53 protein-coding genes and 1 pseudogene (1 of these 54 running past the window's edge) are annotated in these 55,580 nt (G+C 65.3%); 30 read left to right on the top strand and 24 right to left on the bottom strand.

Going from position 1 to position 55,580, the window contains the following annotated elements:
• The 6 genes in view from C513_RS13275 to C513_RS0110545 are tightly spaced (at most 53 nt apart) and all read right to left on the bottom strand, a layout consistent with a single transcriptional unit that may run on beyond the window.
• Window positions 1–1,162, bottom strand: the 5' portion of a protein-coding gene (locus C513_RS13275; RefSeq protein ID WP_083927395.1) for an autotransporter assembly complex protein TamA. The gene continues 1,007 nt to the left of window position 1, outside the view; the window shows 1,162 of its 2,169 coding nt (coding positions 1–1,162); it begins with the start codon at window positions 1,160–1,162; its stop codon lies beyond the left edge, outside the window.
• Entirely contained in the window at window positions 1,163–2,347 is a 1,185-nt protein-coding gene (locus tag C513_RS0110565; RefSeq protein WP_018715983.1) for a vWA domain-containing protein, read from the bottom strand.
• Window positions 2,341–2,955 (bottom strand): GNAT family N-acetyltransferase, encoded by a 615-nt coding sequence (locus tag C513_RS0110560; protein WP_018715982.1) that lies wholly within the window; start codon window positions 2,953–2,955, stop codon window positions 2,341–2,343. Before C513_RS0110560 ends, C513_RS0110565 begins: the two co-directional genes overlap by 7 nt.
• Window positions 2,956–2,965: 10 nt before the next feature.
• Window positions 2,966–3,814: an AAA family ATPase gene (locus C513_RS0110555; protein WP_018715981.1), complete on the bottom strand. Its 849-nt coding sequence runs from the start codon at window positions 3,812–3,814 to the stop codon at window positions 2,966–2,968.
• Between the two features lie 53 nt (window positions 3,815–3,867).
• Window positions 3,868–4,767, bottom strand: coding sequence for a PPK2 family polyphosphate kinase (locus C513_RS0110550; RefSeq protein ID WP_018715980.1), 900 nt, complete (start codon window positions 4,765–4,767; stop codon window positions 3,868–3,870).
• 30 nt (window positions 4,768–4,797) lie between these two features.
• Window positions 4,798–5,235, bottom strand: a complete 438-nt coding sequence (locus C513_RS0110545; protein ID WP_156816096.1) for a DUF1841 family protein — start codon at window positions 5,233–5,235, stop codon at window positions 4,798–4,800.
• A 205-nt stretch (window positions 5,236–5,440) separates the two neighbouring features.
• Here C513_RS0110545 and C513_RS0110540 point away from each other — a divergent pair, with 205 nt between their 5' ends.
• The gene (locus C513_RS0110540; protein WP_018715978.1) at window positions 5,441–6,106 is read left to right on the top strand and encodes a ParA family protein; all 666 of its coding nucleotides are present in this window, start codon (window positions 5,441–5,443) and stop codon (window positions 6,104–6,106) included.
• Here C513_RS0110540 and trmL read toward each other — a convergent pair.
• Window positions 6,100–6,576, bottom strand: a complete 477-nt coding sequence (gene trmL, locus C513_RS0110535) for a tRNA (uridine(34)/cytosine(34)/5-carboxymethylaminomethyluridine(34)-2'-O)-methyltransferase TrmL (protein ID WP_018715977.1) — start codon at window positions 6,574–6,576, stop codon at window positions 6,100–6,102. The genes C513_RS0110540 and trmL overlap by 7 nt on opposite strands.
• A gap of 30 nt (window positions 6,577–6,606) precedes the next feature.
• Window positions 6,607–7,344 carry a ComF family protein gene (locus C513_RS0110530; protein WP_018715976.1) on the bottom strand — a complete coding sequence of 246 codons (738 nt, stop codon included), beginning with the start codon at window positions 7,342–7,344 and terminating at the stop codon, window positions 6,607–6,609.
• A 110-nt stretch (window positions 7,345–7,454) separates the two neighbouring features.
• On the opposite strand from C513_RS0110530, the gene C513_RS0110525 reads away from it, so the two are divergent.
• Window positions 7,455–8,369 carry a class I SAM-dependent methyltransferase gene (locus C513_RS0110525; RefSeq protein WP_033395045.1) on the top strand — a complete coding sequence of 305 codons (915 nt, stop codon included), beginning with the start codon at window positions 7,455–7,457 and terminating at the stop codon, window positions 8,367–8,369.
• A 39-nt stretch (window positions 8,370–8,408) separates the two neighbouring features.
• The gene (locus C513_RS0110520) at window positions 8,409–9,065 is read left to right on the top strand and encodes an SCO family protein (protein ID WP_018715974.1); all 657 of its coding nucleotides are present in this window, start codon (window positions 8,409–8,411) and stop codon (window positions 9,063–9,065) included.
• Between the two features lie 82 nt (window positions 9,066–9,147).
• Here the strand turns inward: C513_RS0110520 and rpoH are convergent, their stop codons facing one another.
• Both rpoH and ftsY read right to left on the bottom strand, forming a co-directional pair.
• Entirely contained in the window at window positions 9,148–10,065 is a 918-nt protein-coding gene (gene rpoH / locus C513_RS0110515) for an RNA polymerase sigma factor RpoH (protein ID WP_026320760.1), read from the bottom strand.
• Window positions 10,066–10,315: 250 nt separating this feature from the next.
• Entirely contained in the window at window positions 10,316–11,677 is a 1,362-nt protein-coding gene (gene ftsY, locus C513_RS0110510; RefSeq protein ID WP_018715972.1) for a signal recognition particle-docking protein FtsY, read from the bottom strand.
• Between the two features lie 179 nt (window positions 11,678–11,856).
• Between ftsY and rsmD the strand changes: the two genes are divergently transcribed.
• Genes rsmD through C513_RS13270 form a run of 4 tightly spaced genes read left to right on the top strand, consistent with a single transcriptional unit; the run spans window position 11,857 to window position 14,098 of the window.
• Window positions 11,857–12,552, top strand: coding sequence for a 16S rRNA (guanine(966)-N(2))-methyltransferase RsmD (rsmD, locus tag C513_RS0110505; protein ID WP_026320759.1), 696 nt, complete (start codon window positions 11,857–11,859; stop codon window positions 12,550–12,552).
• A gap of 23 nt (window positions 12,553–12,575) precedes the next feature.
• Window positions 12,576–13,064 carry a pantetheine-phosphate adenylyltransferase gene (coaD, locus tag C513_RS0110500; protein ID WP_018715970.1) on the top strand — a complete coding sequence of 163 codons (489 nt, stop codon included), beginning with the start codon at window positions 12,576–12,578 and terminating at the stop codon, window positions 13,062–13,064.
• Entirely contained in the window at window positions 13,061–13,366 is a 306-nt protein-coding gene (locus C513_RS0110495) for a DUF1294 domain-containing protein (protein WP_018715969.1), read from the top strand. Before coaD ends, C513_RS0110495 begins: the two co-directional genes overlap by 4 nt.
• Window positions 13,367–13,369: 3 nt before the next feature.
• The gene (locus tag C513_RS13270) at window positions 13,370–14,098 is read left to right on the top strand and encodes a 2'-5' RNA ligase family protein (protein WP_018715968.1); all 729 of its coding nucleotides are present in this window, start codon (window positions 13,370–13,372) and stop codon (window positions 14,096–14,098) included.
• Here the strand turns inward: C513_RS13270 and recJ are convergent.
• From recJ to bioA, 4 genes are all read right to left on the bottom strand, one after another.
• A complete protein-coding gene (gene recJ / locus C513_RS0110485) occupies window positions 14,065–15,774 on the bottom strand; it encodes a single-stranded-DNA-specific exonuclease RecJ (protein WP_018715967.1) in 1,710 nt (569 codons plus the stop codon). The two genes, C513_RS13270 and recJ, sit on opposite strands and share 34 nt — an antisense overlap.
• A 3-nt stretch (window positions 15,775–15,777) precedes the next feature.
• The gene (locus C513_RS0110480) at window positions 15,778–16,812 is read right to left on the bottom strand and encodes a hypothetical protein (RefSeq protein WP_018715966.1); all 1,035 of its coding nucleotides are present in this window, start codon (window positions 16,810–16,812) and stop codon (window positions 15,778–15,780) included.
• Window positions 16,813–16,966: 154 nt separating this feature from the next.
• The gene (bioD, locus tag C513_RS0110475; RefSeq protein WP_018715965.1) at window positions 16,967–17,692 is read right to left on the bottom strand and encodes a dethiobiotin synthase; all 726 of its coding nucleotides are present in this window, start codon (window positions 17,690–17,692) and stop codon (window positions 16,967–16,969) included.
• The gene (bioA, locus tag C513_RS0110470; RefSeq protein WP_018715964.1) at window positions 17,689–19,056 is read right to left on the bottom strand and encodes an adenosylmethionine--8-amino-7-oxononanoate transaminase; all 1,368 of its coding nucleotides are present in this window, start codon (window positions 19,054–19,056) and stop codon (window positions 17,689–17,691) included. Before bioA ends, bioD begins: the two co-directional genes overlap by 4 nt.
• A gap of 149 nt (window positions 19,057–19,205) precedes the next feature.
• Between bioA and C513_RS0110465 the strand changes: the two genes are divergently transcribed.
• From C513_RS0110465 to C513_RS0110445, 5 genes are read left to right on the top strand one after another with little or no spacing between them, the layout of a single operon-like run.
• On the top strand, window positions 19,206–20,459 hold the full coding sequence (locus C513_RS0110465) for a lipoprotein-releasing ABC transporter permease subunit (protein WP_018715963.1): 1,254 nt from the start codon (window positions 19,206–19,208) through the stop codon (window positions 20,457–20,459).
• Complete coding sequence (gene lolD / locus C513_RS0110460) at window positions 20,452–21,171, top strand: lipoprotein-releasing ABC transporter ATP-binding protein LolD (protein ID WP_018715962.1); 720 nt, start codon at window positions 20,452–20,454, stop codon at window positions 21,169–21,171. The genes C513_RS0110465 and lolD overlap by 8 nt, the downstream gene beginning before the upstream one ends.
• Window positions 21,168–22,022: a TatD family hydrolase gene (locus C513_RS0110455; RefSeq protein ID WP_018715961.1), complete on the top strand. Its 855-nt coding sequence runs from the start codon at window positions 21,168–21,170 to the stop codon at window positions 22,020–22,022. The genes lolD and C513_RS0110455 overlap by 4 nt, the downstream gene beginning before the upstream one ends.
• The gene (locus tag C513_RS0110450; protein WP_018715960.1) at window positions 22,019–22,513 is read left to right on the top strand and encodes a DNA-deoxyinosine glycosylase; all 495 of its coding nucleotides are present in this window, start codon (window positions 22,019–22,021) and stop codon (window positions 22,511–22,513) included. The genes C513_RS0110455 and C513_RS0110450 overlap by 4 nt, the downstream gene beginning before the upstream one ends.
• Window positions 22,514–22,546: 33 nt before the next feature.
• A complete protein-coding gene (locus tag C513_RS0110445; RefSeq protein ID WP_018715959.1) occupies window positions 22,547–23,323 on the top strand; it encodes a class I SAM-dependent methyltransferase in 777 nt (258 codons plus the stop codon).
• Between the two features lie 15 nt (window positions 23,324–23,338).
• On the opposite strand, the gene paaX is transcribed toward C513_RS0110445, so the two are convergent.
• Window positions 23,339–24,310 carry a phenylacetic acid degradation operon negative regulatory protein PaaX gene (gene paaX / locus C513_RS0110440; RefSeq protein ID WP_018715958.1) on the bottom strand — a complete coding sequence of 324 codons (972 nt, stop codon included), beginning with the start codon at window positions 24,308–24,310 and terminating at the stop codon, window positions 23,339–23,341.
• Window positions 24,311–24,402: 92 nt separating this feature from the next.
• A complete protein-coding gene (locus tag C513_RS0110435; RefSeq protein WP_018715957.1) occupies window positions 24,403–25,209 on the bottom strand; it encodes an IclR family transcriptional regulator in 807 nt (268 codons plus the stop codon).
• A gap of 430 nt (window positions 25,210–25,639) precedes the next feature.
• Between C513_RS0110435 and C513_RS0110430 the strand changes: the two genes are divergently transcribed.
• From C513_RS0110430 to C513_RS14620, 6 genes and pseudogenes are all read left to right on the top strand, one after another.
• Window positions 25,640–26,881: an ABC transporter substrate-binding protein gene (locus C513_RS0110430; protein ID WP_018715956.1), complete on the top strand. Its 1,242-nt coding sequence runs from the start codon at window positions 25,640–25,642 to the stop codon at window positions 26,879–26,881.
• 218 nt (window positions 26,882–27,099) lie between these two features.
• Window positions 27,100–27,972: a branched-chain amino acid ABC transporter permease gene (locus tag C513_RS0110425; RefSeq protein ID WP_018715955.1), complete on the top strand. Its 873-nt coding sequence runs from the start codon at window positions 27,100–27,102 to the stop codon at window positions 27,970–27,972.
• 2 nt (window positions 27,973–27,974) lie between these two features.
• Entirely contained in the window at window positions 27,975–28,913 is a 939-nt protein-coding gene (locus tag C513_RS0110420; RefSeq protein ID WP_018715954.1) for a branched-chain amino acid ABC transporter permease, read from the top strand.
• A 2-nt stretch (window positions 28,914–28,915) separates the two neighbouring features.
• Complete coding sequence (locus C513_RS0110415; RefSeq protein WP_018715953.1) at window positions 28,916–29,677, top strand: ABC transporter ATP-binding protein; 762 nt, start codon at window positions 28,916–28,918, stop codon at window positions 29,675–29,677.
• Window positions 29,670–30,095, top strand: a pseudogene (locus C513_RS14625) (hemerythrin domain-containing protein); the annotation flags it as partial. The gene C513_RS0110415 and the pseudogene C513_RS14625, both read left to right, overlap by 8 nt.
• Before the next feature lie 231 nt (window positions 30,096–30,326).
• The gene (locus C513_RS14620) at window positions 30,327–31,028 is read left to right on the top strand and encodes an ABC transporter ATP-binding protein (RefSeq protein WP_245552827.1); all 702 of its coding nucleotides are present in this window, start codon (window positions 30,327–30,329) and stop codon (window positions 31,026–31,028) included.
• Window positions 31,029–31,094: 66 nt separating this feature from the next.
• On the opposite strand, the gene C513_RS0110405 is transcribed toward C513_RS14620, so the two are convergent.
• Window positions 31,095–32,018: a DMT family transporter gene (locus C513_RS0110405; RefSeq protein WP_018715951.1), complete on the bottom strand. Its 924-nt coding sequence runs from the start codon at window positions 32,016–32,018 to the stop codon at window positions 31,095–31,097.
• A gap of 108 nt (window positions 32,019–32,126) precedes the next feature.
• On the opposite strand from C513_RS0110405, the gene C513_RS0110400 reads away from it, so the two are divergent.
• The 3 genes from C513_RS0110400 to C513_RS0110390 all read left to right on the top strand — a co-directional run bounded on the left by C513_RS0110400 (window position 32,127) and on the right by C513_RS0110390 (window position 36,784).
• Window positions 32,127–33,125 (top strand): quinone oxidoreductase family protein, encoded by a 999-nt coding sequence (locus tag C513_RS0110400; RefSeq protein WP_018715950.1) that lies wholly within the window; start codon window positions 32,127–32,129, stop codon window positions 33,123–33,125.
• 66 nt (window positions 33,126–33,191) lie between these two features.
• On the top strand, window positions 33,192–35,849 hold the full coding sequence (locus C513_RS0110395) for a circularly permuted type 2 ATP-grasp protein (protein WP_245552825.1): 2,658 nt from the start codon (window positions 33,192–33,194) through the stop codon (window positions 35,847–35,849).
• Complete coding sequence (locus C513_RS0110390; RefSeq protein ID WP_018715948.1) at window positions 35,846–36,784, top strand: transglutaminase family protein; 939 nt, start codon at window positions 35,846–35,848, stop codon at window positions 36,782–36,784. The genes C513_RS0110395 and C513_RS0110390 overlap by 4 nt, the downstream gene beginning before the upstream one ends.
• Here the strand turns inward: C513_RS0110390 and C513_RS0110385 are convergent.
• Window positions 36,773–38,854, bottom strand: coding sequence for an ATP-dependent helicase (locus C513_RS0110385; protein ID WP_018715947.1), 2,082 nt, complete (start codon window positions 38,852–38,854; stop codon window positions 36,773–36,775). The genes C513_RS0110390 and C513_RS0110385 overlap by 12 nt on opposite strands.
• A gap of 139 nt (window positions 38,855–38,993) precedes the next feature.
• On the opposite strand from C513_RS0110385, the gene C513_RS0110380 reads away from it, so the two are divergent.
• On the top strand, window positions 38,994–39,971 hold the full coding sequence (locus C513_RS0110380; RefSeq protein WP_018715946.1) for an AEC family transporter: 978 nt from the start codon (window positions 38,994–38,996) through the stop codon (window positions 39,969–39,971).
• A gap of 12 nt (window positions 39,972–39,983) precedes the next feature.
• Here the strand turns inward: C513_RS0110380 and C513_RS13745 are convergent, their stop codons facing one another.
• From C513_RS13745 to hemE, 4 genes are all read right to left on the bottom strand, one after another.
• Window positions 39,984–40,334 (bottom strand): hypothetical protein, encoded by a 351-nt coding sequence (locus tag C513_RS13745; protein WP_018715945.1) that lies wholly within the window; start codon window positions 40,332–40,334, stop codon window positions 39,984–39,986.
• Between the two features lie 95 nt (window positions 40,335–40,429).
• Window positions 40,430–41,422, bottom strand: a complete 993-nt coding sequence (pip, locus tag C513_RS0110370) for a prolyl aminopeptidase (protein WP_018715944.1) — start codon at window positions 41,420–41,422, stop codon at window positions 40,430–40,432.
• Window positions 41,423–41,470: 48 nt separating this feature from the next.
• Window positions 41,471–43,597 (bottom strand): replication restart helicase PriA, encoded by a 2,127-nt coding sequence (gene priA, locus C513_RS0110365; protein ID WP_018715943.1) that lies wholly within the window; start codon window positions 43,595–43,597, stop codon window positions 41,471–41,473.
• A gap of 1,136 nt (window positions 43,598–44,733) precedes the next feature.
• Window positions 44,734–45,867, bottom strand: a complete 1,134-nt coding sequence (gene hemE, locus C513_RS0110360; protein WP_018715942.1) for a uroporphyrinogen decarboxylase — start codon at window positions 45,865–45,867, stop codon at window positions 44,734–44,736.
• 184 nt (window positions 45,868–46,051) lie between these two features.
• On the opposite strand from hemE, the gene C513_RS0110355 reads away from it, so the two are divergent.
• The 8 genes from C513_RS0110355 (at window position 46,052) to C513_RS13255 (ending at window position 54,801) form a co-directional block, all read left to right on the top strand.
• On the top strand, window positions 46,052–46,558 hold the full coding sequence (locus C513_RS0110355) for a hypothetical protein (protein WP_018715941.1): 507 nt from the start codon (window positions 46,052–46,054) through the stop codon (window positions 46,556–46,558).
• Between the two features lie 242 nt (window positions 46,559–46,800).
• Window positions 46,801–47,481, top strand: a complete 681-nt coding sequence (locus tag C513_RS13260; protein ID WP_018715940.1) for a GNAT family N-acetyltransferase — start codon at window positions 46,801–46,803, stop codon at window positions 47,479–47,481.
• A gap of 109 nt (window positions 47,482–47,590) precedes the next feature.
• Window positions 47,591–48,472 (top strand): CorC family transporter, encoded by an 882-nt coding sequence (locus C513_RS0110345; protein WP_018715939.1) that lies wholly within the window; start codon window positions 47,591–47,593, stop codon window positions 48,470–48,472.
• A 30-nt stretch (window positions 48,473–48,502) separates the two neighbouring features.
• The gene (gene lnt, locus C513_RS0110340) at window positions 48,503–50,143 is read left to right on the top strand and encodes an apolipoprotein N-acyltransferase (protein WP_033395043.1); all 1,641 of its coding nucleotides are present in this window, start codon (window positions 48,503–48,505) and stop codon (window positions 50,141–50,143) included.
• 69 nt (window positions 50,144–50,212) lie between these two features.
• A complete protein-coding gene (gene glyQ / locus C513_RS0110335) occupies window positions 50,213–51,133 on the top strand; it encodes a glycine--tRNA ligase subunit alpha (protein ID WP_018715937.1) in 921 nt (306 codons plus the stop codon).
• A gap of 11 nt (window positions 51,134–51,144) precedes the next feature.
• Window positions 51,145–53,322 carry a glycine--tRNA ligase subunit beta gene (gene glyS, locus C513_RS0110330; protein ID WP_018715936.1) on the top strand — a complete coding sequence of 726 codons (2,178 nt, stop codon included), beginning with the start codon at window positions 51,145–51,147 and terminating at the stop codon, window positions 53,320–53,322.
• Between the two features lie 22 nt (window positions 53,323–53,344).
• Entirely contained in the window at window positions 53,345–53,968 is a 624-nt protein-coding gene (gene gmhB, locus C513_RS0110325; protein ID WP_018715935.1) for a D-glycero-beta-D-manno-heptose 1,7-bisphosphate 7-phosphatase, read from the top strand.
• A gap of 20 nt (window positions 53,969–53,988) precedes the next feature.
• The gene (locus tag C513_RS13255) at window positions 53,989–54,801 is read left to right on the top strand and encodes a M48 family metallopeptidase (protein WP_018715934.1); all 813 of its coding nucleotides are present in this window, start codon (window positions 53,989–53,991) and stop codon (window positions 54,799–54,801) included.
• Window positions 54,802–55,092: 291 nt separating this feature from the next.
• Here the strand turns inward: C513_RS13255 and C513_RS0110315 are convergent, their stop codons facing one another.
• Complete coding sequence (locus tag C513_RS0110315; protein WP_026320754.1) at window positions 55,093–55,329, bottom strand: DUF2274 domain-containing protein; 237 nt, start codon at window positions 55,327–55,329, stop codon at window positions 55,093–55,095.
• Between the two features lie 83 nt (window positions 55,330–55,412).
• On the bottom strand, window positions 55,413–55,580 hold a 168-nt coding region (locus tag C513_RS13250; RefSeq protein ID WP_018715932.1), incomplete at its 5' end, for a transposase.

Below are 55,580 nucleotides of genomic sequence, written 5' to 3'. Positions count from 1 at the left end.
TGTGGGTGAAATCGACCGAGGTACGCGGACCGCGATCGGTGCTGAAGCCCACGCCCAACACCAGCTTTTTCATTCTGGCCTCGCGCACGCTGACGTTCACCGGCGCGTTTTCCGGATCGCTTTCCGGCCGCGTATCGAGCGTGACGATGGCGCTGTCGTAGTAGCCGCTGTCCAGCAGCCGCTCCTGTGCCTCCAGCAAATCCTGCTGGCGATAGTCCTCACCGGTACGCACCTGCGCCAGCCGTTCGATGATGACGGGGTCGTAGCGTTGCGTGCCTTCGATGGTCAGCGGTCCGTAACGGTACAGCGGACCGGAAACATACAGCGCCTGCAGTCTGGCCGTGCTGGTGTCCGGATCGATTTCGGCACGGCTGCTTTCCAGCCTGGCGGTGGGGAAGCGCTCGGCCTGCAGACCGCGCAGGGTCTGCGTCTTGGACTTGCTCCACGCGTCCTGGCTGAAGCCTTCACCCTGGTCCAGCGTCCACAGCGCACGCGCCTGCTCCAGCTGGGGCTGCGCCGGAGCATAGCTGGTGACCGGGCCGCTGAACTGCAGGTCGACACTGCTGACCTGGGCCTGCGGGCCGGGATCGATGGTGATGACCACCTGCGGCAGGGCCGTGCTGCCGGGCGGGGCTTCTTCCAGCTTTTGCGTGATCACCGGCGTGAACAGGCCGCGGGTGCCGAGCAGCTGGCGGATCTGGGTTTCCGATAGCTCCAGCAGTTCGCGCAGCTCGCCCAGGCTGATATCGCTGACCTTCTGGTAGCGCTTCAGCTCCAGGTAGCGATCAACAAACTTGGCGATCTCGGCAGGTGCCTCGATGCGGATATCGAAGGATTGGCCATCGGTGACCGGGGAAAAGCTGTCATCGGTTCCTGCCGGGGCAGGGTCGCTGTCCTGCGTGGTGGCGACAGCGGGCGCATCCGTGCTCGCGGCCGGATCAGCCGCCGTTGCGGGCGCAGTAGTGGCTGCAGCCGGCCGGCTGACCAGCGTGTCCTGTTGCTGCCAGCCTGGTGCCAGATCGCCCGCCATCGGCGATCCGGCGGGTGAGGCGGCCCAGACACTGCCGGCGCACAGCAACAGGCAGGCCGCCAGGATCGGGCGGCCATGGGGGAGGGGGGAAACAGCGGTCAGGAGGGGGTGCTTGGCTTGTGGCAAACGCATTTACAGCAGGGTCCGGATGCCCTGCTCAAGTCCTTGAAGGGTCAAGGGTACCATTTTTCCGTGGCCCAGCAACTGCTGCATGATGTCGATGCTCTGGCGGTACTGCCACACGCCTTGCGGTTCCGGATTGATCCAGATGTGCTTGGGAAACGCCTGCAACAGGCGCTGCATCCAGACCGCGCCGGCTTCCTCGTTGTGGTATTCGACGCTGCCGCCGGGCTGCAGGATTTCGTACGGGCTCATGGTGGCATCGCCGACAAACACCAGCTTGTAGTCCTTGTTGTACTTGCGGATGATGTCCCAGGTCGGGAACTTCTCGGCATAGCGGCGGCGGTTGTTCTTCCACATGTAATCGTAGACACAGTTGTGGAAGTAGTAGAACTCCAGGTGCTTGAATTCGTTCTTGGCGGCGCTGAACAGCTCTTCCACGCGCTGGATGTGGTCGTCCATGCTGCCGCCTACGTCCATCAGCAGCAGGACCTTGATCGCGTTGTGGCGCTCCGGGCGCATGCGGATATCGAGCCAGCCCGCGTTGGCCGCCGTGGCGCGGATGGTCTCGTCCAGCGCCAGTTCCTCATGCGCGCCCTGGCGCGCGAACTTGCGCAGCTTGCGCAGGGCGATCTGGATGTTGCGTGTGCCCAGTTCCAGCGAGTCGTCGTAATCGCGGAAGGCGCGCTTTTCCCAGACCTTGACCGCGCTGCGGTTGCGGCCGGTGCCGCCGATGCGGATGCCGGCCGGGTTGAAGCCGCCATGGCCGAACGGGCTGGTGCCGCCGGTGCCGATCCACTTGTTGCCGCCGGCATGGCGGCCCTGTTGTTCTTCCAGGCGCTTTTTCAGCGTTTCCATCAGCTCGTCCCAGCCCATGGCCTCGAGCTGCGCCTTTTCCTCGGGCGTCAGGAATTTCTCGAAGGTCTGCTTCAGCCAGTCCTCGGGAATCTCCTTCAGGATCTCGCCGACATGCTCCACGCCCTTGAAATACAGGCCAAAGGCCTGGTCGAACTTGTCGTAATGGCGCTCGTCCTTGACCAGGCAGGTGCGGGCCAGAAAGTAGAAGTCATCCAGGCTGGCGCGCTCGGTCGCCGGCCCGACCACCTGTGCCTGCAGCGCTTCCAGCAGGGTCAGGAATTCGCGTACCGATACAGGTATCTTGGCCTTGCGCAAGGCCTGGAAAAAGGGGATCAGCATGGCTTGCTCCGGTACATGACGAGGCGATACAGCAGCTGCGCCTTCGCCTCGGGCCATTCGCCAGCCGTCATGCTGTACATGACGGTGTCGCGCACGGTGCCGTCACGGCGCAGCGCGTGGTGGCGGATCACGCCATCCCTTTTCGCGCCAAGCCGCTCGATGGCGCGCTGGCTGGCAAAGTTGAAGTTGTCGGTACGCCAGCCCACTACGGCGGCGTGAAGGGTCTCGAAAGCGTGCGTCAGCAGCATCAGCTTGGCGGTACTGTTCACATGGCTGCGCTGCACGCTGCGGGCATACCAGGTGTAGCCGATCTCCAGCCGGCGCACCTCGGGCAGCATGTCGTGGTAGCTGGTGCTGCCCAGGACACGCCCGCTGGTCGCATCGATGACGGCAAACGGCTGGCGTGAGCCGGCAGCCTGCATCTGCAGCGCCGTGGTGATATAGGCAGTCTCATCGCCCGGAGCCGGCACGCCGGTCACGCGGATGTTCCATAGCTCGCCATCACGCGCCGCTGCCGCCAGACCGTCAGCGTGCTGCGGCCCGAGCGGCTCCAGCCGCACGCCATCGCGTTGCAGCTGCAGTGCGTGAACCCAGGCAGCGGCGCTCATCGGCGCATGCTCAGCGGTTGCGGTTCTGCATCGCCACCAGTTTCTCGAACAGGGACAGGTCCTGCTCGTTCTTCAGCAGCGCGCCCAGCATCGGAGGCATCTTCATCTTGCCGGCTTCGGAGGCTTGCAGCGCGCCCGGCGGCACGTCTTCGGCCAGCAGCAGCTTGAGCCAGTCCAGCAGCTCGCTGGTGCTGGGCTTCTTCTTCAGGCCGGGGATGGTGCGCAAGGTGGTGAAGGATTCGAGGGCGGCGCGCAGCAGCTCCTGCTTCAGGCCGGGGAAGTGTACGCCGACGATTTTTTCCAGTGTCTCGGTATCGGGGAACTGGATGTAGTGGAAGAAGCAGCGGCGCAGAAAGGCGTCCGGCAGCTCCTTCTCGTTGTTGGAGGTGATGAACACCAGCGGGCGGTGTTTCGCCTTGATCAGCTCGCGCGTCTCGTAGCAGTAGAACTCCATGCGGTCCAGCTCGCGCAGCAGGTCGTTCGGGAATTCGATATCGGCCTTGTCGATCTCGTCGATCAGCAGCGCCACCGGCTGGTCGGCGGTGAAGGCCTGCCACAGCACGCCCTTGACGATGTAGTTCTGAATGTCCTTGACGCGGTCATCGCCCAGCTGCGAATCGCGCAGGCGGTTGACGGCATCGTACTCGTACAGGCCCTGCTGCGCCTTGGTGGTGGACTTGATGTGCCACTGCAGCAGCGGCATGTTCAGCTCGCTGGCGACCTCTTCGGCCAGCATGGTCTTGCCGGTGCCGGGCTCGCCCTTGACCAGCAGCGGGCGCTGCAGCGTGATGGCGGCGTTGACGGCGAGTTTGAGGTCGTCGGTGGCAACGTATTGGTCGGAACCCTGGAATTTCTGCATGTCGTATCCGGTTGGTCTATTCAAATCAAAAAAGCGGCTGGATGCCCGGCATCCTACTTGATGGTGACGCCCTTGAGCTCGGGCTTGGGCGGCGGGTAGCGCAGGTCCATGCCCTGCAGGGTATCGCGCACCACGGTGGCGATCATCAGGTTGCGGTGCGTCTTGCTGTCGGCCGGCACCACGGTCCAGGGAGCCCAGGGCGTGCTGGTGTGCGACAGCAGCTGGGCATAGGCCTGCTGGTAGTCATCCCAGTGGCGGCGCACTTCCAGATCACCGACCTCGAACTTCCAGTGTCGGGTCGGGTCATCGACGCGCTCCTGCAGGCGTTCGCGCTGCTCGTCCTTGCTGATGTGCAGCATGAACTTGAGGATCACGGTGCCGTTTTCCGACAGCATGCGTTCGAAGTCGTTGATCTGGGCATAGCGCTGGCGCGTCTGCTCGGTGCTGATGCTCCGGTTGACCACCGGCACCAGCACATCCTCGTACTGGCTGCGGTTGAACACCACGATCTCGCCCCGGGCCGGCATCTCGGCATGCAGACGCCACAGGTAGTCATGGCTGAGCTCCAGCGATGTCGGGGCTTTCCAGCCGACGCTGCGCACACCCAGCGGGCTGGTATGGCTGAACACGCCACGCAGCGTGCCGTCCTTGCCCGATGCATCCATGCCCTGCAGGATCACCAGCAGGGCATGGCGGCGATCCGCCAGCAGCACGTCCTGCAGCAGGTCGATTTCTTCGGCCAGTGCCTTGACGGCAGCCTTGTTTTCCAGCTTGGAACCGATCGCATAGGGCTGGGCTGCGGGGTCGAAATCGGCCATCCTGACCGTGCTGGCGGCGCTGTAGGCGCCACTGCCATCGGTGGCATGCACGGAGCGCGTGACCGGCGGCTGCCATTGGCGCAGCAGCGGGGTGGGCTTGGCCGGGTGCTTGCCATGCTTGGCGGATTTGCTCATGGTCGACTCCTTGTAGTTGTTGTCGGGGCTTCAGTCTTGTGTGGCCAGTCGCTGCACGCTGGCCAGGTAGGCCTGGCCGTCCGGCGGGCGGCCGTTGCGCTGGCTTTCCCAGATCATGCGGCCCAGGCAGTCCATCACCGCGTGGTGGGCCGCATGCAGGTCATGCCGGCGTGCCGCCAGCAGCTCCACCGCCTGGCGGATACCGCGCGGCTGGTCGATGCTGCATTGCTCGCTGATGGTCAGGTGCATGGACAGGTGCAGAAAGGGGTTGGCCTGGCCGGCCAGATCCGGCTTCTGCATGGCCGCCAGGGCGGCATCGACATGGGCCAGGTCGGCATGGTATTCGGGGTGCTGGTCGATCCAGCCGGCAATCAGCGTTTCCATGGCATCCATGGGCTGGCTGTCTCGCCACTTGGCATAGGTGGCACAGAAATAGCGGCGCACATCGGCCTGGCTTGGTTGCATCAACATGGGGGTAAAGCGGTTCCAGATTTATGACGAATATATGACATACACCGAAAATCGGGTTTCTACAAGCCATTTTGCAGGATTTTGCGGCCACGCTACGCCCAAAACCGTGGGCGCGCAAGGGCAAACAGGGTACAGTGCAACTTTGCCCCTGTTTTAAGCAGTCCGCTGCTGTCCTCATGGTTCACGAAAGGAGCTTCTTGCCATGCCCGTAGTTGTCGTCGTCAACCCCAAGGGAGGGGTGGGCAAAACTACCGTCTCCACCAATATTGCGGGCTACTTCGCCTCGCGCGGGGCACGTGTCATGCTGGGAGATGTGGACAAGCAGCAATCCTCGCGCCAGTGGCTGGCCGACCGTCCGTCTTCCGCCGGCAAGATCGTGCCCTGGGAAACCGCCACGCCCGGCAAGGTCAAGGTGCCCAAGGGCGTCACGCATGTGGTGCTCGATACCCCTGCCGGCCTGGACGGCAAGGAGCTGAAAGGCGTGCTCAAGATGGCCACCAAGGCGGTGGTGCCGCTGCAGCCCAGCGTGTTCGACATGCGCGCCACGGTGGATTTCATGCGCGAACTGATCGAGTACAAGAAGCTCGCCCGCATCGATATTGCCCTGCTGGCGATGCGCGTCAAGGAAAACACCCATTCGCTGCAGCACCTGCGCGATTTCTGCGAACACCTGCCGTTCCCGTTGCTGGGCGTGGTGCGTGACACGCAGAACTATGTGCATCTGGCGGCGCAGGGCATGACCCTGTTCGATGTGCCGCCGGGCCGTGTGCAGCGCGACCTGCAGCAGTGGGAGCCGATCTGCCGCTGGCTGGACGAACCCTCGCGCCCGCAGCCCAGTGGCAAGGTCGATCCGGACGCGCGCTACTGAATCCCTGCGCCGGCAAAGCCGCACTGTCGCCAGGCCTCGTACACGGTGACGGCCACGGCATTGGACAGGTTCAGGCTGCGCTGCGTCGGCAGCATCGGCAGGCGCAGCCGGCGGTTTTCTGGAAAGCTGTCGCGGATTGCGGCCGGCAGGCCGGCAGTCTCGCAGCCAAACACCAGCCAGTCGCCCGGCAGGAACACTTGCGCCTGCACCGGATGGCTGCCGCGCGTGGTCATGGCAAACAGCCGGCCCGGATCCGGCTGTGCGCGCTCCAGAAAGGCCTGCCAGCTGGTGTGTACCTGCAGCGTGGCGTATTCGTGGTAGTCCAGCCCGGCGCGGCGCAGCTGCTTGTCGTCCAGGCGAAAACCCAGCGGCTCGATCAGATGCAGCGTGCAGCCGGTATTGGCCGCCAGACGGATCACGTTGCCGGTATTTGGCGGAATTTCGGGGTGGACCAGGACGATGTGAAACATGGCTGCGCATTGTCGCGCCAAATCGGGGCGCTAATCAAACCGGGGTTTTTCGGTGCGCGCCAGCACCACCGCGCTGACGCGGTGGCAGCCCTCGGCCAGCAGCGCGCGGGCCGCTTCTTCCAGCGTGGCCCCGGTCGTCATCACGTCGTCCAGCAGCACTGCATGGCGGCCTTCCACCAGTGGCGCGAGCCGCAACGGTACCTCGAAAGCCTGCCGGATATTGTGCTCGCGCTCGGCATGCGGCAAGCGGCTCTGGTGCGGCGTGTGGCGGCTGCGTTGCAGCCAGTCATGGCGCAGCACGGCCTGTTGCGGGCCAGGGCGGATCTGCCGGCGCAACTGCTGTGCCAGCAGCCAGGTCTGGCTGAAGCCGCGTTCCGCCAGCCGGCGCGGGTGCAGCGGCAATGGCACCAGCAGATCGCAATTGCGCACCAGGGCGACCAGCTCCGGGCAGGCGGCCATGCGCTGCGCCAGCAGACCGGCCAGCGCCGGCTGGCCATGGAACTTGAAGGCATCGATGCAGCCTTGCCAGGGCCAGACATAGGAGAGGGCGGCGTGGCAGCTTTCCAGCAAGGGGGCCGGATGCTGGCTGCAATCGTGGCACAGGCCGTAACCATCATCCTCATCCGGTGGCAGCAGCAGGGCACAGCCACGGCAGCGCGGCGCCTGTTGCGCATGCAGGTGCAGGCAATCGGTACATAGCGCTTGCGCCGGCCAGCTCTGGCAAATGCCGCAGCGGGCGGGAATCAGGCGGGTGAACCAGTTCGACATATAAATCAAAAGAATTAATATCCGTATTGTAACTGAGCATGTCATCTTGCCGCCCGGCCACGCATTTCCCGTGTTGGCACAGGGCGGGAGTGGCGCTATATACTGCCCGCGTGCATACCCCGACCCAACTCCCCCCCAGCATCGATCCCGTGGCCGCGCGCCGCTGGCAGCAGCTGCCGCTGCCGCACAGCCCCTGGCTGCACGAGGAGATCGCGCGCCGCATGGAAGACCGCCTGTCGCTGATCACGCTGCAACCGCAGCGCTGGCTGCACTGGCAGCCGCTCAAGGGCGGCCGGCAGGCGCATGCGCTGTTGCGTCAGCGCTATCCGCAGGCCCAGTCCTGGGCGTATGAGGCCGATGCCGCCAGCCAGCAGGCGCTGCAGCAGCTGACCGCCGCGGAGGGGGGCAGTGGCTGGCTGCGCCGTACCCTGGGCGGCCTGCTCGGCGGTCCGTCGGCCACACAGCCTGCTCTGCCTGAAGCCGGCAGCATCGACATGCTGTGGGCCAATATGGCGCTGCACATGGCGGCTGATCCGCAGGCCCTGCTGGCGCAATGGCGCCAGGCGCTGGCGGTGAACGGCTTCCTGATGTTCTCGGCGCTGGGGCCGGATACGCTGCGCGAGCTCGATGCGCTCTACCGCACGCTGGGCTGGCCGGCGCCGGCACACCAGTTCACCGACATGCACGATTGGGGCGACATGCTGGTGCAGGCCGGTTTTGCCGAACCGGTGATGGACATGGAGCGCATCACGCTGACCTTTGCCACGCCGGAGCGCCTGCTGCAGGAGCTGCGCGAACTGGGCCGCAACCTGTCCACGCAGCGCGACGCACGCACCCGTGGCCGTGGCTGGCTGCGCCAGCTGCACCAGGGCCTGCGCAGTCTGGAGCGGGATGGCAGCATCGCTTTGACCTTCGAGGTGATCTATGGCCACGCCCTGCAACCCGAGCCGCGCCACAAGGTGGAAGGCACCACGGCGATCACATTGGACCAGATGCAGCGCATGCTGCGCAAGCCGCAGGCCTGAAGCACGACGCCCTATTTTGCAAGATCGTAGAATGACCGCATGACACACTCCACGCACACCATTCCCGGGGCTGGTGGCCTGACGCGCCGCCAGCTCGTTTCTACGCTGATGCTGGGCGGTGCCGCCTGGTTGCTGGCCGGCTGTGAAGATGGCAGCTCGGCCGGCAGCAAGTCGGCCAAGTTCAACAGTCTGGACATCAGCGGTGCCAAATACGCACAGGACTTTTCCCTGCCCGACATGAACGGCCAGCAGCGCAGCATGGCCGATTTCCGTGGCAAGGTAGTCGCCATGTTCTTCGGTTTTGTGCAGTGCCCGGATGTCTGTCCGACCACGCTGGCGGAGATGGTGCAGGTCAGGGAACTGCTGGGAGCGGATGCCGACAAGCTGCAGGTGCTGTTTGTCACGGTGGATCCGGAGCGCGATACGGCCCAGATCCTGAAGGAATACCTGGGCAACTTCGATCCGTCCTTCCTGGCGCTATTGCCCACGCCCGAAGAGCTGCGCACCCGGATCGCGCCGGACTTCAAGGTCTACTACAAGAAGATCGAAGGCAGCACTCCCACCAGCTACACCATGGACCACACTGCTGGCGTGCTGCTGTTCGATCCCAAGGGCAAGGTGCGCCTGCACAGCAGCTATGGCAGCCCGGCTGCCTCCATCGCTGCCGATATCCAGGCGCTGTTGGCCGAGGGCTGATCTGGCTGCTTCTGAACGTAAAAACACCCCAGGGCCGGTTCGGCCGTGGGGTGTTTTGGCAGGTGCAGCCCGGCGCTGATGCTCAGGCGTATTCGGCCAGCGCGGTCTTCATCTTCTTCATCGCCGCCGATTCGATCTGGCGGATGCGCTCGGCGCTGACGCCGTATTCGGCGGCCAGCTCGTGCAGCGTCATGCCGCCGGAGCCATCGTCGTTGACATTGAGCCAGCGCTGCTCCACGATGCGGCGGCTGCGCGCATCCAGCGTATCGAGCGCGGCGGCGATGCCGTCGGTGGCCATGGCATCGCGCTGACGCGCTTCCAGCATGGCGGTGGGCTCATGGCTGGCATCGGACAGGTAGGCGATCGGGCCGAAGGCCTGCTCGCCGTCATCGGACGGGGACGGGTCCAGCAGCACGTCACCGCCGGACATGCGCGTTTCCATCTCCATCACTTCCTCGCGCTTGACATTCAGGTCCTGCGCGATGATGTCGATTTCCTGCTCGGTCAGGCCGTCGCGATGCGCCATCACGTCGTCCAGGTCGGCAGCGGCACGGAAGCCCTGCTTCTTGCTGCGCAGATTGAAGAACAGCTTGCGCTGGGCCTTGGTGGTGGCCACCTTGACCATGCGCCAGTTCTTCAGGATGTATTCGTGGATCTCGGCCTTGATCCAGTGCATGGCATAGCTCACCAGGCGCACGCCCTGATCCGGATCGAAGCGGCGCACCGCCTTCATCAGGCCGACATTGCCCTCCTGGATCAGGTCGCCATGCGGCAGGCCATAGCCCAGGTACTGGCGCGATACCGCCACCACCAGGCGCAGGTGCGACATGATCAGGCGACCGGCAGCGTCCAGGTCGTTGTGGTCTTTCAGTTTTTTGGCGTAGTCGTGCTCCTGCTCGGGCGTGAGCATGGGCATGCGGTTGACTGCCGAAATGTACGAGTCGAGATTGCCCAGTGCGGGCAGGGTGGCCACAGCCGACCAGTTGGGGGCCAGGGCCAGGTCAGTCTTGGAAGCAACAGTCTTGTTGTCAGCCACGTATCGATTACTCCTGAAAGTGTAGGTGTGCAGATTGGACTCTGCCCGATGGGCAAAGTTCCTTGCCGACGATTCATGTTAGCACTCCTGTCAAGCGAGTGCCAAAACGGATCGTGAAAGACGTAAGCAATCGCAGCCTATGGAATGGCTGCGGGGGCAGGTCCTGTTTTTCATGGTAGGCGGTTCGCGGCCGCTGGCGTGTAGGGCCAGGGCGTCAGCCCAGCAGGGCCTGGGCAAATTCGCGCGCGTTGAAGGTTTGCAGGTCTTCCAGTTTTTCACCGACACCGACAAAGTACACCGGGACCGGCTTTTCGCGCGCAATGGCGCACAGCACGCCACCCTTGGCGGTACCGTCCAGTTTGGTCACGATCAGGCCGGTCAGTTCCAGCGCCTCGTCAAAGGCCTTGACCTGGGCCAGCGCGTTCTGGCCGGTATTGCCGTCAATCACCAGCAGCACCTCGTGCGGGGCGGTGACGTAGGCCTTGGTGATGGTACGGCGGATTTTCTTCAGCTCGTCCATCAGGTGCAGCTGGGTCGGCAGGCGACCGGCGGTATCGACCAGCACCACGTCCTTTTCGCGTGCCCGACCGGCAGCCACGGCGTCAAAGCTGAGCGCGGCCGGATCGCCGCCGGAACTGCTGACGATTTCCACCGTGTTGCGGTCGGCCCAGATTGCCAGCTGTTCGCGCGCAGCGGCGCGGAAGGTGTCGGCGGCGGCCAGCAGCACCTGCTGGTGATGGTCGCTCAGGTGCTTGGTCAGCTTGCCGATGGAGGTGGTCTTGCCAGCGCCGTTGACGCCGGCGACCATGATCACGGTAGGCGTGTGCTCGCCGATCATCAGCGGTTTCTGCAGCGGGGCCAGCAGATCGGCGATGGCATCGACCAGCAGCGCCTTGACCTGGGCCGGATCGCTGGCACGCGCCTGCTTGACGCGCTGTTTCAGGTCTTCCAGCAGGAATTCGGTGGCCTGTACGCCGGCATCGGCCATCAGCAGCGCGGCTTCCAGATCCTCGTACAACTCGTCGTCGATGCGGGTGCCGGTGAATACGGTGCTGATGTTGTTGCCGGTACGGCGCAGGCCGCTCTTGAGTCGGCTGTACCAGCCGGCACGATCCGGGTCGGCATCGGGCTTCTCCTGGGGCGGGGCGGACAGGGCGTAGCTGTCGTTGTCGTCAGCAGCGGCAGGGCTGCTGATAGCTGCCGGGACGACTGCAGGCGGGGTGGTCACCGCTGGTGCCGGTTCGATGATTTCCGGCGGCAGTTCATGTTCGGTGGCGGCCTCCATGGCGGCACGCTCCAGATCCTCCTCGCTGATCGGGGGCAGCACCGTGCTGTCTGCTGCGTCAGGCGGCTCCGGCGTCAGTCCGGCGGTTTCGGGCTCGGCAGTAGCAGGGGTCTGCTCTTCGTCGCTGCCAAAGCTGCGGCGCAGCCGGTTCAGCCAGCCCTTGGGGGCTTCGGCAGCCGGTACGGCGGCAGGTTCGGGTTCCGGGGTGACGGCGGGTGTCGCCGCGGGGGCGGAATCGGTGGGAGCCTCTGCGTCGGGCGCAGCAGGTTTTTTCTTGAAGAAGCTGAACATGGAGGATGTGGTGTGGCCGGAGAGAGGGCAGGCAGTGCCCCTGATTGTAAGGACAAGCTCTGGTTTGCCCTTGCAATATCCATGCTGCCGGCTGCGCGATGTACGACTTTGGCGGGCAGGATGCGGCAAAAAGCCGGCAGATGGCGCTGTCTGGCGGGCTTTTCCCCTATGATCGCGGCATGGGACGCTCTGCCATGTCACTGGAAGCCATCAATGCCAGCCTGCGCGCCAGGCCGGCAGATGCTGCGCGCCCGGTCGCCCGGCCCGCCAAGGGTGCACCAGCGCAGCGCGGAGCCGGCCAGATCCGTATCATTGGCGGCCAGTGGCGCCGCCGCTTGCTGCCGGTGGCGGCCGGTCCTGGTGTGCCGCCCGGCCTGCGACCCACGCCGGACCGCGTGCGCGAAACCCTGTTCAACTGGCTCGGCCAGGACCTGGGTGGCTGGCACTGCATGGACCTGTGTGCCGGCACCGGCGCGCTCGGTTTCGAAGCCGCCTCGCGCGGTGCCGCCCGCGTGCTGATGCTGGAGCAGCATGCCGCCCTGGTCAAACAGCTGCGCCAGCTGCAGACCACGTTGCAGGCCGATGCCGTGCAGGTACGCCAGGGCGATGCCCTGACACTGCTGCGTGACCTGGCCCGGCAACAACCCGCCAGCCAGGACCTGATCCTGCTGGACCCCCCTTACGAAGCCGACTGGTACGGACAGGCGCTGCAGCTGGCGCTGCCGCTGCTGCGTGCCGGCGGCTACCTCTATCTCGAAGCCGGCCGTGCCTGGGATGAGGCCGAGCTGCAGGCGCTGGGCTGGCAGTGCTGGCGGCATCTGCAGGCCGGTGCCGTGCATGCCCACCTGCTGCGCCCGCTGCAGGCGGCCGACTGAACCTGTATAGGAGACTTTCGCGCATGAATCCCGTGATCGCCGTCTATCCCGGCACCTTTGATCCGATGACCCTGGGCCACGAGGAACTGGTGCGTCGCGCCTCCCAGCTGTTTGGCCACCTGATCGTGGCTGTGGCAGCCGGCCACCACAAGAAGCCGATGTTCGATCTGGCGGAGCGGCTGGAGATGGTGCGTGCGGCCGTGGCGCGTTTCCCCAACGTCACGGTCGAGAGCTATGACGGCCTGCTGCGCGATTTTGTCGTGGCGCGTGGCGCGCGCGCCATGGTGCGCGGCCTGCGCGCGGTGACCGATTTCGACTACGAATTCCAGCTTGCCGGCATGAATCGCCGCCTGATGCCCGATGTCGAGACCGTGTTCCTGACGCCGAGCGACCAGTACCAGTTCGTCAGCAGCACCTATGTGCGCGAGATCGCCACCCTGGGCGGCGAGGTGCACCAGCTGGTATCGCCGGGCGTGTTCCAGCGCCTGATGGCCAAGAGTGGCCGGCTATGAATGCCTCTGTCGTCACCCACTTCGAGTGGCTGATCGGCATGTATGTGGCGATGAGTCTGTGCACGCTGCTGGTCTACGGCTGGGACAAGCTCGCGGCCAGGGCCAACAAGCCGCGCATTCCGGAATCGTATCTGCACATGCTGGCGCTGCTGTGCGGCTGGCCCGGCGGCTGGGTCGGGCAGAAGCTGTTTCGCCACAAGACGGTCAAGGCCTCGTTCCAGACCGTGTTCTGGCTGACCGTGCTGCTCAACATGCTGGCGCTGGGTGCCCTGCTGTACTGGGACTTGTCGCGCATTCCCTGAGCCATGTGGTCCGATCCCTGGCTGCTGCAGCGCGGCTGCACGCTGCGCTGCGAGCAGCGTGATTTTCCCGAATGGCACCGCGGCCGACCGCACTACCTGTGCTGGGTGATCGATGCCGACAGGCCCGCCGTGCGACGGCGCTGGCAGCAGGCGCGCACGGCACTGCAGGAGCTGCTGCTGGCGGATTATGTGCGCCAGCCGCATGTGACGCTGGCGCTGGGCGGCTTTCCGCAGCTACAGGCCGGGCCGGAAGCGCTCGATGCCGCCGGCCTGCTGCAGCAGCTGCAGGGCTTGCGCCAGGCAGCGATTGCGCCGTTTGCACTGCAACTGGGCCGGCTGGACAGCTTTGCCAGCGTGCCGTATCTGCAGGTGCATGCCGCTGCGCCCGGCTATGCGGACGCGCGCCGGACGCTGCTGGCGGCCGAGGCCCTGGCCGACCCCCATGTGCCGCATCTGACGCTGGGCCACTATGCCGATGCCTGGCCGCTGGAGCGGCTGGCCGCATGCCGTGAGCGCGTCCCGGATCTGCCGCTGACACTGCCGGTGCAACAGCTCTGGCTGGTGGCCTACGCCACGCACGATATCGGTGGCCGCCTGTGGCCGGTGGCCGAGTGGGATCTGCAGCAGCAGCGGCTACGCTGGCATGACAGCCGACTGCTGGGCCCGATCGGTGATGAGGTGCTGGCGGCGAGCGGCGTTCAGTCGCCGGCCATGCCTTCTACCACCAGCTGAACGCTGTCGCGGCCCTGCCAGCTGTTCACATCGAGCCGGTAGGCCAGGGTGGCGCGCGCCGGCAGCGGCTCGCTGCGGCCAAACCAGATGCCATCGACCAGTTCGCCGTGGTGGCGCAGCCGCAGCTTGAGGTGGCGCTCGCCCACCAGGCGCTGTTGCACGATGTCCAGCTCCTCGCAGAACACCGGTGGCGCAAAGCCCTGGCCCCAGACCCGTTGCTGCAGCTCGCTGGCGATATCGACACGGCGGAATTCGGGGGGCAGGGCGCCATCGGTTTCGAGCGTGCGCGTGAGCGTGGCCGCGTCCAGCCATTCGTCGGCGATGCGTGACAGTGCCTGCTCGAAGGTCGGAAAATGTTCGCGCGCAATGGTGCAGCCGGCTGCCATCGCGTGGCCGCCAAAGCGCAGGATCACTTCCGGGTGGCGCTTGGAAATCAGGTCCAGCGCATCGCGCATGTGAAAGCCCGGAATCGAGCGGCCCGAGCCCTTCAGCTCCTGCTGCTGGCCCGGAGCGGCACTCGGGGCAAAGACGAAGATCGGCCGGTGCAGCCGTTCCTTCAGGCGCGAGGCCACGATGCCGACCACGCCTTCGTGGAAGTCCTCGCCGAACACGCTGAGTGCCGAGGGCGGGGTGCTGTCGCTGGCAAACAGGGCTTCGGCACTGGCCTGGGCCTGCTCGCGCATGCCGTCCTCGAGTTCGCGGCGTTCGCGGTTGATGCTGTCCAGCTGGTGTGCCAGCTCCAGCGCGCGTGTTGCATCGTCGGTCACCAGGCATTCGATGCCGAGCGTCATGTCGGCCAGGCGGCCGGCGGCGTTGATGCGCGGCCCCAGCGCAAAACCCATGTCAAAGGTGGTGGCGCTGCGCCAGTCGCGCCCGGCCACCTGGAACAGCGCCTGCAGGCCGGCCGGCATGGCGCCGCCGCGAATGCGCTTCAGGCCCTGGGCCACCATGCGGCGGTTGTTGGCGTCCAGCCTGACCACATCGGCCACGGTGCCGAGCGCGACCAGCGGCAGCAGCGCATCCAGCCGCGGCTGGGTCTGGGCCGTGAAACGGCCGCGCCGGCGCAGTTCGGCCCGCAGCATCAGCAGCACGTAGAACATCACGCCGACACCGGCCATCGACTTGCCGGGAAACGGGCAGCCGGGCTGGTTCGGGTTGACGATGACATCGGCGGCGGGCAGGGTGTCGCCGGGCAGGTGGTGGTCGGTGACCAGCACCTGCATGCCGAGCGCGTGGGCGGCATCGACGCCTTCCACGCTGGCGATGCCGTTGTCCACGGTGACCAGCAGTTCGCCGCCGGCAGCGCGAACGCGTTCGGCAATCGGGCCGGTCAGGCCGTAGCCGTCCACCACGCGATCGGGTACCAGGAACTGCACCTGGCTGGCGCCCAGCATGCGCAGGCCGCGCAGCGCCACGGCGCAGGCGGTGGCACCGTCGCAGTCGTAGTCGGCCACGATGCAGATGTTGCGGCCGGCGGCGATGCTGTCGGCCAGCAGCACGGCGGCTTGCTGCGCGCCCAGCAGCTGGTCGGGCGGCGTGAGGCGGGCCAGGCCGTCATCCAGCTCGTCCGGCAGCACGCCGCGCGCGGCGTAGAGGCGTGCCAGCAGCGGGTGCAGGCCGGCCTGTTCCAGCGCCCAGCAGGCGCGGGGCGGAATCTCCCGGGTCAGCAGACGCATGGCTTACAGCGTCTTCTGCAGCAGCGCGGGCAGCTGGGTCGGGCGCAGGCTGCGGATCAGCTTGTCGAACAGGGAGACCGGAGCGCTGTGCCAGCTGGCGGCGCGCTGTTCGCTGCACAGCGTGAGTTGCAGGCCTTGCAGCGTGCCTTCGCGCTGCTTTTGCAGCAGCGGTGCAAACACGTGCTCGTCCAGCCAGCGCCAGGCGGTCAGCCAGGCGTCCCAGTCCTCGCGCTGGGCCGCGGTGGCCAGCTGGCGCAGCATGTGCGGTTGCAGCGCGTTTGCATCTTCGGGGAAGAGCGGGATGTCGGCCGGCAGCACACCGGTGCCGCTGACCCAGAACGAGTTCACCGGCAGCTTGCCGGCCGCCTGACGCCGTTCATTGACCGGATGCGTGTGCAGCAGCATCTGCATTTCGCTGTGCAGGCGCTGCAGCGGAGCCGCGCGTGCCGCCGTGGGGCTGGTGGTCGCCTTGACCTGCGAGGGCATCCAGCTTTCGACATTGCGGCCACAGACACGATCAAGCGAGGCGGTGCGCAGGCCTTCGAGCAGCGAACCGCGTGCCAGCCACTGGATGTTGCCGGGCTTGCTGCCCGGCACGGCCACCAGGTACAGGCCTTCTTCGGCAAACCAGGGCTGCATGGCGTGCAGCAGCTCCTGGCCTTCTTCCAGCGTCAGCTCCAGCTCCTGCGGGTGTGCCATGGTGACGTGATCGGTCTGGATCTGCCAGTGGCAGGGCGTGACCAGACCCCAGGCGACCGGAATCGTCGTGGCCATGCCATGGCTGCGCGCCATGTGCGCGGCCCAGGGCATCTGGCCGTCCTGGCGCAGTGTCTCCGGCCATTGCAGGGCTTCGGCCAGCGCATGCTCGTGCGGCGTGCTGTAGTTGTATTCGTCCCAGTGGCGCACCGGCAGCGGCTGTAGCCGGTCCAGCAGGGCGGGCAGGTGTTGCAATTGCAACTGTTGCACGGCCTGCAGGCAACCCGCCGAGCGGGTCAGGGCGAAGGGAATGACAAGATGGTGGGATTGGGTGGACGACATGACAACTTTCTGATACTTGCACCTGGGCTTGACTCTATTCTAGAGGGGTGGCAGCGCACTGTCCCGGTGTACGGCATTGGCGCTGGTTTCAGGTTGTTGCACATGCCGAAACGGCCGGCGTGCAGGGCAGGCGCGTACCCCGGAGCTGACGCCATCATGGCGGTGAAAGCGGGGGCTGCTTGGGCCACTCCAGATACTCCGCTGCCCGCGCCAGATCCACCGGTTCCAGCCGCGGCACGATACCCAGGCAGGGCGCATCCAGCCGCTGCTGCAGCGTGGCGATGTTTTCCTGCTGTACCAGCATGCGCGGATCGATGTGGTTGCCGACCCAGCCGGCCAGCGTCAGGCCGCTGGCGGCAATCGCCTGCGCCGTCAGCAGGGCGTGGCTGATGCAGCCGAGCCGCAGGCCGACCACCAGCACCACCGGCAGTTGCAGTGCTACCGCCAGATCGGCCAGGGTGTGCTGTTCGTCTACCGGAACCAGCCAGCCGCCGGCGCCTTCCACCACCACGGCAGGGGCGATATCGCGCAGTTGCAGGTAACGGGAGCGCAAGGTGTCCAGATCGATCCGGATGCCGGCCTGGCGCGCCGCCACGTGCGGTGCAATCGGCGGTTCGAACAGATAGGGGCAGCGCCATGCCTGCGGTGCGCGGATCGGGCTGGCCTGGTCCAGCAGGGCCACGTCATCGTTGTGCCAGTAGGGGCCTTCGGGGCCCTGGCGCCAGTCGGCGCCGGCGGCCACCGGTTTCATGCCGATGCAGGGCTGGCCATCGTGGTTGTAGCGGTGGATCAGCGCCGCGGCGATCAGGCTTTTGCCGACTTCGGTATCGGTGCCGGTCACGAACACGCCCCGGGCCAGGGCAGCGGGGAGCCGGCTCATGCGGCGGGCTCCAGCACGTCCAGCAGGCTGCCCAGCGCGCCGTCGGCCAGATGCTGCAGCTCGTCCGGATTCAGCACATAGGGCGGCATCAGGTACAGGGTGTTGCCGATCGGGCGCAGCAGCAGGCCGCGCTGGCGCGCTGCCAGGTGGTAGCGCTGCGAGAAGGTGCCGCCAGCCATGCCGTTGCGTGCATCGTCGGCGGATTGTTCCGGGATGGCGGCGGGATCGATATCGCAGGCCCAGATCATGCCCTGGCGGCGCACCTGGCGCACGGCCGGGTGCTGCGCCAGCGGTTGCAGCGCCTGCGCCATCTGTTCGCCTAGCAGCTGGTTGCGTGCCAGCACGTTTTCGCTCTCGAAAATGTCCAGGCAGGCCAACGCGGCGCGGCAGGCCAGCGGGTTGCCGGTGTAGGAGTGCGAGTGCAGGAAGGCGGTGCGCACATCGTCGTCGTAAAAGGCCTGGTAGATGCTGTCGTGGGTCAGCACCAGCGACAGCGGCAGGTAGCCGCCGCTGATGCCCTTGGACAGGGTGATGAAATCGGGCCAGATGCCGGCCTGCTCGCAGGCAAAGAAGCTGCCGGTGCGACCGCAGCCCACGGCGATCTCGTCGGCAATCAGGTGTACCTGGTAGCGGTCGCACAGCGCGCGCAGCTGGCGCAGGTAGTCGGGATCGTGCATTGCCATGCCGGTGGCGCACTGCACCAGCGGTTCGACGATGACGGCGGCTATCGTGCTGCCATGCTGCTGCAACAACGCCTCCATGGCCTGCGCGGCCTGATGGGCGGCCAGCTGCGGCGTGGCAGCGAGGCGGGCATCGGGGCTGGGCGCGATATGCGTCTGGCGCACCAGCGGCTGGTAGGCGTGGCGGAAGATGTCCACATCGGTCACGCTGAGTGCGCCCATGGTTTCGCCATGGTAGCTTTGCGCCAGATAGACGAACTGGTGCTTGTCCGGCCGGCCGCTGTTGCGCCAGTAGTGCGCGCTCATCTTGAGGGCAATTTCGACTGCCGATGCGCCATCGGAGGCATAGAAGGCGTGGCCGAGCACGCCGCCGGTCAATGCCGACAGCCGCTCCGACAGCTCCACCACCGGGGCATGGGTGGAGCCGGAAATCATCGCGTGCTCCAGCGTGCCGAGCTGGTCCACCAGCGCGGCATTGATGCGCGGGTTGGCGTGGCCGAACAGGTTGACCCACCAGCTGCTGATGCCGTCCAGGTAGCGCTTGCCGTCCGCGTCGTACAGCCAGACGCCCTGGCCGCGGGCAATGGCCAGCGGCGGCAGGCGCTCGTGCTGTTTCATCTGGGTGCAGGGATGCCAGACGCTGCGCAGGCTGCGCTGGCTCAGGGACTGGGCTGCTGGTGTCATGTCGGCCGGTCATAAGTCACACATGCTCCCAGTGTAAGCCTTGGGGCAAGGGCACGTTATGTCACAACCCGGGACCGTGTCTGACAGGCGGCAGCAAATGGGCATGACACAATAGCTGCTGCCCGGGGAGACCCGTCACTACAAGAGATATGCAAAGTCCCTACGAACTCCTGATCGGCTGGCGTTACACCCGCGCCGGCCGCTCCACCCGACGCAACGGGTTCATTTCCTTTATTTCCGCAGCTTCCATCATCGGCATTGCGCTGGGGGTGGCGGCACTGATCATCGTGCTCTCGGTCATGAACGGCTTTCAGAAGGAAGTGCGTGACCGCATGCTGGGGGTGGTGTCGCACATCGAGCTGTACAACCCGGATGCCACCGGTCTGCAGGATGTGCAGGCGGTGATCCGCCAGGCACGCACCAACCCCGAAGTGATCGGCGCTGCGCCCTTTGTCTCCGGCCAGTCGCTGCTGAGCCTGGGCGACACCATGCGTGGCGTGCTGGTGCGCGGCATCGAGCCGGACCTGGAGCACGAGGTCAGCAATATCAGCGAGCAGCAGGCGGCAGCGCTGAAAACGCTGACGCCCGGCAGCTTCAACGTCGTGCTGGGGGTGCAGCTGGCCAGGTCGCTCGGCGTGCTGCCCGGCGACAAGGTGACCATGATCGCGCCCAGCGGCAACGTCACGCCGGCCGGCGTGATGCCTCGGCTGAAGCAGCTGACCGTCAGCGGCACGTTCGAATCGGGCCACTACGAATACGACAACGGCATGATGATGCTGAACGTGCAGGATGCCGCACTGGTCTACCAGCTCGAGGGGCCGATGGGCGTGCGCCTGAAGATCCGCGACCTGAACGATGCCCAGCAGGTATCGGCGCAATTGGCCGGCCTGTTCCAGGGCAGGTTGCTGGTGAGTGACTGGACGCAGCAGAACAAGAGCTGGTTTGCCGCCGTGCAGGTGGAAAAGCGCATGATGTTCATCATCCTGACGCTGATCGTGGCGGTGGCTGCCTTCAACCTGGTGAGCACGCTGGTGATGAGCGTGCAGGACAAGCGCGCCGATATCGCCATCCTGCGCACGCTGGGGGCATCGCCGCGCAGCATCATGCGCATCTTCATGGTGCAGGGCGCCACGGCCGGCATCATCGGCACGCTGGCCGGCCTGGCGCTGGGCCTGGCGGTGGCGCTGAATATCGATGTCATCGTGCCCTTCTTCGAGCGCCTGTTCAACACCAGCTTCCTGCCCCAGGATATCTACCTGATCAGCAAGATGCCGAGCGATCCGCAGGCCAGCGATATCGTGCCCATCGTGGTGGTGTCGCTGATCCTGTCCTTCCTGGCCACCCTGTATCCGAGCTGGCGCGCCAGCCGTGTCAACCCGGCGGAGGCGCTGCGCTATGAGTAATATCGTCCTGCAGGCGCAAGGCCTGACCAAGCGATTCCACGAGGGACGCAATATCGACCTGACCGTGCTGCGCGGCATCGACCTGAGCGTGCATGCCGGCGAAACCGTGGCGATTGTCGGTGCTTCCGGCTCCGGCAAGAGCACGTTGCTGCACATGCTGGGCGGACTGGATGCCCCCACCAGCGGCAGCGTGCAGATCATGGGCCAGGATCTGGCACAGCTCTCGCTGGCGAAGCAGGGCGAGTTGCGCAACCAGTACCTCGGTTTTGTCTACCAGTTCCACCACCTGCTGCCCGAATTCACGGCGGCGCAGAACGTGGCCATGCCGCTCTGGATCCGCCGCCAGGATCGCGCCAGTGCGCAGCAGCACGCGCTGCAGATGCTGGCTCAGGTCGGCCTGTCGGAGCGCGCCGAGCACCGTCCGTCCGAGCTGTCGGGCGGCGAACGCCAGCGGGTGGCGATTGCGCGTGCGCTGGTAACGCAGCCGGCCTGTGTGCTGGCCGACGAGCCCACCGGCAATCTGGACCGCAGCACGGCCGATCAGGTCTTCCAGCGCATGCTGGAGCTGGCCCGCGACAAGGGCACCGCCTTTGTGCTGGTCACGCACGACGAGGAGCTGGCCAACCGCTGCGACCGCCAGTTCCGCATGACGCAAGGCGTGCTGCAACCGCTGCACGCGGTCGATCCGAGCCCGCCGCTGCCCGTGGCATGAGTTTCTGGATCGACACGCACTGCCACCTGGACGCGGCCGAGTTCGATGCCGACCGCGATGCCATGCGCCAGCGTGCGCGGCAGCAGGGCGTGGCCCTGTGCGTGATTCCGGCCGTACACGCGCATGCCACGCATGTGGCACAAGTGCAGCAGCTGGCGCATAGCTGGGGTGATGCCTATGCGCTGGGCATACACCCGATGTGCGCCCCCACGGCGGGCGAACGCGAGCTGCGGCAACTGGCCGATCAGCTCGATGCCGCCCGCGACGATCCGCAGCTGGTGGCAGTGGGCGAAATCGGGCTGGATTTTTTCGTGCCGGAGCTGTGCACGCCGGAAATGCGCGCCCACCAGGACTGGCTGCTGCGCGAACAGCTGCGGCTGGCGCGTCAGCACCAGTTGCCGGTGCTGCTGCATGTGCGGCGTTCGGTTGATGCCGTGCTCAAGGCGCTGCGCCAGCTGCCGCCGGTCGGCGGCATCGCCCATGCCTTTGTCGGCAGCCGGCAGCAGGCCGAGGCCTTTCTGGGGCTGGACTGCCGGCTCGGCTTTGGCGGCGCCATGACCTTCGAGCGCGCCACGCGCCTGCGCGCCCTGGCAGCCACACTGCCGCACGATGCCATCGTGCTCGAAACCGATGCCCCCGATATCGCCCCGAGCTGGCTTTATGCCACCGCCGCCGAACGCGCTGCCGGCCGCCGCCAGGGCCGCAATGCGCCGGAAGAAATCCCGCGCATCGCCCAAGTGCTGGCCGGGCTGCGCGAACAGCCGCTGGCGCAGCTGCAGGCGCAGGTGCTGGCAAATACGCTGCAGGCATTGCCACGCCTGCAGGCACTGCTGCCCGGAAACACGGCATGAGCCTGCTGACCGGTCTGGCTCCCGTCTGTGACAGTGACACGCGTCTGCTGGTGCTGGGCAGTTTCCCCGGCATCAAGTCGCTGCAGCTGCAGCAGTACTATGCCCACCCGCAAAACCAGTTCTGGCGCATTCTGGGCACCCTGTGGAATCTGCCGCTGCCAGAGCTGGACTATGCCGAACGTTGCCGGCAGGCGCTGGCGCATGGTCTGGGCATCTGGGATGTCTATGCCAGCTGCGAGCGTACTGGCAGTCTGGACAGCGCGATCCGCCATGCCACGGTGAATGACTTTGTCGGGCTGGCACAGCGCAGCCCGCAGTTGCAGGCGATTGCACACAACGGTGGCGAGAGCTGGCGGCACCAGCGCCACACGCGCACGCTCGGCCTGCCGGTGTATCGGCTGCCGTCTACCAGCCCGGCCAACGCCAGCTGGAGCTTCGAGCGCAAGCTGCAGGCCTGGCGCGAGGTGCTGGAGGCGCACGGCCTGGCCTGATGCCTGCGCGCCGGCGGCGTTCTACAATGCCGCATGTCCAAGCAATCCCCCTCCCAGCCCGAGCCCTTCTGGCCCGAAGTGAATTTCTCCGAAGATGGCAGCTGCCGCTACCTGCACCTGGGCACCGAATGGGTGCAGGGCGCGATGCGGCTGAAGGATCCGCTCAAGCTGGAACTGGAATATATCCAGCGCATGATGGCCTGGCTGCTGTTTGTCGAGCCCGACAGCGTACCCGAGCGCCACGCCATGCAGCTGGGTCTGGGCGCCGGCAGCCTGACGCGTTTCACCTACGGCAAGCTGGGCATGCTGACTTCGTGCATCGAATTCAACCCGCAGGTCTACATGGCCTGTCGCCAGTGGTTCCGCCTGCCCGACAACAACGAGAAGCTCAATGTGATGCTGGGCGATGCCGGTGAGGAAATCCGCCAGCCCGAGTGGCAGGGCGCCATCGACGCGCTGCAGGTCGACCTGTACGACGAGGAGGCCGCCGCTCCCGTGCTGGACGATCCCGACTTCTACCGCGACTGCCGCGCGCTGCTGACGCCCGAAGGCTGCATGACGGTGAACCTGTTTGGCCGCGACAGCAGCTACGAAGACAGCCTGACGCGCATCGCCGAGGCTTTCGGTCCGGCGGCGGTGTGGGCCTTCAAGCCCACGCGCGAGGGCAATACCGTGGTGCTGGCACAGCGCACGCCACTGCGTTTCGAGCGCGCGCTGCTGGAGGCCCGCGCGCTGGACATCCAGAATCGCTGGGGCCTGCCGGCCGGGCGCTGGGTCAAGGTGCTGCGCCCGCTGGCGGAACAGCCCTGATGCCGCTTGCCGGCTTCAGTGGTTGCCGGGCAGGGGCAGATCGGCAAACGGGTCTTCGGCCTGGAAACGCTGGTGCAGCAGTTCCCGGGCAGCCGGCACATCGCCATTGGCGCACTGCAGGTGGCTGTCCAGATGGCGCTCGGATGCCGGCAGCAGGCGGCGGTAGAACTCGCGGCACATGATGCGCGCCTCGTTGCCCGGCCAGTCATGCGGCAGCAGCTCGGCTGGCAGTTCCGGATCACGCAGCAGCAGGCGGCGGTATTCGTGGATGATCAGCGTGCGCAGCAGGAAGGCGTGTTCGTTGCCCAGGGTATCGCCAGCCTGGTGGCGCAGCGCCTCCAGCAGCGGGCGGTAGCGCTCGACAAAGGCCGTGTAGGAGGCACCCAGCTGCTCCAGATTCCAGGCGTGCAGAATCATGTCCACGTCACGCGCCGAATTGCCGAAATGGTTTTCCACCGCCAGTAGCGGCATCAGCTTGTGCAGCAGCTCACCCAGGCCATCGGTCAGCAGGGCATCGGAGGCCGCGGCCAGATCGGCGCTCGGGTGGATGAAACAGTCGCCGCCCAACTGGCCGAAACCCTGCCAGAACATGGCACGGCGCAGCAACTCGCGTTCGCGTGCCGTGACATCGCCTACCGTCAGTATCAGGCGCCAGCGGCGGTCCCACACCGGCGGGCTGGAGGCGTAGATGTGGCGGGCTGCATCCTCGATGCGCTGCTGGCCGGCGGCTGTCAGCAGGTAGTCGGCCTTGCGGCCATGTGCTTCGGTGCGCAGCCAGCCTTCCTGCACCAGCCGGAAGACCGAGGTGCGGATCAGGCGCTCGCTGATGCCCAGCGGTTGCAGCAGGCGGATCAGGCTGCCCAGCCAGATGCGGCCGCCGCGCGGATACACGGCATCACCGAATACGGAAATGATGACGGAACCGGCGCGCACACGGCTTTGTTGGCAGAACGCATCGATATGGGCTTGGGCGAGAGTGGCAGGCATGCGGGGTACCGCGTGAGTATCAAGTCAATCGCGCATTATAGAAAATGGCGGGTCGCCCCAGGAATATAGTGCGATATAGCGTCAGGAAAATGTCAGTTGATAGCCGGCGATCCGTAGTGCGTGGAGCCCAGCTGCGCCGACAGGGTCCGGGCTGCCTGCTGTAGTGCCTGCATGGCCGCGCTGTCTTTGCCCAGATCGCTCATGCCGGCAATGCCGACCACCACCAGCGCCATGGTGATTTCGTTGCGGAAATTGAAAACGGGCGCGCCCAGTGCCTGTACGCCACTGGCAAAGTAGTTCTCGCGCACGCTGACGGCACCTTGCTGGCGGATGTGCGCCAGCTGTTCGCGTACCTCGGCCAGGCTGCGCTGCGGCGCATCGGCCGGCTGGCGGCGCAGCTCTTCCTGCAGCAGCGGCAGCACCTGGGACTCCGGCAGCCAGGCCGCAAATACCAGGCCGCTGGCGCTGCTGAGCAGATCGACCTGTACGCCGGTGACCACGTTGACGGTAATCGGCCGGCGCGGCCGCTCCCAGCGCACGATCACCGGGCCGCCGCTGGCCCAGACCGCCAGGGCGGTGGTTTCGTTGATGCTGTTGCGCAGGGCGGCAATCGCCTGAAGGCCGAGCCGGATGCGATCGATCCGGTTGACTGCCGCCATGCCGATGCTGAGCGCAAACGGCCCCAGGTCGTAGTGCGAACTGGCCGGATCCTGCATCACCAGGCCGGCGCGGATCAGGCTGACCAGATAGCGGTGTGCCTTGGCCGGCGGCATGTCGGCCTGCTGGGCGATGTCACGCAGCATCATCGGCCCCTGGCTGTTGACCAGCACGCGGACGACCGACATGCCGGTTTCGAGCGATTGCACGCCGCTGCGGCTGTCTTTTTCCAGTGTGCTCATGATGGCTTGCTCCCGAAGCGGAAGGGGAGTGGCCGTGCGACCGGGCCGGGCTGACCGGCGCTTGGGTGGATCTGATACATGCTGTTGAAAAGGGGTATGGACGAGTGTCGTAAAAAGGGGATTTTGGCCGCTTTCCGGTGGCCTGCAGAGGCTGTTCCGGACTGCGTGAGCGAGCGTAACTTCATGATTCTGATGGAGGAGGTTCGCATTTTTACTCCATACAAAATCAATTCCACCCATCGTAAACCCTAGTGTTGCTCTCAAAAAACGATACCTATAATCCGCCTCGATGTGACCATGTGTAGCACGACCAAGACTGTTCCGTCTGGTTGCCTGTGCATGACGCACCCGGGTCCGACACCACCGGCAGAACACTGCCCGGACCTGCTGTATCGACACCATGTGCAACCACGAACGGAGGAGTCACCACATGAACATGAAATTCGCCATCCCCAGCCTGAAAGCAGGCACTTCCCTGGCTGTGAGCGCCGTCATGCTGGCTGGCGCTGCCACCATGCTCACGGCCTGCAACTCCAAGAGCTCCGGCGATGCCGGCGCTGCAGCCAGCGGCGCATCCGGTGCCACGGCCAGTGCCACCGGTCCGATCAAGATCGGCAGCGTGCTGTCCGTCACCGGTCCCGCTTCCTTCCTGGGTGACCCGGAACTGAAGACGCTGCAGATGTACGTGGAAGACATCAACAAGCAGGGCGGCGTGCTGGGCCGCCAGCTGCAGCTGGTGCACTATGACGACGGCGGCGATGCCAACAAGGCCAACAGCTTCGGCAAGCGCCTGATCGAGGATGACAAGGTCGATCTGATCGTGGGCGGTACCACCACCGGTTCCACCATGGCGATGGCTCCGCTGGTCGACAAGGCCGGTGTGCCGATGATTTCCCTGGCTGGTGCCGTGGTGGTCACCGAGCCGGTCAAGAAGTGGATGTTCAAGACGCCGCAGACCGACCGCATGGCGGCCGAAAAGGTCTTCGACGACATGAAGAAGAACGGCATCACCAAAATCGGCCTGCTGTCCGAGACCAGCGGCTTCGGTCAGTCCGGCAAGAAGGAAACCGAAGGCGTGGCCGGCAAGATGGGCATGGAGATCCTGGCCAACGAAACCTATGGCCCCAAGGACACCGACATGAGCGCCCAGCTCACCAAGATCAAGAACACGGCGGGTGTGCAGGCCGTGTTCATCTTCGGCATGGGTCAGGGCCCGGCCGTGGCAACCAAGAACTATCGCCAGCTGGACATCCAGCTGCCGCTGTACCAGTCGCATGGCGTGTCTTCCAATGCCTTCCTGCAGCTGGCCGGTGATGCGGCCAACGGCGTGCGCATGCCGGCTTCCCCGCAGCTGGATCCGACCGCGCTGAAGGCAGACGATCCGCAGAAGCCGGTGGTCGAGGCCTACAACAACGCCTATCGTGCCCGCTGGAGCCAGGACACCTCAGCCTTTGGCGGCTACGCCTATGACGGCCTGATGATTGCCGTGGACGCGATCAAGCGCGCCGGCAGCACCGACAAGGAAAAAGTGCGCGATGCCATCGAGAGCACCAAGGGCCTGGTCGGTACCAGCGGCATCTTCAACATGTCCCCGACCGACCACAACGGCCTGGACATGCACGCCTTCAACATGCTGGAGGTGAAGGACGGCAAGTGGACGCTGGTCCCGTAATGCCCTGTAGCCTGCCGGTGTCAGCCTGACCCGGCGGCTCCCCCGGCTGCCGGTGCGCCGGCAGCCTGCCCATCCCGATCGTTCCCACCCCTCCGGTTGCATTGTCACGCGGCCAGCGCCGCTCCGGCGCATACACCAGAACAAGCACCGCCGCACTGGCTGGCCCGGTCAGCAGCACCGTACGCCACCAGTTCATCTGACACCAGGGAGTACCTACCATGGCAGAGTTTCTGCAATTCCTTTTTTCGGGCATCACGGTCGGATCGACCTATGCCCTGGCCGCTCTCGGCTTTACCCTGATTTACAACTCCAGCAACGTGATCAACTTCGCCCAGGGCGAATTCATCATGCTGGGCGGCATGCTGGCCGTCTATTTCAGCCAGACCGGCCTGCCGATGCCGATCGCCTTCATGCTGGCGATCCTGATTCCCGCCGTGGTCGGCATCCTGATGGAAAAGCTCACCATCGAGCCGGTCAAGGGTGCCGAAACCGTGACCCTGATCATCATCACCATTGGTGCCTCGCTGTTCATCCGCGGCCTGATCCAGGTCTGGCTGGGCAAGAGTACTTTCAGCCTGCCGGCGTTTTCGGGTGAAACCCCGATCATTCTTTTCGGTGCCGCGATCCAGCCGCAAAGCCTGTGGGTGCTGGGGGTGACCGCCATCGTGGTGGCGGCGCTGTGGTACTTCTTCAGCCGCACGCTGTCGGGCAAGGCCATGCTGGCCACCTCGTTCAACCAGACGGCGGCGCAGCTGGTGGGCATCAACACCAGCAAGGTGCTGTTCATCAGCTTCGGCCTGTCGGCGGCGCTGGGCGCACTGGGTGGCATCCTGCTGACGCCGGTGACCATGACCTCCTATGACGTGGGCATCATGCTGGGCCTGAAGGGCTTTGTCGCTGCCGTGGTGGGCGGCCTGGGCAATGGCCTGGGTGCCGTGATCAGCGGTCTGCTGGTCGGCGTGCTCGAATCCATGGGTGCCGGCTACATTTCCTCGGCCTACAAGGATGCGATTCCCTTCATCCTGATCCTGCTGGTGCTTTTCTTCATGCCGCGCGGCCTGTTTGGCGGCAAGTCTACCGACCGGGTGTAACCATGCGCAAGACCACAACCTGGATTTCCCTGCTGGCCCTGGCGCTCTGCCTGATCGTGGCGCCGTTCGTCATCAGCAACGCCTTCTACCTGGATCTGCTGATCCGCATCGCCATGAACGCCATCATCGTGCTGGGCCTGAACCTGCTGGTCGGCTTTGCCGGCCAGATCAGCCTGGGCCATGCCGGCTTCCTCGGCATCGGTGCCTATGCCTCGGCGATTCTGCCGACGCACTTTGGCTGGCATCCGCTGCTGGCGCTGATCGCGGGTGCCGCGCTGTGTGCCGCGCTGGCTGCGCTGATTGCGCGTCCGATCTTCCGACTCAAGGGCCAGTACCTGGCCATGGCCACCCTCGGCCTGGGCATTCTGGTCAACATCGTGCTGCGCAACGAGTCCCAGCTGACGGGTGGCCCGGATGGCATCGTGGTGCCGACGATGGAGCTGTTCGGTCTGGCCCTGTCCACCGACCGCCACTGGTACTGGGTGGTTGCCGCTTTCCTGGTGGTCAGCGTCTGGGCTTCGCTGAACCTGATCGACTCGCCATTCGGCCGTGCGCTGCGTGCGCTGCATGGTTCCGAAGTGGCCTCGCGCGTGGTCGGCGTGAACGTGGTGCGCTACAAGGTCGCCATCTTCACCCTGTCGGCGGTGTTTGCCAGCATCATGGGCAGCGTCGCGGCGCACTATGTGGGCATGGTCACGCCGTCGTTTGCCGATTTCTTCCACTCGGTCGAGCTGATCACCATGGTGGTGGTGGGCGGCATGGCCTCGGTCTGGGGTTCGCTGCTGGGTGCCGCGCTGCTGACGGCGCTGCCGCAGGCGCTGGCGACGCTGGAGGGCTGGGAGACGGTGATCTTCGGTGCCATCCTGATGATGTTCATGATCTTCCTGCCCAAGGGCATCGTGCCCACCCTGGCCAGCAAGTTCGCCAAGAAGGAGGATTGAGCATGTCCATGCTTGACGTACAGAACCTCTCCATCCATTTCGGCGGTGTCAAGGCCGTCAACGATGTGTCCTTCAGCATCGATCCCGGCATGATCTATGCCGTCATCGGTCCGAACGGTGCCGGCAAGACCACGCTGTTCAACCTGATCACCGGCGTCTACAAGCCGACCAGCGGCAGGATTCTGCTCAATGGCGAGGAAATCCAGGGCAAGTCGCCCGATGCGCTGGCACGCCGTGGCGTGGCGCGCACCTTCCAGAACCTGCAGGTCTGCATGAACATGTCGGCGCTGGAGAACGTGATGGTGGGGGCGCACCTGCGGCTGGACCGCAACCTGATCAAGGGCGCGCTGCACCTGCCGTCCATCACCCGCCGTGATGCCGAACTGCGCGATGAAGCCGCCGGGCTGATGGAGTTTGTCGGCCTGGGCCGGCAGGTCGGCATGCGTGCCGACGCCATGTCCTATGGCGCACTCAAGCGTCTGGAAATTGCGCGTGCGCTGGCGATGCACCCCAAGCTGCTGTTCCTGGACGAGCCGGCGGCCGGCCTGAACCACACCGAAACCCATGAAATCGACGAGCTGGTGCGCAAGGTCGCCGACAGCGGCGTGACCTGCGTGCTGGTCGAGCATGACATGAAGATGGTGATGAACCTGTCGCAGCGCATCCTGGTGCTGGACTATGGCCGCAAGCTGGCCGAAGGCACCCGCGAAGAAGTCCGCAACAATCCCGACGTGATTGCTGCCTACCTGGGCGTACATGCCTGAGACGCCAGAAGGAAACCCCATGGAAGCCTTGCGCATCATTACCGAAGAGCACCAGAACCTGTGGCGCATTGCCGCCACGCTCGAACTGCTGGCCAACGAGATCGGCGAAGGCAAGCCGATCGAGGACGATTTCTTCACCGTCCTGTTCGATTACCTCGACAAGTATGTGGACGGCAGCCACCACGGCAAGGAAGATGCCCATTTCTTTCCGCTGCTGCGTGAGCGCAGCCCGGAAGCCGCTGCCGTGCTGGACCGGCTGGAAGCCGATCACCGCCATGGCACCGAATCGGTGCGCGAATTGCGTGCCTCGATGGCGCGCGCCACCCAGGGCGATGCGCAGGGGCGTGCCAGTTTCGTGGCACACCTGCGTTCCTATGCCGTGCTGCTGAAGGACCACATCCGTACCGAGGAAAAGGACGTGATGGCGCTGGCGCGCAAGAGCTTCACGGAAGCGGACTGGACGCACATCAACGCCGTATTTGCCAACAATGCCGATCCGCTGTTTGGCGAGCAGGCACAGGCCGAGTTTGCCCAGCAGTTCCACCGCCTGAGCAGCCTGGCACCGGAATCGGTTGGTCTGGGGGCCAGCGAGGGCGGCCAGCTGCCCGTGGCCCCGGTCGGCCAGCCGCCGAAGCCGCGCGGCGAGCTGCTGCTGTCGGTGCAGGGCATGGAAAGCTGCTATGGCCGCATCAAGGCGCTCAAGGGCATCAGCGTGGACGTGCACCAGGGCGAACTGGTGGCACTGGTCGGTGCCAACGGCGCCGGCAAGACCACCTTCATGCGCACGCTGTCAGGGGTGCAGCCGATGTCGGCCGGCAAGATCCTGTTCGCTGGCGAGGATATCTCGCGTCTGCGTGCCGATTTGCGCGTGCGCCGCGGCATCTGCCAGAGTCCCGAAGGGCGTCAGGTGTTCGGTCCGCTGTCGATCGAGGACAACCTGCGTCTGGGCGCCTTTACCCAGTCGCGTGCCACCGTCAACGAGGACATGGAGAAGGTGTTCAGCATGTTCCCCATCCTCAAGGAAAAGCGTGCGCTGCCGGCTGGTACCCTGTCCGGTGGCCAGCAGCAGATGCTGGCGATTGGCCGTGCGCTGATGGGCCGTCCCAAGCTACTGCTGCTCGATGAGCCTTCCATGGGTCTGGCACCGCTGCTGGTCGAGGAGGTGTTCAACGTCATCAAGGCGCTGAAGGCACAGGGCATGACGATTCTGCTGGTGGAGCAGAACGCCTCGGCTGCGCTGGCGATTGCCGATCGTGGCTATGTGCTGGAAACCGGCTCCGTCACGCTGACCGGCCCGGGCAACGAGTTGCTGCAGAACGAGGATGTGCGGGCAGCCTACCTTGGGATGTAAGCCTGGCGGCAAGCCACTAAAAAAACCTGGTCGTCAGACCAGGTTTTTTGTCTCTGCTCACGCAGCCTAGCGCCGCGACGACACCACGATGCCGCCCACGATCAGCAGGAAGGCCACGCCGTGGTACCAGGCCGGCATGTCGCCCAGCAGCAGCACCGAGAGCACGGCGGCAAACAGCGGCGTGAGGTTGGTGAAGAAGCCGCCAATCGTCGGGCCGACGTGCTGGATGCCGATGCCCCAGCAGGCGTAGGCCAGCAGGGCCGGGCCGAGCACGACAAAGGCCAGGCCGCCGATCAGTGTCGGGTTGTTCCAGTCCACGTGCAGGTCGGGCATGACAGCCCATTCCAGACCGGTAAAGAAGATCGACCAGAGCACGCCAAAGAACAGCTGCGCCATCAGCATGCTTTTCCAATCGCTGCGGATCTCGATCGGTTCGCGCGTGTAGAGCAGCATCCAGCTGTACATGGACCAGCAGGCAGTAGCTGCCAGCATGTAGAGATCGCCCACCACCAGTTGCAGCTGCAGAAGGTTGGCCAGCGAGCCGCGTGACAGTACGAACAGCACGCCGGCCAGTGACAGCCCGGCGCCGGCCAGTTTGGGTAGCGTGACCGGAGCCTTGTAGGCCAGCCGGCCGATCAGCATCATCCACAGCGGCATGCTGGCCGCGACCAGCGTGACGTTGACCGGGGTCGAGGTGTGCAGCGCCATGTATTGGAACATGTTGTAGCAGCCAATGCCGAGCAGGCCGACGATGGCGTAGCGTTTCCAGTGCGCCCACAGCGGGCTGTCGGGTGCGATGGTGCGCCAGGAAAACGGCAGGAACACCAGTAGCGCCAGCGACCAGCGCACCAGGTTCAGCGTGACCGGGGGAATCAGGTCGGCCAGCAGGCGGCCGACCACGGCATTGCCGGCCCACATCATCGGGGCAAGCGTCAACAGGAAAATGGCCGTCAGCGGAATGCGCCCGGCAGGAGTGGTGGAAACAGACATGGGGAGCCACTGTAGCAAGAAAATCCCTGCGTTGCAGACAGGGACAACAGGCTCTCAGGTAGCATCGCCTTGTTGCTTTTCATCGCATTGCTTGCCAGGAGACTCTACATGACCGCCATTTCCAGCCGCGCCATCCGGATCGATGCCACCGGTGGCCCCGAAACCATGCAGCTGCGCCAGATCGAGGTGCCGGCTCCCGGCCCTGGCGAACTGCGCATCCGGCACCACGCGGTCGGGCTGAACTACATTGATGTCTATTTTCGTACCGGCCTGTATCCGATGGCACTGCCGGCCACGCTGGGCATGGAGGCGGCCGGCGTGGTCGAATCGGTGGGTGAGGGCGTGACCGGCTTCCGGCGGGGCGATCGCGTCGCCTACGTGGCGGCAGCGCCGGGCAGTTATGCCGACCTGCGCACACTGTCGGCCGATACCGTCTGCCATCTGCCGGACGATATCAGTTTCGAGACCGGGGCGGCCATGATGCTCAAGGGCCTGACGGCGCAATACCTGCTGCGCCGCGTGCGCGGCCAGCACGAGGTGGTGGCGGGTGACCATATCCTGTTCCACGCGGCCGCTGGCGGCGTCGGCCTGATTGCCTGCCAGTGGGCCAAGGCGCTCGGTCTGCAGGTGATTGCCACGGCCGGCAGCGCCGAGAAATGCGCGCTGGCCCTGGCCAATGGTGCCGCCCATGCCATCAACTACCGGGAAGAAAAATTTGCCGAACGGGTGCGCGAGATCACCGGCGGAGCCGGCGTGAAGGTGGTGTACGACTCGGTCGGCAAGGACACCTTCGAGGGTTCGCTGGCCAGCCTGATGCCGTTCGGCCTGATGGTCAGCTTCGGCAATGCCTCCGGCCCGGTGCCGCCGGTGGCACCGCTGGCACTGGCCCAGGCTGGTTGTGCCTACCTGACGCGCCAGACGCTGTTTACCCATCTGAGGCAGGGCCGCGCCACGGTCGATGCGATGGCGGACGACCTGTTCGGGGTGGTGCGCAGTGGCCAGGTGCAGATCCATATCGACCAGCGCTTTGCCCTGGAAGACGTGCAGCAGGCGCACCGGGCACTGGAAGCGCGCCAGACCACCGGTTGCAGCGTGTTGCAGCTCTGAGCCGCACTCTGCCGCAAGGCCCATGGCCTGCGGCACAATGGGGGTCCCGGCATGATTGGACAGAGCGTGACAGATACCGATTCCACGAGCGCAGCAACGGCAGCCCCATCATGGCATTTCAGCGAGTTGCGCGGGCATGCCGTGAGCGGCAGCGAGGCCCCGGGCCGTTCTGCCGACAGCCTGCAGGCCATGCTGGACACGCCCGGCAGCATGGCACCGTACTGGCGGCACTTTTTTGCCAGCCAGACCCTCACCGCGGCCAGCCTGGACGAGCGGCTGCAGGCGCTGCAGCGCCATATCCGCGACAACGATGTCGGCTACAACGTCCACTCCGGCGATGGCCAGGTGCAACGGCCCTGGTCGCTCGACCTGTTTCCGCTGCTGTTGCCGACGGCGGACTGGCAACAGATCGAGCGCGGCGTGTTGCAGCGCACCCGGCTGCTGGACCGGGTCATGGCCGATGTCTACGGCCCGCAGCAGCTGCTGCACGAGGGCCTGCTGCCGGCAGCGCTGGTGCTGGGACATCCCGATTACATTCCGGGCATGCAGGGCGTACAGCCGGCCAGTGGCGTGCATGTGCATGTGGCGGCCTTCGACCTGTCACGTGATGCGAACGGCCACTGGTGGGTGGTATCGCAGCGCCTGCAGGCACCGTCCGGTCTGGGCTACATGCTGGAAAACCGCCATGTGGTGGCGCAGCAGTTTCCGCAGGCGCTGGATCGCATGCGCGTGCAGCGCCTGCCCACGCTCTACCGGGCGCTGATTGCCAGCCTGCGCCGCCGCAGCCCGGCGGGCGAGCGCGCCCATATTGCCCTGCTCACGCCGGGGCCGTTCAACGAAACCTATTTCGAGCAGGCCTATCTGGCACGCTATCTCGGCATTTCGCTGGTCGAGGGCAGCGATCTGACCGTGCGTGACCGCAAGCTCTATCTGAAAACCCTGCACGGGCTGGAGCAGGTCGATGTGCTGATCAAGCGCGTTGATGACCAGTATCTCGACCCGCTGGAGTTGCGGCCCGAATCCCGGCTTGGCATCCCCGGCCTGCTGCAGGCGATCCGCGCCGGCAATGTGATCATGTCGAATCTGCCGGGCACCGGTTTTCTCGAATCCAGTGCCATTCTCGGCTTTTTGCCGGCGCTGGGACCGCGCCTGCTGGGCGAGGAGCTGCTGCTGCCGGCGCTGCACACCTGGTGGTGTGGCGAACAGGCCGTGCTGTCCGAGGCGCTGGCGCAAATGGACGATTGCGTGATCAAGGCGACCTACCCGGCAGCGCATCCCGGCGGTGTGCCGCGGCGCAAGGCCTTCGATCCGGTGCTGTCGCGCCACCTGGACGCCGAGGAGCGCCAGCAATGGGTGCAGCGCATTCTGGCGCAGGGCGAGGACTACACCATCCAGCGTTATCTGCCGCCGTCCAGCATGCCGGTCTGGCGCGCCGACGGTGCCGGCCAGGGTGGTCAGCTCGGTTTCCGGCCGGCCCTGCTGCGCGTGTTCTGCGTGGCCGATGCGCCGGGCGAATGGCGCGTGGTGCCGGGCGGCCTGGTGCGGCTGGTGGGCGATACCGGCGGTCTGTCGTCGATGCGCTCCGGCGGTTCCAGTGCCGATGTCTGGGTGCAGGCGGCAGACGGTGCCACCGAGACCGGCCATCCGCCCGGTGCGCTGCAGCCGGCCGGCCGCGGCACGGGCATGCCGACATCGCTGCGGGGCTGGCTGGTGACCAGCCGTGCGGCGGACAATCTGTTCTGGATGGGGCGCTATACCGAACGTGTCGAAACCAGCGTCGCCACGGCGCAACTGGTGCTGAATGTGCTGTCTGGCGAGGAACGGGCGTCACCCGCGCTGTTGCAGTGGCTGGATGGCCTGTTGCGCCACAAGGGCCTGTTGCCGGAAGCCGCCACGCGGACCCTGGCAGAGGACCCGGAGGCCTGTCTGCACCAGCTGATCGATGGCCTGGCCGGAGTCGGCGGGCCGGGCGTGATCCGCCAGCAGCTGTCCTGGCTGCATGGCACGGCATCGCGCGTGCGTGACCGCCTGGCGGCTGACCACTGGCAGGAGGTGCGCGCTGCCGAGCAGGGCTTCATCGAGTCCGGCGAGCGCCTGTCCCGCCAGCAGAGTTCCCGGCTGGACAGCGCCCAGCACATGCTGCGGCGGCTGGCACAGCGCATGACCGCCATTACCGGCTCGCAGCTCGACCGCATGACGCGCGATGATGGCTGGATCGTGCTGTCGGCAGGCCGCATGATCGAGCGGCTGGTGTTTCTGGCGCATGCCCTGGACCAGGCCTTCCTGACGCAGGTAGTGCGCGAGGAGGACGGTTTCGAGGCGGTGCTGGCGCTGTTTGACAGCACGATCACCTTTCACGCCTTCTACCAGCACAGCCATGACCTGACCGACCTGCTGCAACTGCTGGTGCACAGCCGCGAAAACCCGCGTGCGCTGGGCTGGGTTGCCTATACGCTGGAGCGCCGCATGGAGCGCCTGCAGCGCGGCCACGATGACGGCCGGGCTGATCTGCGCCTGCTGCTGCCGAAACCGGGCGAAGTGCCGCTGGCGCAGCTGTCGCAGGCCGACAGCCAGGGCCACCATGGCGCGCTGCATCTGTTGTTGCAGCAGTGCATGCAGGGCGGGCTGGCGCTGTCCGAGGCGCTGACGCAGCGCTACTTCACCCACACCAGCGTGGTGACGCACCAGACCATGCGCCGGCTGCACGAGGGCATGCCGGCATGAAGCTGCATATCCTGCACGAAACGCGCTACCGCTATGGCGGCATGGTGGACAATGCGCAGCACCAGGTGTTTCTGCGCCCGGCTGATTCCTCGGCCCAGCAGTGCCTGGAGCACCAGTTGCTGATCGATCCCGATCCGGGCGTGATCGAGACGCGCCAGGACATTTTCGGCAACACCACGTCCTGGTTCTCGCTGACGGCACCGCACGATGTGCTGTCGGTGCAATCGCGCAGTGTGGTGGAAACGCGCAAGCCCTGGGTGGTGGCCAGCCAGATGCCCTGGGAGCAGGTGCGCGAGCGTTTTACCTACCACAGTGGCGGCAGCTACGACCCGGCACACATCTTCGTGTTCCCGTCGATGTATGCGGCGGCCGATGCCCTGGCTGCCGATTACGCCCGGACCTCGTTTGCGCCGGGCCGTCCGCTGCACGATGCCGCCATCGAGCTGATGGAGCGCGTCTACCAGGATTTCATCTACCGCAGCGGTGCCACCGGCACCGGCACCACGGCCACCGATGTGCTGCAGCAGCGCTCCGGCGTCTGCCAGGACTTTGCCCATGTGCTGCTGTCCTGCTTCCGTGCCCAGGGGCTGGCGGCGCGTTATGTCAGCGGCTATCTGCTGACGCAGCCGCCGCCAGGCCAGCCGCGCCTGCGCGGGGCCGATGCCTCACATGCCTGGGCATCGGTCTGGCTGCCGGATCTGCAGCCGGTGGATGGCGATCCGGCGCAGCCGCCCGGGGGCTGGCTCGATCTGGATCCGACCAACCGGCGCTGGGGCTGGGATACGCCGGGCGATGACTATGTGCGGGTGGCGACAGGGCGCGACTTTACCGATGTGTCCCCGCTGCGCGGTGTGATCAATGGCAGCGCAGGGGATGAACTCGACGTGGCGGTTACGGTCGAGCCGGAGCACGAACGCTCCGGTTCACAGGCGTGATTTCGCCTCGGCGCTGGCAGCGGCCTTTTTCGCGAACTCGGCGCGCAGCGCCTTCAGCTTCTCGCGCGGATCTTCCTTGACGGTGGCGCTGTCCAGTGCCATTTCCTTGATGAAACGGCTGGGCTGCGCGCTGATGATGTCGCGTCCCTTCTTGCGCCGGCGTGTCCAGCTCACCGCCAGAGAACGCTGCGCGCGCGTGATGCCCACGTACATCAGCCGGCGTTCTTCCTGGATGCGCTGCAGCAGGCCTTCCGCTTCGCCGCTGCCGGCCTCATCGTCCACGCGGAACGGCAGCAGGCCTTCCACCACGCCGATCATCATCACATGCGGCCACTCCAGACCCTTGGAAGCGTGCAGCGTGGACAGCGTGACCACGTTCTGCTCCTCCTCGCGTTCGGAGATGGTGGAGAGCAGGGCGATGGTCTGTGCCACTTCCAGCACGGTCCTGATCTCGCTTTGCGTGTGCACACCGGCGGTATCGTCCAGCGTGCCGCCGGCGCGGCCCGCCATCCAGTCGATGAATTCGAGCACATTGTTCCAGCGTGCGGCGGCGACCTTTTCGCTGTCCTCGCTGTCGATCAGGTATTGCTCGAACTGGATCTCGCGCAGCCAGTCGCCGAGGAAGGTGCGCGCCGCTTCAGCGCCGCTGGTATGGCGTGCCCGGTACTCCAGATCGTTCAGGTAGCGGCCAAATTCATGCAGGCTGTCTACCGCGCGCTTGGGCAGGGCGGCCGGCAGAGAAGGGCTGAACAGCGCCTCGAACATGCTGATGCGGTACTTGCCGGCAAACTCGCCCAGCTGCTGCATGGTGGTGTGGCCAATGCCGCGCTTCGGGCTGGTGATGGCGCGCAGAAAGGCCGGATCATCATCGTTGTTGGCCAGCAGCCGGAACCAGGCACACAGGTCCTTGATTTCGGCGCGGTCAAAAAAGCTGGTGCCGCCCGATACCTTGTACGGAATCTGCGCGCGGCGCAGCGCGGTTTCCAGTAGTCGGCTCTGGTGGTTGGCACGGTACAGGATCGCAAAGTCGCGGAACTCCTTGTAGCTGGAGGTGGAGCGCAGGCTCTGGATGCGCGCCACCACACGGTCGGCTTCGTGTTCCTCGTTGTCGGCATCGATCACGCGTACCGGCTCGCCATCGCCGAGCGCGCTCCACAGGGTCTTGGGAAACAGCTTCGGGTTCGGGCCGATCACGTTGTTGGCGGCCTGCAGGATGTTGCTGGTGGAGCGGTAGTTCTGCTCCAGCTTGATCACCTTCAGCTCCGGAAAATCTTCCGGCAGCTTGCGCAGGTTGTCCAGCGTGGCACCGCGCCAGCCGTAAATGCTCTGGTCGTCGTCACCCACGGCGGTAAAGCGTGCATCGGGCCGGTGCGGTCCGACCAGCAGCTTGAGCAGCTCGTACTGGGTGGCGTTGGTGTCCTGGTATTCGTCGACCAGCACATGGCCCAGCTGCTGCTGCCATTTTGCGCGTACCTCGGGGTGCTGCTGCATCAGCTTCAGTGGCAGCTGGATCAGGTCGTCAAAATCCACGCTCTGATAGGCCTGCAGGCGCTCATGGTAGAGCTGCATCACCATCGCGGCGCTGCGATGCTCCTCGTTGCCGCGAGCCTGCTCCAGCGCCTGGGCCGGCGTCAGGCCCTGGTTCTTCCATAGGCTGATGGTCCACTGCCATTGGCGCGCCACGGCGGCATCGGTGGTCTTGCCGCAGTCCTTCAGCAGCGACAGCACGTCATCGCTGTCCAGGATGCTGAACTGCTCCTTCAGGCCAATCGTCTGGCCATCCTCGCGCAGCATGCGCACGCCCAGCGCGTGGAAAGTGCAGATCACCACCTCGCGCGCAGCCCTGGCACCAATCAGGCCCTTGGCGCGCTCGCGCATTTCGGCGGCGGCCTTGTTGGTAAAGGTGATGGCGGCAATGCGCTTCGGCTCCAGTCCGGCCTGGATCAGCCGCGCGATCTTGTGCGTGATCACGCGCGTCTTGCCCGAACCCGCGCCCGCCAGCACCAGGCAGGGGCCATGCAGGTAGTTGACCGCTTCCTGCTGCGCGATATTCAGGCCATCAGACGACATGGAACTCCAGAAAGACAAATGCAAAGACCCGCCGCAGCGGGTCGATCAGGGATGGGACATTATCGCCCAAAGCGGGAAAGCAGGGGCCGGTCCGTTGGTCTGGCTCTGGCAGAATGGGGCGCTTGCCGAGTGCTGCCCGATGCTGTCGATTCTTGCCGTTACCTTTCCATTCTTTGCGCTGGTGCTGTGTGGCTATCTGGCCGCACGTCGCCAGCTGCTGCCTTTGGCTGCCATTCCGGGCTTGAATAGCTTTGTGCTGTATTTTGCACTGCCTGCGCTGCTGTTCCAGCTGGCGGCGCGCACGCCGCTGCAGCAGCTGCTGGATGGCGTGCTGCTGGCCTGCTACCTGCTGGCGGCTGCCGTGCTGGTCACCCTGAGCGTGGCCCTGGCGCGACGTCAGGGCCGCAGCTGGAACGATGCCGCCATGGGGGCCCTGGTGGCGGTGTTCCCGAACAGCGGCTTCATGGGGGTTCCGCTGCTGGTGGCCCTGCTGGGCGAAGCCGCCAGCGGCCCGATCATCCTGCTGGTTGCCGCCGACATGGTGATCACATCCTCGGTCTGTATCGCGCTGTCACGGCTGGACGGGGCCGAAGGCAGCGGCCTGCAGGCGATGCGGCAGGCGCTGGGCAAGGCCTTGCGCGGCGTGCTCGGCAATCCGATGGCGTGGGCGATTCTGCTGGGTACCGGATTCACGGCGCAGCAATGGGTGTTGCCGGCGGTGCTGGACAAGACCGTCAGCCTGCTCGCCAATGCCGCCACGCCGGTGGCGTTGTTCACCATCGGGGCGGTTCTGGCGCGTGCCAATATGGTTCCGCAGTCTGCCCGGCATGCCGATGGCGGCTGGCGCGATCCGGCCGGCATCGCCGCCATCAAGCTGGTGCTGCATCCGCTGCTGGTGTTGGGTGCCTGCGTGCTGGCGCGTCGCGTCGGGCTACCGCTGTCCGACCTGGCACTGCAGGTGCTGGTAATGGCCGCCGCACTGCCCAGTGCCAGCAATGTCTCGCTGCTGGCCGAACGCCTGGGCGCGGACAACACGCGTGTGGCGCGCGTGATCCTGCTCAGTACGCTGGCCTCGTTTGTCAGCTTTGCGCTGGTAACGCAGTGGATGCGGCCCTGAGGGCAAGACGGCTTATTCCGCCGGCACAATCACTTCGCTGCTGCGCAGGATGCCGCCTGCGGCCACGCTGCCGCTAGCCTCGCCGCCGCCACTGACGCGATCCAGGCAGGCCTGCTTGTACAGGTCCGGCAGGCGTTCGCAGCGCGCCTGGGCGTTGATCTGGTACTGGGTCAGCGGCTTGGAGCTCAGCTGGCCCGGCGCACCGCGCGCAGCCGCCGCTTCATGCGCCTGCGCTGTCGGATAGCCTTTCTGTGCCCCGCTGGGGGACGGCGCAGCCGGGGCGGTCTGTGCCGATGCGGCAGCGGCCATCCCCAGGGAAGCGGCAAACAGGGCGGCACGCAGTGCCAGGGCAGTGCTTTTCATGGGATTCTCCTTGTCGGGTGATGGGATTGGAGCCAGTATCCGCCCGATCCGCACCATCTGCACGTAGGAATTTTGCTGAAGCGCCTGTCTCTGTTTCAGCCGCCGGCAAAGCGGTCGGTGGCGGCCAGCAACTGGTCCAGCGTGCCGCGTTCGTTGTAGGCATGGCCGGCGTTGCCCACCCAGTGCAGCTCCACCGGTGCTTTCAGGCTGTGCAGCACCCGGTACAGATCCCAGGCGCTGGTGGCTGGCGTGCACATGTCGTAGCGGCCCTGCACGATGACCGTGGGGATCTCGCGCAGGCGGTCGGCATGCACCAGCAACTGGGCCTCATCCAGAAAGCCGCCATGGGTGAAATAGTGGTTCTCGATGCGGGCAAAGGCCAGCGCATGGTGGTCGTCCACCTTGTCCGGGCCGGGCAGCAGCGAGATGGTGCGGTTTTCCCAGCGCGTCCAGGCCAGCGCACAGCGCAGCTGCTCTGCGGCATCGTCACCGGTCAGGCGGCGGTGGTAGGCGGCGACCAGATCATCGTGCTCGTCTTCCGGGATCGGGGCCAGATAATCCTCCCACAAGTCAGGAAACACATAGGAGGCACCGGCCTGGTAGAACCAGGCGATTTCCGATTCGCGCAGCGTGAAGATGCCGCGCAACACCAGTTCGCTGACGCGTTCGGGGAACTCTTCGGCATAGGCCAGCGCCAGCGTACTGCCCCAGGAGCCGCCAAACACCAGCCACTGCTCGGCGCCCAGCATCAGGCGCAGGCGCTCGATATCGCTGACCAGATGCCAGGTGGTATTGGCCTCCAGGCTGGCGTGCGGCGTGGAACGGCCACAGCCGCGCTGGTCGAACAGCAGCACGCAGTACTGCTGCGGATCAAACAGGCGCCGGTGGTCGGCGCTGCAGCCGCCGCCCGGACCGCCATGCAGGAACACCGCCGGCTTGCCGGCCGGATTGCCGACCAGTTCCCAGTAGACCTGGTGGCCGTCGCCGGTATCGAGAAAACCGGTCTGGAACGGCTCAATCGGCGGATACAGTTCGCGCTTGTCGGCGTGGATATCGTCGTGGCTGATGTTGTGCTGGAAAATCGTCATGCTGGCCTGCGGAGTGATTCGGACAAGACCCTACTGTAACGCCTGCACTCAGATGGCCAGCGGATCCACATCAATGGCCCAGCGCAGGATGCCGCGCGGCCGGTGCTGCTGCAGCAGCTGCGCCAGGATCGGCAGCCGGCGCAGCAGGGCCTGGCGCTGATCCGTTTCCAGCAGCATTTGCGCGCGTTCGCGGTTGGCCACGCGCTGCGGCGTCATCGGGATCGCCGGGTAGCCGAACACCAGGCCCTGCGGGTCGTATTGCTGCAGGCTGTGCAGCGCCAGGTTCAGAAAGTCCTGCGCCTGCTGCTGGTCACGGCTTTCGGCGCGCACCAGCGCCTGGTGGCTGAACGGTGGCATGCCGGCGGCGGCGCGCTCTTCCAGCTGCTGTGCGGCAAACGCCGGGTAGTCGTGTGTCTGCAGGGCGGCAAACAGGGCATGTTCGGGAAACTGGGTCTGGATCCACAGCTCGCTGGTGCTGCCGATGGCGGCATCGCGCCCGGCGCGGCCACCGGCCTGCATCAGCAGGCTGAACAGGCGTTCCGGCGCACGGAAATCGCTGCTGAACAGGGCGCTGTCCGGATTCAGCGCGGCCACCAGCGTGATGTGCCGGAAATCATGCCCCTTGGCAATCATCTGCGTACCGACCAGGACATCGACATCGCCGGCGTGTACCTGGCCGAGCTGCTGCTCCAGACTGCCGGCATGGCGCGTGGTGTCGGCGTCCATGCGCAGGATGCGGATCGCGCTGCCATCCGGGCGCTGCAGGTTCTGCAACTGCTGCGCCAGCGCTTCTTCCAGCTGTTCGGTGCCCTGGCCCAGCGTGCGCAGATCCTGGTTGCCGCAGCCCGGGCAGGCATGCGGGACGCGCTCGGTAAAGCCGCAGTGGTGGCAGCGCAGCGTGCGATCCAGCTTGTGGAATACGCGGTAGGCGCTGCAATGCGGGCATTCGCTTTTCCAGCCGCAGTCGCCACAGTGCAGCACCGGCGCATAGCCGCGCCGGTTCAGCAGCACCATGCACTGTTCGCCACGCGCGATGCGCTCTTCCATGGCAGCCAGCAGCGCCGCGCTGAACACGGTTTGCCAGGGCTGTTGCCGCATGTCCACCAGCCGTACCCTGGGCAGCGGTGCAGCGCCAATCCGGTCCGGCATGCACAGGCGCAGATAGCGTCCGCCGGCATCGCCATCACCAGCCGGCCGGCTGTGGTGCCAGCTTTCCAGCGAGGGAGTGGCCGATCCCAGCAGTATCCCGGCACCGGCATGGTGGGCGCGGTAAATGGCCAGATCGCGGGCCGAATAGCGCGCACCTTCCTGCTGCTTGTAGCTCGGATCGTGCTCCTCGTCGACCACGATCAGGCGCAGTCCCGGCAGCGAAGCCAGCACCGCCATACGCGTGCCCAGTACGATGCGTGCCTGGCCGAAATGCGCCGCCAGCCAGGCCTGCAGCCGCTGCGCCGGCGTCATGCCGCTGTGCATGCTGACCAGGCGATGCTGTGGAAAGCGGCGTGCAAAGCGCTGCTCCAGCTGCGGCGTCAGGTTGATCTCCGGCACCATCACCAGCACCTGGGCCTGCGCATCCTCGTCCAGCAGCGCGGCCGCTGCCTGCAGATAAACCTCGGTCTTGCCGCTGCCGGTGCTGCCGAACAGCAGCGCCGGTGCCAGGGGCTGGCCGGCTTGTGCCTGTCGCTGCTGTTGCAGCAGCGTGGTCAGGGCTGCCTGCTGCTGTGCCGACAAGGGCAGCGGGGCTTCGGCGCTGTCCGTGGCTGCGGCCAGCATCGCCTTGTCCAGCTTCTTCAGCCGGCGCGCCAGCTGCGTGCCATCCATGTCACGCAGCTGGGGCGGCAGTGCCGACAGCGCGACCTCACCCATGCTGCGCTGGTAATAACGTGCGGTGAACTGCACCAGCTGTCGCCAGCCGCTATCCAGCACCGGCAGCGTATCCAGCACCTCGCTGATGGCGCGCAACTGGACCGTCTCCGATTCCGGCTGCTCCGGCCCGTCCCAGACCACGCCGAGTACCTGGCGTGCGCCCAGCGGCACGCGCACCAGCGTGCCGGCCGGCAAGGCGTGCGCATGCAAATAGTGCAAGGGGCGGGCTGACAGCGGGCTGTGTGCCGGCAGCGCGACCAGCACCGGTACCGGAACGCCTGCAGCAGCGTCAGGAAGCAGGGAAGACATGGCCGGTACTTTACCCGTTCCGGCGCGTTCCAGAGGGGAAAAGTCCGGTTGTGCACATGCCCCCAGCAAATGTGGATAACTTTGTGGATGTCTTGGGGGTGGAGCACGCAAGTGCGCGTCATTCAAGGCTTTGAGCACTTTGCAGCAAAAATGGGCAAAAAGATAAATATATTGAAAATCAACAACTTGCGAGATTGATGAAAAATATGCCGGCGTGTTGTCCGTATCGGCAGCCATTAGCACAAATGTGGGGATAAATCGTGCCGGCTGGCCGTTCAGACAGGTTTTTTTGTCCATCCGGACTGTATGTTCATCCAAGCCGCTGCCAGGCCAGAGCAGACGTGGCCTGGCGCGCAGCCCCTGCGCCAGCCCGCATATTTGCTGGCTTCTGACGCAGGGGGGCCGGAAAGCCCCGTATCTGCTGGCTTGCCGGGCAGCCGGGGTTCGCCCACAGCTCCTGTGGATAACTTTGTGGATGATCTTGGGAGGAGTGCGCCAAGTCCGCGTTCTGCATGGCTTCCAGCGTTTTGCCTAGATAAGTGGCAAAAAATGAAATCCATAAAAATCAACAACTTGCGGAATATGTCAAGGGACGATTCTGTTGCGCTGCAACATAAATGACGTGCCGAAGACGCCTCTGTGGCATGTGTACAAATCCGCATGAGGTACTCGGGTTTGTGCCTGCAGTGGCCTGGATGCAACGCACATCCGGTCGTCGGCTTCCAGTTAGCTGACACTCTTGTCATCTTGCCCGACCAGGCTGCCCCAAGTGCTTGTCCTGATTGGGCTTTCCAGAGCCTATCAGTGACCTGTGGATAACTTTGTGGGTATCCCTTGGGTACGCACTGGACAAGACGAGGAATCACGTACTTGCAGACGTTTGCTGCAGCTTGACTTGAGATTATTTTTTCTTGAAATTCAATAACTTGCAAAACCCTCCTGGGAGCTTGCCAGTCAGCTGCCCAGCGCAGGGCGATCAGTATGGAAATGTGCATAACCTGGCGTTGTCAAGCCCGCACAGCCGGATTTTCCGGGCTTGACAGGCACGGTTTTCCACAGTTTGGCCAACGGCTGCAGGCCGCGGACAAAAAAACCGCTGGCACAGGCCAGCGGTGGTACACGGGGCAAGGGCCTTGTCAGCCGGCCGCCGCCTCGCGCATGGCGCGCGAATGGCTGTGTACGGCCTCTACCAGCGCCGTCACGTGCTCGGGCGGGGTGAACTGGCTGATGCCATGGCCCAGGTTGAAGATATGCGTGGCACCCCGGCCTTCGCCGGTGTGCGGCGTGCCAAAGCTGTCGAGCACGGCACGCGCTTCGGCAGCCACCTTCTCCGGCGGGGCGAACAGCACGTTCGGATCCAGGTTGCCCTGCAGCGTCTTGCCTTCGCCGTGCATCCACAGCGAGGCGCGGGCGGCACCCAGATTGACGGTCCAGTCCACGCCCAGCACATCGCAATCGAGCAGATTCATCTGTGTCAGCCACAGGCCGCCGCCCTTGGTGAAGACGATGCGCGGAATATCGGCTCCGTCCGGGCCGGTGCGCTTGAGCTGGCCCAGCACCTGTTCGGTATAGGCCAGGCTGAATTCCTGGAACTTGCCGTCGGCCAGCACGCCGCCCCAGCTGTCGAAGACCATCACGGCCTGGGCGCCGGCATCGATCTGGGCGTTCAGGTAGGCAGCCACGCTGCGCGCGTTGATGTCGAGGATGCGGTGCATCAGGTCCGGGCGACTGTACATCAGGCTCTTGACGGCACGGTAGTCGCTGCTGCTGCCACCTTCGACCATGTAGCAGGCCAGTGTCCACGGGCTGCCGGAGAAGCCGATCAGCGGCACGCGGCCATTCAGCGCCTTGCGGATGCTGGTCACGGCATCAAACACGTAGCGCAGCTTGTCCATGTCCGGCACGTCCAGCGCGGCCACGGCAGCCTCATCGCGTACGTTCTTTTCGAACTTCGGGCCTTCGCCCTGCTGGAAACTGAGGCCCAGGCCCATGGCATCGGGAATCGTCAGGATGTCGCTGAACAGGATCGAGGCATCCAGCGCAAAGCGGTCCAGCGGCTGCAGCGTGACCTCGGTGGCGTAATCCACGTTCATGGCCAGATCCATGAAGCTGCCGGCGCGGGCGCGCGTTTCGCGGTACTCGGGCAGGTAGCGGCCGGCCTGGCGCATCAGCCACAGCGGCGTGTACTCGGTCGCCTGGCCGCGGCAGGCACGCAGAAAGGTATCGTTCTGGAGGGGGGCAAAAGCAGTCTTGGCATTCATGCCCTGCATTGTCGCAGGGATTGGCCGCAAAGCGGCAGCATCCGGGTGCTGCACCGCGGCATCGTTGCTGTTACAGACGCTTGCCAGATTTGCCGTCCATTTCGCCAGCCGGTCATCTTCCCCTGCTCATAATGATTCTGACGCCAGCCATGCCGGCCGGGCGCACATACATGTCATCAGGAAGGAGATCGCCATGGGACTGCTAGACGCACTTTCGCAAATCGCCAATGCCATCAGCCAGAACAGCCAGCCGCAACAAAGCCATGTGGACGAGATCGTGCGTGATGCCCCGCGTGACACCGTGCGCGAAGGCCTGCGCGAGGCTTTTGATGCCGGGGACACGCCCAGCATGGGCGAGCAGGTCGGCCAGATGTTCGGCCAGTCCAGCAACCAGCAGCAGGCCGGCCTGATCAACCAGGTGATCCAGGCCCTGGGTCCGGCAGCGGCAGCGGCACTGGCCGGCGGCGTGCTGCAGAAGATGATGAAGCCCGGCGAGCAGCAGGTTGATGCCGATGCGGTCGCGCAGCTGTCGCCCACCGAGGTGACGCAGGTTGTCAACGAGGCACAACAGCAGCAGCCCGAACTGAGCCAGCGCCTGAGCGAGTTCTACGCCGACAACTCCGGCCTGATCAAGGCGCTGGGTGGCGTGGCCCTGCTGGCGGCTGCGATCAAGATGAAGCAGTATTCCGAGCGCCACTGATCACTGTCGCGCTGATCAGCACAAGGGCACCCCGCGGGGTGCCCTTGTTTTTGTGGCGTGGTGTTGACAGTGGAATCGAACAAGTGTGCTATTTCTTACATTGCATGGGGTTTTATGTCTGTTTCATGAATCGCAACAAGGGATAACCCTATACTCGTGTTCGTCCGGTTGCCAACCCGCGCGACCGTTTCAACTGTGCAGCAAGGCCCACACGGTGCGAGCTGCCAGTCAAGGAAACTCCCATGACGACTGCCGTTGCCGACTTTGAAGCCGTATTGGCGCAACCTCCGCGTGAACCGCTGCGTGCCCGCACCGAGGTGCCGCTGCGCGAGGTGCCCGAACACCATCGCCACAAGGTGCTGGAGCACCTGCTTGCGCTGGACGAACGCGACCGATACCTGCGTTTTGGCCTGCTGGCTGGTGATCGTCATATCGAGCGCTATGTCAACGGCCTGGAGTTCGACAGCGACGAACTGTACGGTTACTACGACGAAGATCTGAATCTGGTAGCCATGGCGCATCTGGGCTACAGCCCCGATGGCAAGGCGGCCGAATTTGGTGGTTCCGTCAACAAGAGCCTGCGTGGCATAGGCATGGGCCAGCAGCTGTTTGACCGCGCCATCCTGCACTGCCGCAACCGCGGCCTGAATCTGCTCTACATCCACGCCCTGACCGAAAACCGTCCGATGCTGCGCATTGCGCGCAAGGCTGGTGCCCGCGTCGAGCGCGATGGCGAAGAGTCCGAAGCCTATCTGACCCTGCCGGCTGCCACCCATGCCAGCCGTCTGGAAGAAGCGCTCGATACCCGTGTGGCCTATACCGACTACCGCATGAAAAAGCAGCTGCGCAATTACCAGGACTTCCTGCAACGTCTGCAAGGCTTCGGCCTGCTGGGAAACCCGCTGCTGCGCCAGCATTCCTGAATCTGCCAGTCAGGCAAAGGGAATCCGGGCATACCTGACATTCGGGTGTCCCGGATTTTGTGTATCCTAGGATCATTGCAACCATCTGCACGCCAGTGCTTCCAATTCCGTGAGTGACCCTTCGCCTTCCCCCAGTCTGGGACATGAGGACAAACGCAGCCTGCTGCAAAAAATCGCCGAATTCCTGCATCCCGGACCCGACTCCCCGGAAGAGCTCTACAACACCCTGGCCCAGGCCGAAAGCAACGATGTCATCGGCCCCGACAGCCGCATCATGCTGGAGGGCGTGCTGCGCATCGCCGGCATGACTGCCAGCGATGTCATGGTGCCGGCCAAGCGCATGGACCTGCTGGACATCAACGCCAGCTATGACGAACTGCTCAAGACCGTCATCAACACGGCCCATTCACGATTCCCGGTCTACGAAGGCGAGCGTGACAACATCATCGGCACGCTGATGTCCAAGGACCTGCTCAAGCTGCAGCGCGCCCCCGATCTGAATATCCGCGTGCTGCTGCGAGCCCCGCTGTTTGTCCCGGAAAGCAAGGGCCTGAACGAGCTGCTGCGCGAGTTCCGCGTCAAGCGCAACCACCAGGCCATGGTGATCGATGAATTCGGCCGCCTGGCCGGCCTGGTCACGATCGAGGACGTGCTGGAAGAGATCGTCGGCGAGATCGAGGACGAATTCGACGAGATCGAGGAAGAGGGCGATATCTACAGTCTGGCAGACGGTTCCTACCGCGTCAGTGGCGACACCCCGGTCGAGCGCATCAACGAGGACTTCGAGGTGCGCATCACCAGCAGTGACCCCGAGGATGAAGACAGTTTCGATACCATCGGCGGCCTGATTGCCCACGAAATGGGGCATGTGCCGCGTCGTGGCGAGTACATCACGCTGGACGGCCTGAACTTTGTCGTCATGCACACGCGTGGTGGCGCGGTGCGCTGGTTCAAGGTGTCCCGCGCTGCGCATACCGAGGCAGCCGGATAAGGCAGCCGGCACCAGTCGCCACCAGACGCCATGACTTCCCGATTGCCTGCCGGACGTATCGGCTATCTGCTGCTGGCCCTGTGCGGCCTGCTGCTGGCCTGGGCCGGAGCCTGGCCCTGGGGCGGCATGGCGCTGTGGTGGCTGCAGCCGCTGGTGCTGGCGCTGGCAGTCTGGCTGCTGGCAGCCTCGGTGCCGCCGTCCGGCACACCGCGCCAGCGTTTCCGTCACGGTTTTTGGCGTGGCTGGCTGCTGGCCACGGTCTGGCTTGCCAGCACCTTCTGGTGGCTTTACATCTCCATGCATGTGTACGGCGGCATGCTGGCCTGGCTGTCGGCGCTGGCCGTGCTGCTGCTGGCTGCCGCACTCGCCCTGTATTACGCGCTGGCCTGCGGTCTGTGGCTGGCGCTGCAGGGGCCCTGGCGCACCGGCGGCAGCCTGCTGTTTGCCGCGCTCTGGCTGTTGGCCGAACTGTGTCGTGGCGTGCTGTTTACCGGGTTCCCCTGGGGCGCGTTGGGCTATGCCCATGTGGAAGGCCCGCTGGCCGGCTGGGCACCCTGGCTGGGCGTTTATGGCATCGGTTTTCTGGCCAGCTGGATCGCGGCCCTGCTGGCCATGCGCCAGTTGCGGGGCCGTGCCGCACCGGTACGCCAGGGCCTGGCCACCGCCGCCGGCGTGGTCGCGCTGCTGCTGGCCGGCATCATGCTGCGCGAGGGCATCAACCCCGGCCTGACCAGCCCCGCCGGCAGCCGGCCACTGGGTGTGGAGCTGATGCAGGGCAATATCCCGCAAAATGAGAAATTCCTGCCCAATGGCGGCATCGAGACCGCCTTGCTCTGGTATGGCGATCAACTGATGGCGGCGCAGGCCCCGCTGGTGCTGCTGCCCGAGACGGCCCTGCCGTTGCTGCCCGAGCAGCTGCCGCCGGGCTACTGGCAGGCGCTGCAGCAGCGTTTTGCCACGGGGGATCAGGCCGCACTGATCGGCACCCCGGCTGGCAGCTTCGACACCGGTCTGGCCAATGCGGTGGTCGGCATGGTGCCGGGTGGGGCCGTGACGGCCGGCAGCCAGCCGCAGTCCGGCGTGCTGCTGCCGCCTGCGCAGCAGCCGGAATACCGTTATCTCAAGCAGCATCTGGTGCCGTTTGGCGAGTTTGTGCCTTATGGCTTCCAGTGGTTTGTCGACATGATGGTGATGCCGCTGGGCAACTTTCTGCGCGGCGATGCCAACCAGCCGCGGCTGCTCTGGCAGGGCCAGCGCATCCAGCCCAATATCTGCTACGAAGACCTGTTTGGCGAAGAGCTTGCCATCAGCTTTACCGATCCCGGCCAGGCGCCGACGATGCTTGCCAACGTCAGCAATATCGCCTGGTTCGGTGACACGGTGGCGATCGACCAGCACCGCCATATCAGCCGCATGCGTGCCACGGAACTGGGCCGTCCGATGCTGCGTGCCACCAATACCGGCTCCACTGCCATCATCGATCACCTGGGCCGGGTCCAGCAGGAGCTGCCGCGTCTGGAACGCGGCGTACTGCGCGGCGAGGTGCAGGGGCGGGAGGGCCTGACGCCGTTTGCGCGCTGGGCCGGACAGTTCGGTCTGTGGCCCTTGTGGCTGCTCGGCATGGCGCTGCTGGCGCTGTTTGCCCTGCGTGCGCCGCGCCCGCGCGGCTGATGCCGGCACTGCGCCATATTCCCCCGCTAAAATGATTCATTGGCCCCCTTGCGGGCAGACAGGATATTTATGCTGACATTCCAACAAATCATTCTCAAGCTGCAGCAATACTGGGACGCCCAGGGCTGCGCGCTGCTGCAACCCTATGACATGGAAGTCGGTGCTGGCACCAGCCACACCGCCACCTTCCTGCGCGCCATCGGCCCCGAACCGTGGAAGGCCGCCTATGTGCAGCCCAGCCGCCGTCCCAAGGATGGCCGCTACGGCAACAACCCCAACCGCCTGCAGCACTACTACCAGTACCAGGTCGTGCTCAAGCCGGCCCCCTCCAACATCCTGGAGCTCTACCTGGGTAGCCTGGAGGCACTCGGCTTCGACCTGAAGCAGAACGACATCCGCTTTGTCGAGGACGACTGGGAGAATCCCACACTGGGCGCCTGGGGCCTGGGCTGGGAAGTCTGGCTCAACGGCATGGAAGTGACGCAGTTCACCTATTTCCAGCAGGTCGGCGGTATCGACTGCAAGCCGGCCACCGGCGAAATCACCTACGGCCTGGAGCGCCTGGCCATGTACCTGCAGGGCGTGGACAACGTTTACAAGCTGCAATGGACCGATGGCCTGACCTATGGCGATGTCTACCACCAGAACGAAGTCGAGCAGTCCACCTACAACTTCGAGCACAGCGATGCCGATTTCCTGTTCCAGGCTTTCGCCGCGCACGAAAAACAGGCCAAATACCTGATCGAACAGCAGCTGGCGTTGCCGGCCTACGAGCAGGTGCTCAAGGCTGCGCACACCTTCAACCTGCTGGATGCCCGCGGTGCGATTTCCGTCACCGAGCGTGCCGCCTACATCGGCCGCATCCGCAACCTGGCGCGCGCCGTGGCGCAAAGTTATTACGACAGCCGTGAGCGCCTGGGCTTCCCCATGGCACCGCGCGAGTGGGTGGCCCAGATGGAAGCTGCCTCCAAGGACAAGAAGGCCGCCTGAGAAAGAACACCATGACGATTCCCAATCTGCTCGTAGAACTGTTTGTCGAAGAACTGCCGCCCAAGGCGCTGAAAAAGCTGGGCCAGGCCTTTGCCGATACCCTGCTGGCCGCGCTGCGCGCCCAGGGTCTGGCCAATGGCAACAGTGTCGCCACCCCTTATGCCAGCCCGCGCCGTCTGGCCGCCCATGTCACCCGCGTGGTCGCCAAGGCCGAGGACAAGCCGGTGCAGCTCAAGCTGATGCCGGTCACGGTCGGTCTCGATGCCGACGGCCAGGCCACCCCCGCGCTGCTGAAGAAGCTGCAGGCTCTCGGCAAGGGCGCCGATGCAGTGGCGCAGCTCAAGCGCCAGCAGGACGGCAAGGCCGAATCCCTGTTCCTGGACAGCGTGATTGACGGCGCTTCCCTCGACAGCGGTCTGCAGAAGGCGCTGGAAGAAGCCATCAGCAAGCTGCCGATTCCCAAGGTCATGACCTACCAGCTGGAAACCGGTTGCGACATGCCGGGCTGGAGCAGCGTGCAGTTCGTGCGTCCCGCGCACGGTCTGGTGGCGCTGCATGGCAGCACCGTGGTGCCGGTGCAGGCGCTCGGCCTGCAGGCCGGCCGCCAGACACACGGCCACCGTTTCGAGGCCAGCACCGATCCGATCGCGCTGGCCGATGCCGACAGCTATGCCGACACGCTGCGCGAGCAGGGTGCCGTGATTGCCAGCTTCGAGGAGCGCAAGGCCGATATCGCCCGCCAGCTGGAACTGGCTGCCGTGCAGCTGGGCCAGGGTTACACGCCCATCAGCGACGAGGCCCTGCTGGAAGAGGTCACGGCGCTGGTCGAGCGTCCCAAGGTGCTGGTCTGCGCCTTCGAGCCCGAATTCCTGGAAGTGCCGCAGGAATGCCTGATCCTGACCATGAAGGCCAACCAGAAGTACTTTCCGCTGCTCGATGCCGAAGGCAAGCTCACCAACCGCTTCCTGGTGGTCAGCAATATCAACCCCGCTGATGCTTCGGCCGTGGTGGGCGGCAACGAGCGCGTGATTCGTCCGCGCCTGGCTGACGCCAAGTTCTTCTTCGACCAGGACCGCAAGAAAAAGCTCGAGGAGCGCATTCCCGGTCTGGCCAAGGTGGTCTACCACAACAAGCTGGGCACCCAGGCCGAGCGCAGCGATCGCGTACGCCAGATTGCGCATGCCATCGTCAACCAGCTGCGTCTGGGCACACACCCCTACACGCTGGAAGACAAGGACAGCTTCGACGTGCTCGACAGCAAGGTGCAGCAGGCGGCGCAGCTGGCCAAGTGCGACCTGCTCACCGACATGGTCGGCGAATTCCCCGAGCTGCAGGGCATCATGGGCCAGTACTACGCCCGCCACGAAGGCCTGCGCGATGGCGTCGCACTGGCCATCGAGGACCATTACAAGCCGCGCTTTGCCGGTGATGTGCTGCCGCGCAACCACACCGGCACCGTGCTGGCACTTGCCGACAAGCTGGAAACCCTGGTCGGCATGTTCGGCATTGGCAACCTGCCCACCGGCGACAAGGATCCGTTCGCGCTGCGCCGCCATGCGCTGGGCGTGATCCGCATCCTGATCGAGAAGCGCCTGCCGCTGGACCTGTCCACGCTGGTAACCGCCGTGGGCGGCATCTTCGGCACACTGCTGCCCGATGCGACCGGCAGCAACCAGCAGCTGCTCGATTTCATCTACGAGCGTATCGGCGGCTATCTGCGCGAGCAGGGCTACAGTGCGCAGCAGGCCGATGCCGTGATCGCCGTGCGTCCGTCCTGGGGCGAGATTCCGGCGCGTCTGGAAGCCGTGCGTGCCTTTGCCCAGCTGCCCGAGGCTCCGGCGCTGGCAGCGGCCAACAAGCGCATCGGCAACATCCTGAAGAAGGCCGGTGATGTCGGTCAGGTGGTCGATGCACATGTCAGCGAGATGCTGCTGCAGGAACAGGCCGAAAAGGCGCTGTTTGCCGCCATGCAGCAGATTCTCCCCGAGGCCGATGCCCATGTAGACAGCGGCCGCTACACCGAATCGCTGCAGGTGCTGGCGGCCCTGCGCGCCCCGGTCGATGCCTTCTTTGACGATGTGATGGTCAACGCCGAACAGGACGACTTGCGCATGAACCGCCAGGGCCTGCTGAAAATGCTGCATCTGGCGATGAACCGCGTGGCCGACCTGTCGCGCCTGGCCGTCTGATCCTGCTGCTGGAGCTGCTGCCATGACGTCCCCGCGCCGCAACGCCCTCAAGCTGGTCGTGGTAGACCGCGACGGCACCCTGAATGTGTACCGCAAGGGCTACATCAAGGGCCCGCAGGAGTGGGAGCCGATTCCCGGAGCCATGGAGGCCCTGGGCCTGCTGGCGCGCGCCGGCTGGCATGTGGTGGTGGCCAGCAACCAGCCTGCGCTCGGTCGCGGCGTGATGGACATGGCCTCGCTCAACGAGATCCACGAGGTCATGCACCGCCAGGTGCAGGCGCATGGTGGCCGCATCGATGCCGTGTTCTTCTGCCCGCACAGTGCCGAGGAATCCTGCAGCTGCCGCAAGCCGGAATCCGGCATGTTCCTGGAGATTGCCGAGCGCTACGGTGTCGAGCTGTCGTCCATCCACGCCGTGGGCGATGCCCTGCGTGACGTGCAGGCGGCCTCGGCGGCCGGCTGCATGGTGCACCTGGTCTGCACCGGTGAAGGCGAAATCTGGCGGGACCAGCCGCTGGATCCGGCATTTCCGCCGCACACCCGGGTACACGACGATTTCCTGGACTTTGCCAAGACCCTGCTGCAGGAAGAGGAGGCGGCCCAGGCCGCCCAGTCGGCTTCCGATCAGGCCAGCCTGACCCCCTGAGCCACGGTGGCAGCATCCGCATGACAGAGTCCACCCGCTCCGAACCGCTGCTGCAGCACCCGCAGGCCAACTGCCAGCTGGTGCTGGATGGCCAGGATATCGGCTACCGTCTGCAACGCAGCCACCGCCGCACGCTGGGCATGCGCATCACCGAGGACGGACTGGCCGTATCCGCTCCCTTCTGGATCACGCGCGGCCAGGTCGAGCATGTGCTGCTGTCCAGGGCCGGCTGGATCCTGCGCAAGCTGCGCGAACACTATCTGGCCGCCAGGAGTGCCGCCCAGCCCGTGCTCTGGCAGCATGGCATGCAGCTGCAGCTACTGGGCCAGCCGATGCGCATCCTGCTCGATGCGCAGTCGACAGCCGGGCAGAAGCTGCCGCCGGCACGGGCGCAGGCGCGGTTAGCCGCGCTGGCGCACTGGGAAGAGGGCGATGCCGGTGCATCCCCCAGCCTGACCCTGAGCCTGCCGCCACAGGCCACCGCCGCCGACATGCGCCGTGTCACCCTGGCCTGGTTCCGGCAACAGGCTCTGCGCCATTTCGAACAGCGTGTGGCCGTCTACGCGCCGCTGCTGGATGTGCGCTGCAGCGCGCTGCACCTGAGCAATGCGCGTACGCGCTGGGGCAGTGCCAATGCGCGTGGTGTGATCCGGCTGCACTGGGGGCTGTTGCATTTTCCGTCCGCCGTGCTCGATTACGTCGTGGTGCACGAGCTGTGCCATCTGCGCGAAATGAACCACAGTCCGCGCTTCTGGGCCCTGGTCGAGCAGTTGATGCCCGATTATCGCGAACAGCGCCAGTGGCTGTCCGGCGCCCGCCTGCCACAGTGGTGAACAGCACGCCATGAAAAATGTCCGCTGTCAAGTCTTTCATGCAGATGTGCAGCAGGGAAAAAGGTCTTATGGGGTAATAGGTTAGGCTAGATTTCAGCCGTTGCGTGCTCTTGCTGCTTTTCGAGCTAGGTGTCGCACGGGCGCTTCGCGGTGGTAAGCGCAAGGGCACCGCAGCAGGCAAGGTCGCATCGGTCATCGTAGTCCTGCACTTCCACAAGGCTCCTCAAAAGCGAAAGCGCAGCCAGTAGGCTGCGCTTTCTTGGTGAGCGGATGGCGGATGCGTCCGCATCGTCAACCTGACTTCGGAAGTGCAGCCTTGCTCCCGCCTCCCTTCCTGAATCCCCGGTCGCCGGCCATGAATGCCTCCAGCATATGCGGGATCAGCGTCGTGGCATCGACCGCCTCGCCATACGCCTGCGCGTGCAGCGCGGCGTAGCGGTCGAGGTCAGCCTTGAGGCTGGCCGGGCACGAGAACGTGAGCTTTAAGACCACTGCATAACCTCCCTCGAATACGCCAGTTTCGAGCATGAGCGATGAAAATTCCGCCAATTCGGCCAATTTGCCCGGCTCAAACATGGCGAAGAGCCGCTTTTGCGGCCCCATTACCCCTTTCAGGGCGCACCTACCCCTGCAAGCTCCATCGCTTTCAACTTGCGATGCGCCTTCAGCAAGTTCATCCCCAGCGCCGCCCAACACATCTGCGCCTGCACTTTCGCTGCGCCAAAATACCGCGCCCGCGCCAGGTTGAACCGCCGCTTCATCGTCCCGAAGGCCTGCTC

It is taken from the genome of Allobrachymonas chironomi DSM 19884 (assembly GCF_000374625.1).
Lineage (GTDB): Bacteria > Pseudomonadota > Gammaproteobacteria > Burkholderiales > Burkholderiaceae_C > Brachymonas > Brachymonas chironomi.
The sequence above is the reverse complement of the archived record's forward strand: the minus strand, read 5'-3'. Positions and strand labels throughout refer to the sequence as shown.

What these genes read in the sequence shown, in the direction of transcription:
- C513_RS0110380 (WP_018715946.1), top strand. Translation starts at nt 38,994, where the DNA reads ATGCTGTCGATTCTTGCCGTTACCTTTCCATTCTTTGCGCTGGTGCTG.
- C513_RS0110555 (WP_018715981.1), bottom strand. Translation starts at nt 3,814, where the DNA reads ATGCAGAAATTCCAGGGTTCCGACCAATACGTTGCCACCGACGACCTC.
- C513_RS0110430 (WP_018715956.1), top strand. Translation starts at nt 25,640, where the DNA reads ATGAACATGAAATTCGCCATCCCCAGCCTGAAAGCAGGCACTTCCCTG.
- C513_RS0110450 (WP_018715960.1), top strand. Translation starts at nt 22,019, where the DNA reads ATGAGCCTGCTGACCGGTCTGGCTCCCGTCTGTGACAGTGACACGCGT.
- C513_RS13270 (WP_018715968.1), top strand. Translation starts at nt 13,370, where the DNA reads ATGTGGTCCGATCCCTGGCTGCTGCAGCGCGGCTGCACGCTGCGCTGC.
- C513_RS0110405 (WP_018715951.1), bottom strand. Translation starts at nt 32,018, where the DNA reads ATGTCTGTTTCCACCACTCCTGCCGGGCGCATTCCGCTGACGGCCATT.
- C513_RS0110550 (WP_018715980.1), bottom strand. Translation starts at nt 4,767, where the DNA reads ATGAGCAAATCCGCCAAGCATGGCAAGCACCCGGCCAAGCCCACCCCG.
- priA (WP_018715943.1), bottom strand. Translation starts at nt 43,597, where the DNA reads ATGTCTTCCCTGCTTCCTGACGCTGCTGCAGGCGTTCCGGTACCGGTG.
- C513_RS0110455 (WP_018715961.1), top strand. Translation starts at nt 21,168, where the DNA reads ATGAGTTTCTGGATCGACACGCACTGCCACCTGGACGCGGCCGAGTTC.
- C513_RS0110445 (WP_018715959.1), top strand. Translation starts at nt 22,547, where the DNA reads ATGTCCAAGCAATCCCCCTCCCAGCCCGAGCCCTTCTGGCCCGAAGTG.
- C513_RS13260 (WP_018715940.1), top strand. Translation starts at nt 46,801, where the DNA reads ATGACGACTGCCGTTGCCGACTTTGAAGCCGTATTGGCGCAACCTCCG.
- C513_RS0110560 (WP_018715982.1), bottom strand. Translation starts at nt 2,955, where the DNA reads ATGAGCGCCGCTGCCTGGGTTCACGCACTGCAGCTGCAACGCGATGGC.
- lolD (WP_018715962.1), top strand. Translation starts at nt 20,452, where the DNA reads ATGAGTAATATCGTCCTGCAGGCGCAAGGCCTGACCAAGCGATTCCAC.
- bioD (WP_018715965.1), bottom strand. Translation starts at nt 17,692, where the DNA reads ATGAGCCGGCTCCCCGCTGCCCTGGCCCGGGGCGTGTTCGTGACCGGC.
- C513_RS0110540 (WP_018715978.1), top strand. Translation starts at nt 5,441, where the DNA reads ATGCCCGTAGTTGTCGTCGTCAACCCCAAGGGAGGGGTGGGCAAAACT.
- C513_RS0110415 (WP_018715953.1), top strand. Translation starts at nt 28,916, where the DNA reads ATGTCCATGCTTGACGTACAGAACCTCTCCATCCATTTCGGCGGTGTC.
- C513_RS0110385 (WP_018715947.1), bottom strand. Translation starts at nt 38,854, where the DNA reads ATGTCGTCTGATGGCCTGAATATCGCGCAGCAGGAAGCGGTCAACTAC.
- C513_RS0110565 (WP_018715983.1), bottom strand. Translation starts at nt 2,347, where the DNA reads ATGCTGATCCCCTTTTTCCAGGCCTTGCGCAAGGCCAAGATACCTGTA.
- paaX (WP_018715958.1), bottom strand. Translation starts at nt 24,310, where the DNA reads ATGCCTGCCACTCTCGCCCAAGCCCATATCGATGCGTTCTGCCAACAA.
- glyQ (WP_018715937.1), top strand. Translation starts at nt 50,213, where the DNA reads ATGCTGACATTCCAACAAATCATTCTCAAGCTGCAGCAATACTGGGAC.
- glyS (WP_018715936.1), top strand. Translation starts at nt 51,145, where the DNA reads ATGACGATTCCCAATCTGCTCGTAGAACTGTTTGTCGAAGAACTGCCG.
- coaD (WP_018715970.1), top strand. Translation starts at nt 12,576, where the DNA reads ATGAATCCCGTGATCGCCGTCTATCCCGGCACCTTTGATCCGATGACC.
- C513_RS0110355 (WP_018715941.1), top strand. Translation starts at nt 46,052, where the DNA reads ATGGGACTGCTAGACGCACTTTCGCAAATCGCCAATGCCATCAGCCAG.
- C513_RS0110315 (WP_026320754.1), bottom strand. Translation starts at nt 55,329, where the DNA reads ATGCTCGAAACTGGCGTATTCGAGGGAGGTTATGCAGTGGTCTTAAAG.
- C513_RS0110435 (WP_018715957.1), bottom strand. Translation starts at nt 25,209, where the DNA reads ATGAGCACACTGGAAAAAGACAGCCGCAGCGGCGTGCAATCGCTCGAA.
- ftsY (WP_018715972.1), bottom strand. Translation starts at nt 11,677, where the DNA reads ATGTTCAGCTTCTTCAAGAAAAAACCTGCTGCGCCCGACGCAGAGGCT.
- C513_RS0110480 (WP_018715966.1), bottom strand. Translation starts at nt 16,812, where the DNA reads ATGTCGTCCACCCAATCCCACCATCTTGTCATTCCCTTCGCCCTGACC.
- C513_RS0110390 (WP_018715948.1), top strand. Translation starts at nt 35,846, where the DNA reads ATGAAGCTGCATATCCTGCACGAAACGCGCTACCGCTATGGCGGCATG.
- C513_RS0110465 (WP_018715963.1), top strand. Translation starts at nt 19,206, where the DNA reads ATGCAAAGTCCCTACGAACTCCTGATCGGCTGGCGTTACACCCGCGCC.
- C513_RS0110530 (WP_018715976.1), bottom strand. Translation starts at nt 7,344, where the DNA reads ATGTCGAACTGGTTCACCCGCCTGATTCCCGCCCGCTGCGGCATTTGC.
- rsmD (WP_026320759.1), top strand. Translation starts at nt 11,857, where the DNA reads ATGGGACGCTCTGCCATGTCACTGGAAGCCATCAATGCCAGCCTGCGC.
- pip (WP_018715944.1), bottom strand. Translation starts at nt 41,422, where the DNA reads ATGACGATTTTCCAGCACAACATCAGCCACGACGATATCCACGCCGAC.
- gmhB (WP_018715935.1), top strand. Translation starts at nt 53,345, where the DNA reads ATGACGTCCCCGCGCCGCAACGCCCTCAAGCTGGTCGTGGTAGACCGC.
- lnt (WP_033395043.1), top strand. Translation starts at nt 48,503, where the DNA reads ATGACTTCCCGATTGCCTGCCGGACGTATCGGCTATCTGCTGCTGGCC.
- C513_RS0110520 (WP_018715974.1), top strand. Translation starts at nt 8,409, where the DNA reads ATGACACACTCCACGCACACCATTCCCGGGGCTGGTGGCCTGACGCGC.
- recJ (WP_018715967.1), bottom strand. Translation starts at nt 15,774, where the DNA reads ATGCGTCTGCTGACCCGGGAGATTCCGCCCCGCGCCTGCTGGGCGCTG.
- C513_RS0110400 (WP_018715950.1), top strand. Translation starts at nt 32,127, where the DNA reads ATGACCGCCATTTCCAGCCGCGCCATCCGGATCGATGCCACCGGTGGC.
- C513_RS0110425 (WP_018715955.1), top strand. Translation starts at nt 27,100, where the DNA reads ATGGCAGAGTTTCTGCAATTCCTTTTTTCGGGCATCACGGTCGGATCG.
- C513_RS13745 (WP_018715945.1), bottom strand. Translation starts at nt 40,334, where the DNA reads ATGAAAAGCACTGCCCTGGCACTGCGTGCCGCCCTGTTTGCCGCTTCC.
- trmL (WP_018715977.1), bottom strand. Translation starts at nt 6,576, where the DNA reads ATGTTTCACATCGTCCTGGTCCACCCCGAAATTCCGCCAAATACCGGC.
- C513_RS13255 (WP_018715934.1), top strand. Translation starts at nt 53,989, where the DNA reads ATGACAGAGTCCACCCGCTCCGAACCGCTGCTGCAGCACCCGCAGGCC.
- C513_RS0110495 (WP_018715969.1), top strand. Translation starts at nt 13,061, where the DNA reads ATGAATGCCTCTGTCGTCACCCACTTCGAGTGGCTGATCGGCATGTAT.
- C513_RS0110420 (WP_018715954.1), top strand. Translation starts at nt 27,975, where the DNA reads ATGCGCAAGACCACAACCTGGATTTCCCTGCTGGCCCTGGCGCTCTGC.
- bioA (WP_018715964.1), bottom strand. Translation starts at nt 19,056, where the DNA reads ATGACACCAGCAGCCCAGTCCCTGAGCCAGCGCAGCCTGCGCAGCGTC.
- hemE (WP_018715942.1), bottom strand. Translation starts at nt 45,867, where the DNA reads ATGCAGGGCATGAATGCCAAGACTGCTTTTGCCCCCCTCCAGAACGAT.